The 57,671-nt window shown below is 56.7% G+C and carries 53 protein-coding genes (2 of these 53 running past the window's edge); 19 read left to right on the top strand and 34 right to left on the bottom strand.

Features of this window, described 5'->3' with window-relative positions; translation table 11 throughout:
* Window positions 1–396: the beginning of a hypothetical protein gene (locus VFA76_12885; protein ID HZR32735.1), read on the bottom strand. It extends 1,716 nt beyond the left edge of the window; 396 of the gene's 2,112 nt are visible here — the first part of the coding sequence; the start codon lies at window positions 394–396; its stop codon lies off the left edge, out of view.
* 341 nt (window positions 397–737) lie between these two features.
* On the opposite strand from VFA76_12885, the gene VFA76_12880 reads away from it, so the two are divergent.
* A complete protein-coding gene (locus tag VFA76_12880; GenBank protein HZR32734.1) occupies window positions 738–2,258 on the top strand; it encodes an OmpA family protein in 1,521 nt (506 codons plus the stop codon).
* A 67-nt stretch (window positions 2,259–2,325) separates the two neighbouring features.
* On the opposite strand, the gene VFA76_12875 is transcribed toward VFA76_12880, so the two are convergent.
* From VFA76_12875 to VFA76_12860, 4 genes are all read right to left on the bottom strand, one after another.
* Entirely contained in the window at window positions 2,326–2,772 is a 447-nt protein-coding gene (locus VFA76_12875; protein HZR32733.1) for a response regulator, read from the bottom strand.
* The gene (locus VFA76_12870; protein HZR32732.1) at window positions 2,769–3,242 is read right to left on the bottom strand and encodes a YtxH domain-containing protein; all 474 of its coding nucleotides are present in this window, start codon (window positions 3,240–3,242) and stop codon (window positions 2,769–2,771) included. The genes VFA76_12875 and VFA76_12870 overlap by 4 nt, the downstream gene beginning before the upstream one ends.
* 341 nt (window positions 3,243–3,583) lie before the next feature.
* Window positions 3,584–5,926 carry a hypothetical protein gene (locus VFA76_12865; GenBank protein ID HZR32731.1) on the bottom strand — a complete coding sequence of 781 codons (2,343 nt, stop codon included), beginning with the start codon at window positions 5,924–5,926 and terminating at the stop codon, window positions 3,584–3,586.
* A gap of 395 nt (window positions 5,927–6,321) precedes the next feature.
* Window positions 6,322–7,800, bottom strand: a complete 1,479-nt coding sequence (locus tag VFA76_12860) for an aminopeptidase P N-terminal domain-containing protein (GenBank protein HZR32730.1) — start codon at window positions 7,798–7,800, stop codon at window positions 6,322–6,324.
* Between the two features lie 137 nt (window positions 7,801–7,937).
* On the opposite strand from VFA76_12860, the gene VFA76_12855 reads away from it, so the two are divergent.
* Together VFA76_12855 and VFA76_12850 are read left to right on the top strand one after the other, a co-directional pair.
* Window positions 7,938–8,729, top strand: coding sequence for a PhzF family phenazine biosynthesis protein (locus tag VFA76_12855; GenBank protein HZR32729.1), 792 nt, complete (start codon window positions 7,938–7,940; stop codon window positions 8,727–8,729).
* Window positions 8,730–8,840: 111 nt separating this feature from the next.
* Window positions 8,841–9,143 carry an antibiotic biosynthesis monooxygenase gene (locus VFA76_12850; protein HZR32728.1) on the top strand — a complete coding sequence of 101 codons (303 nt, stop codon included), beginning with the start codon at window positions 8,841–8,843 and terminating at the stop codon, window positions 9,141–9,143.
* Between the two features lie 142 nt (window positions 9,144–9,285).
* On the opposite strand, the gene VFA76_12845 is transcribed toward VFA76_12850, so the two are convergent.
* From VFA76_12845 to VFA76_12825, 5 genes are all read right to left on the bottom strand, one after another.
* A complete protein-coding gene (locus VFA76_12845; protein ID HZR32727.1) occupies window positions 9,286–9,516 on the bottom strand; it encodes a hypothetical protein in 231 nt (76 codons plus the stop codon).
* A gap of 206 nt (window positions 9,517–9,722) precedes the next feature.
* Window positions 9,723–10,286 (bottom strand): HEAT repeat domain-containing protein, encoded by a 564-nt coding sequence (locus VFA76_12840; GenBank protein ID HZR32726.1) that lies wholly within the window; start codon window positions 10,284–10,286, stop codon window positions 9,723–9,725.
* On the bottom strand, window positions 10,283–13,288 hold the full coding sequence (locus VFA76_12835) for an RHS repeat-associated core domain-containing protein (GenBank protein ID HZR32725.1): 3,006 nt from the start codon (window positions 13,286–13,288) through the stop codon (window positions 10,283–10,285). The genes VFA76_12840 and VFA76_12835 overlap by 4 nt, the downstream gene beginning before the upstream one ends.
* Before the next feature lie 563 nt (window positions 13,289–13,851).
* Window positions 13,852–14,292 carry a type II toxin-antitoxin system antitoxin SocA domain-containing protein gene (locus VFA76_12830; protein HZR32724.1) on the bottom strand — a complete coding sequence of 147 codons (441 nt, stop codon included), beginning with the start codon at window positions 14,290–14,292 and terminating at the stop codon, window positions 13,852–13,854.
* A 64-nt stretch (window positions 14,293–14,356) separates the two neighbouring features.
* Window positions 14,357–15,349 carry an IS1 family transposase gene (locus tag VFA76_12825; GenBank protein ID HZR32723.1) on the bottom strand — a complete coding sequence of 331 codons (993 nt, stop codon included), beginning with the start codon at window positions 15,347–15,349 and terminating at the stop codon, window positions 14,357–14,359.
* A 111-nt stretch (window positions 15,350–15,460) separates the two neighbouring features.
* On the opposite strand from VFA76_12825, the gene VFA76_12820 reads away from it, so the two are divergent.
* Window positions 15,461–16,126, top strand: coding sequence for a hypothetical protein (locus VFA76_12820; protein ID HZR32722.1), 666 nt, complete (start codon window positions 15,461–15,463; stop codon window positions 16,124–16,126).
* Complete coding sequence (locus tag VFA76_12815) at window positions 16,074–17,219, top strand: XRE family transcriptional regulator (protein ID HZR32721.1); 1,146 nt, start codon at window positions 16,074–16,076, stop codon at window positions 17,217–17,219. Before VFA76_12820 ends, VFA76_12815 begins: the two co-directional genes overlap by 53 nt.
* Before the next feature lie 459 nt (window positions 17,220–17,678).
* Here VFA76_12815 and VFA76_12810 read toward each other — a convergent pair whose 3' ends face one another.
* From VFA76_12810 to VFA76_12800, 3 genes are all read right to left on the bottom strand, one after another.
* The gene (locus VFA76_12810; GenBank protein HZR32720.1) at window positions 17,679–19,280 is read right to left on the bottom strand and encodes a hypothetical protein; all 1,602 of its coding nucleotides are present in this window, start codon (window positions 19,278–19,280) and stop codon (window positions 17,679–17,681) included.
* A gap of 90 nt (window positions 19,281–19,370) precedes the next feature.
* Window positions 19,371–20,339: a hypothetical protein gene (locus VFA76_12805; GenBank protein ID HZR32719.1), complete on the bottom strand. Its 969-nt coding sequence runs from the start codon at window positions 20,337–20,339 to the stop codon at window positions 19,371–19,373.
* A gap of 94 nt (window positions 20,340–20,433) precedes the next feature.
* On the bottom strand, window positions 20,434–21,648 hold the full coding sequence (locus VFA76_12800) for a M48 family metallopeptidase (GenBank protein ID HZR32718.1): 1,215 nt from the start codon (window positions 21,646–21,648) through the stop codon (window positions 20,434–20,436).
* Between the two features lie 314 nt (window positions 21,649–21,962).
* On the opposite strand from VFA76_12800, the gene VFA76_12795 reads away from it, so the two are divergent.
* The 3 genes from VFA76_12795 to VFA76_12785 all read left to right on the top strand — a co-directional run bounded on the left by VFA76_12795 (window position 21,963) and on the right by VFA76_12785 (window position 25,347).
* Entirely contained in the window at window positions 21,963–22,304 is a 342-nt protein-coding gene (locus VFA76_12795) for a co-chaperone GroES (GenBank protein ID HZR32717.1), read from the top strand.
* A 94-nt stretch (window positions 22,305–22,398) separates the two neighbouring features.
* The gene (groL, locus tag VFA76_12790; GenBank protein ID HZR32716.1) at window positions 22,399–24,069 is read left to right on the top strand and encodes a chaperonin GroEL; all 1,671 of its coding nucleotides are present in this window, start codon (window positions 22,399–22,401) and stop codon (window positions 24,067–24,069) included.
* Window positions 24,070–24,738: 669 nt separating this feature from the next.
* Window positions 24,739–25,347, top strand: a complete 609-nt coding sequence (locus VFA76_12785; protein ID HZR32715.1) for a hypothetical protein — start codon at window positions 24,739–24,741, stop codon at window positions 25,345–25,347.
* 467 nt (window positions 25,348–25,814) lie between these two features.
* Here VFA76_12785 and VFA76_12780 read toward each other — a convergent pair whose 3' ends face one another.
* The 5 genes from VFA76_12780 to VFA76_12760 all read right to left on the bottom strand — a co-directional run bounded on the left by VFA76_12780 (window position 25,815) and on the right by VFA76_12760 (window position 29,819).
* Window positions 25,815–26,549, bottom strand: coding sequence for a dienelactone hydrolase family protein (locus VFA76_12780; GenBank protein ID HZR32714.1), 735 nt, complete (start codon window positions 26,547–26,549; stop codon window positions 25,815–25,817).
* A gap of 22 nt (window positions 26,550–26,571) precedes the next feature.
* Window positions 26,572–28,575 (bottom strand): VWA domain-containing protein, encoded by a 2,004-nt coding sequence (locus VFA76_12775; GenBank protein HZR32713.1) that lies wholly within the window; start codon window positions 28,573–28,575, stop codon window positions 26,572–26,574.
* Complete coding sequence (locus tag VFA76_12770) at window positions 28,550–28,855, bottom strand: hypothetical protein (GenBank protein HZR32712.1); 306 nt, start codon at window positions 28,853–28,855, stop codon at window positions 28,550–28,552. The genes VFA76_12775 and VFA76_12770 overlap by 26 nt, the downstream gene beginning before the upstream one ends.
* A gap of 267 nt (window positions 28,856–29,122) precedes the next feature.
* Complete coding sequence (locus VFA76_12765) at window positions 29,123–29,416, bottom strand: hypothetical protein (protein HZR32711.1); 294 nt, start codon at window positions 29,414–29,416, stop codon at window positions 29,123–29,125.
* Window positions 29,417–29,429: 13 nt separating this feature from the next.
* Window positions 29,430–29,819, bottom strand: a complete 390-nt coding sequence (locus VFA76_12760) for a hypothetical protein (GenBank protein ID HZR32710.1) — start codon at window positions 29,817–29,819, stop codon at window positions 29,430–29,432.
* A 59-nt stretch (window positions 29,820–29,878) separates the two neighbouring features.
* Here VFA76_12760 and VFA76_12755 point away from each other — a divergent pair, with 59 nt between their 5' ends.
* Window positions 29,879–30,229 (top strand): hydrogenase maturation nickel metallochaperone HypA, encoded by a 351-nt coding sequence (locus tag VFA76_12755; protein ID HZR32709.1) that lies wholly within the window; start codon window positions 29,879–29,881, stop codon window positions 30,227–30,229.
* A gap of 215 nt (window positions 30,230–30,444) precedes the next feature.
* Window positions 30,445–30,912 (top strand): hypothetical protein, encoded by a 468-nt coding sequence (locus VFA76_12750; protein HZR32708.1) that lies wholly within the window; start codon window positions 30,445–30,447, stop codon window positions 30,910–30,912.
* A gap of 78 nt (window positions 30,913–30,990) precedes the next feature.
* On the opposite strand, the gene VFA76_12745 is transcribed toward VFA76_12750, so the two are convergent.
* The 5 genes from VFA76_12745 to VFA76_12725 all read right to left on the bottom strand — a co-directional run bounded on the left by VFA76_12745 (window position 30,991) and on the right by VFA76_12725 (window position 37,256).
* Window positions 30,991–33,345 (bottom strand): transglycosylase SLT domain-containing protein, encoded by a 2,355-nt coding sequence (locus tag VFA76_12745; protein ID HZR32707.1) that lies wholly within the window; start codon window positions 33,343–33,345, stop codon window positions 30,991–30,993.
* A gap of 11 nt (window positions 33,346–33,356) precedes the next feature.
* Entirely contained in the window at window positions 33,357–34,508 is a 1,152-nt protein-coding gene (locus VFA76_12740; GenBank protein HZR32706.1) for a hypothetical protein, read from the bottom strand.
* A gap of 450 nt (window positions 34,509–34,958) precedes the next feature.
* Window positions 34,959–35,237, bottom strand: coding sequence for a hypothetical protein (locus tag VFA76_12735; GenBank protein ID HZR32705.1), 279 nt, complete (start codon window positions 35,235–35,237; stop codon window positions 34,959–34,961).
* Between the two features lie 21 nt (window positions 35,238–35,258).
* Window positions 35,259–35,888, bottom strand: a complete 630-nt coding sequence (locus tag VFA76_12730) for a hypothetical protein (protein ID HZR32704.1) — start codon at window positions 35,886–35,888, stop codon at window positions 35,259–35,261.
* A 111-nt stretch (window positions 35,889–35,999) separates the two neighbouring features.
* On the bottom strand, window positions 36,000–37,256 hold the full coding sequence (locus tag VFA76_12725) for an amidohydrolase family protein (GenBank protein HZR32703.1): 1,257 nt from the start codon (window positions 37,254–37,256) through the stop codon (window positions 36,000–36,002).
* Between the two features lie 302 nt (window positions 37,257–37,558).
* Between VFA76_12725 and VFA76_12720 the strand changes: the two genes are divergently transcribed.
* Both VFA76_12720 and VFA76_12715 read left to right on the top strand, forming a co-directional pair.
* Window positions 37,559–38,188 carry a sigma-70 family RNA polymerase sigma factor gene (locus VFA76_12720; protein ID HZR32702.1) on the top strand — a complete coding sequence of 210 codons (630 nt, stop codon included), beginning with the start codon at window positions 37,559–37,561 and terminating at the stop codon, window positions 38,186–38,188.
* Window positions 38,185–38,442 carry a zf-HC2 domain-containing protein gene (locus VFA76_12715; protein HZR32701.1) on the top strand — a complete coding sequence of 86 codons (258 nt, stop codon included), beginning with the start codon at window positions 38,185–38,187 and terminating at the stop codon, window positions 38,440–38,442. Before VFA76_12720 ends, VFA76_12715 begins: the two co-directional genes overlap by 4 nt.
* 36 nt (window positions 38,443–38,478) lie before the next feature.
* On the opposite strand, the gene VFA76_12710 is transcribed toward VFA76_12715, so the two are convergent.
* Entirely contained in the window at window positions 38,479–38,940 is a 462-nt protein-coding gene (locus VFA76_12710) for a hypothetical protein (protein HZR32700.1), read from the bottom strand.
* 289 nt (window positions 38,941–39,229) lie between these two features.
* Here VFA76_12710 and VFA76_12705 point away from each other — a divergent pair, with 289 nt between their 5' ends.
* Window positions 39,230–39,469, top strand: a complete 240-nt coding sequence (locus tag VFA76_12705; GenBank protein ID HZR32699.1) for a hypothetical protein — start codon at window positions 39,230–39,232, stop codon at window positions 39,467–39,469.
* A 342-nt stretch (window positions 39,470–39,811) separates the two neighbouring features.
* Window positions 39,812–41,638: a heavy metal translocating P-type ATPase gene (locus VFA76_12700; GenBank protein ID HZR32698.1), complete on the top strand. Its 1,827-nt coding sequence runs from the start codon at window positions 39,812–39,814 to the stop codon at window positions 41,636–41,638.
* A gap of 56 nt (window positions 41,639–41,694) precedes the next feature.
* On the opposite strand, the gene VFA76_12695 is transcribed toward VFA76_12700, so the two are convergent.
* The 4 genes from VFA76_12695 to VFA76_12680 all read right to left on the bottom strand — a co-directional run bounded on the left by VFA76_12695 (window position 41,695) and on the right by VFA76_12680 (window position 46,377).
* The gene (locus VFA76_12695) at window positions 41,695–42,639 is read right to left on the bottom strand and encodes a universal stress protein (GenBank protein ID HZR32697.1); all 945 of its coding nucleotides are present in this window, start codon (window positions 42,637–42,639) and stop codon (window positions 41,695–41,697) included.
* A 531-nt stretch (window positions 42,640–43,170) separates the two neighbouring features.
* Window positions 43,171–44,307, bottom strand: coding sequence for a M48 family metallopeptidase (locus tag VFA76_12690; protein HZR32696.1), 1,137 nt, complete (start codon window positions 44,305–44,307; stop codon window positions 43,171–43,173).
* Window positions 44,308–44,442: 135 nt separating this feature from the next.
* Entirely contained in the window at window positions 44,443–44,883 is a 441-nt protein-coding gene (locus VFA76_12685; protein HZR32695.1) for a hypothetical protein, read from the bottom strand.
* A 132-nt stretch (window positions 44,884–45,015) separates the two neighbouring features.
* Window positions 45,016–46,377: an inositol-3-phosphate synthase gene (locus VFA76_12680; GenBank protein ID HZR32694.1), complete on the bottom strand. Its 1,362-nt coding sequence runs from the start codon at window positions 46,375–46,377 to the stop codon at window positions 45,016–45,018.
* 217 nt (window positions 46,378–46,594) lie between these two features.
* Between VFA76_12680 and VFA76_12675 the strand changes: the two genes are divergently transcribed.
* Window positions 46,595–47,551 (top strand): EamA family transporter, encoded by a 957-nt coding sequence (locus tag VFA76_12675; GenBank protein ID HZR32693.1) that lies wholly within the window; start codon window positions 46,595–46,597, stop codon window positions 47,549–47,551.
* A 56-nt stretch (window positions 47,552–47,607) separates the two neighbouring features.
* On the top strand, window positions 47,608–48,603 hold the full coding sequence (locus tag VFA76_12670) for an aldo/keto reductase (GenBank protein HZR32692.1): 996 nt from the start codon (window positions 47,608–47,610) through the stop codon (window positions 48,601–48,603).
* 18 nt (window positions 48,604–48,621) lie between these two features.
* Here VFA76_12670 and VFA76_12665 read toward each other — a convergent pair whose 3' ends face one another.
* Both VFA76_12665 and VFA76_12660 read right to left on the bottom strand, forming a co-directional pair.
* Window positions 48,622–49,284: a DedA family protein gene (locus tag VFA76_12665; protein HZR32691.1), complete on the bottom strand. Its 663-nt coding sequence runs from the start codon at window positions 49,282–49,284 to the stop codon at window positions 48,622–48,624.
* Between the two features lie 119 nt (window positions 49,285–49,403).
* A complete protein-coding gene (locus VFA76_12660; GenBank protein HZR32690.1) occupies window positions 49,404–49,628 on the bottom strand; it encodes a hypothetical protein in 225 nt (74 codons plus the stop codon).
* Window positions 49,629–50,145: 517 nt separating this feature from the next.
* Between VFA76_12660 and VFA76_12655 the strand changes: the two genes are divergently transcribed.
* The 3 genes from VFA76_12655 to VFA76_12645 all read left to right on the top strand — a co-directional run bounded on the left by VFA76_12655 (window position 50,146) and on the right by VFA76_12645 (window position 53,850).
* Window positions 50,146–50,886, top strand: coding sequence for a chlorite dismutase family protein (locus VFA76_12655; GenBank protein HZR32689.1), 741 nt, complete (start codon window positions 50,146–50,148; stop codon window positions 50,884–50,886).
* On the top strand, window positions 50,886–51,755 hold the full coding sequence (nth, locus tag VFA76_12650; protein ID HZR32688.1) for an endonuclease III: 870 nt from the start codon (window positions 50,886–50,888) through the stop codon (window positions 51,753–51,755). The genes VFA76_12655 and nth overlap by 1 nt, the downstream gene beginning before the upstream one ends.
* 124 nt (window positions 51,756–51,879) lie before the next feature.
* Window positions 51,880–53,850 (top strand): S9 family peptidase, encoded by a 1,971-nt coding sequence (locus VFA76_12645; protein ID HZR32687.1) that lies wholly within the window; start codon window positions 51,880–51,882, stop codon window positions 53,848–53,850.
* Window positions 53,851–53,853: 3 nt separating this feature from the next.
* Here VFA76_12645 and VFA76_12640 read toward each other — a convergent pair whose 3' ends face one another.
* The 4 genes from VFA76_12640 to ccsA form a co-directional block, all read right to left on the bottom strand.
* Complete coding sequence (locus VFA76_12640; GenBank protein ID HZR32686.1) at window positions 53,854–54,624, bottom strand: uroporphyrinogen-III synthase; 771 nt, start codon at window positions 54,622–54,624, stop codon at window positions 53,854–53,856.
* Window positions 54,625–54,706: 82 nt separating this feature from the next.
* Window positions 54,707–55,642, bottom strand: a complete 936-nt coding sequence (hemC, locus tag VFA76_12635) for a hydroxymethylbilane synthase (GenBank protein HZR32685.1) — start codon at window positions 55,640–55,642, stop codon at window positions 54,707–54,709.
* Window positions 55,643–56,965 carry a glutamyl-tRNA reductase gene (gene hemA, locus VFA76_12630; protein ID HZR32684.1) on the bottom strand — a complete coding sequence of 441 codons (1,323 nt, stop codon included), beginning with the start codon at window positions 56,963–56,965 and terminating at the stop codon, window positions 55,643–55,645.
* On the bottom strand, window positions 56,962–57,671 hold the 3' portion of the coding sequence (gene ccsA / locus VFA76_12625; GenBank protein ID HZR32683.1) for a cytochrome c biogenesis protein CcsA. It continues 79 nt past the right edge of the window; the window shows 710 of its 789 coding nt (coding positions 80–789); its start codon lies off the right edge, out of view — the gene reads right to left on this strand; the stop codon is at window positions 56,962–56,964. Before ccsA ends, hemA begins: the two co-directional genes overlap by 4 nt.

Genomic DNA, 57,671 nt, shown 5'->3' with positions numbered 1-57,671 from the left:
TCCCTGGTCCGAGCTCACGCTGTTGCTGACGTTGGTCAGTCCTTGAAGGTCAGCAAAATACAGGCGGTTCTTGCTGTCAATCGCCAGCGCGGAATCCCCGCCGCCCACACACGTCACCGAAGGTTTTCCAAATGGCGAGGCATTGCCCGGGACCAGATGAAAGCTCATACCGTGATCAGTCGAGCGCCACACGAAGCTTGCCGTGGTAGAAAATCCGTAGGGCGCCGCTACATAGATCCGGTCCTGTCCGTCAATGGCAATGCTCGGTTCGCCGCTGACTCGTTGGTGATCCACAATGACCACCCGGCCGAACGCCGGAGTCCAGGCGTTGAGTTTCGGCGCCAATACCCAAGCTGTAAGCATGGCTAGCGTCAGCCCCATCGTTAACTTTCGCATCGTGTATCTCCTTTCGAATCGCACGGCATAGTGCAGCGACGTGTTGCTGCAGAATTTGGAAGGCACCTTTGTTGACAAGCACGCAGATGCATACCTTCTATCTCCACGTTGTCCGCAAGTAGCGGGAAAAATTGGGGTGGCTCAGGTGAAGCGATCCGGCAAACTAAAGGACTACCTATCCCCTGTACTACCTGTCCTTTTCATTTGCACCCGACTAGCACATCATGTTTGTGAGGTTTCCCTCTTCTGTACTCCCCCGGAACAGGAATGCCGTGAGAAAACATCTATTAGTCATCGCGATACTTTTTTGCGCTACAGCTGTTTGTTCCGCTGGGGAGAATGTGGCTGCCACCTCCGCAGCCCCGAAAGCGGTCTCGCGTGTCACCAAGGCTGTGCACTACCGCCAGCAGGGCGGCAGCGTGAAGGTCGCTTTCCATGGAACCGAATTGCTGTCACAGGCCTCCGGCGAAGCCGAGGTCAAAGGCAAGAAAACTCGCATTGAGATTGAAGCCAAACTCACTTCCCTGGAAGACGCCACCAAGTTCGGCCTTGAATATCTGACGTACGTATTATGGGCAGTTTCGCCGCAGGGGCGTCCAGTGAACCTGGGAGAAGTGATTCTCGATCACGGCAACGCCCACCTGAAGGCATTTACTGACATGCAGACCTTCGGCATGATCGTGACCGCCGAGCCCTATTTTGCCGTCTCGCAACCCGGCAACATGGTCGTTATGGAAAGCTCGGCTCCGGCTGGCATGGCTGCCGGCCAGGACATTGACGCCAACTACGAGCTCGTAGCCCGCGGCACTTACTCCTCCACCAACACTCGCATTGAAAACGCAATTTTCGGAATTGACAGCAGGACGCCACTGGCCCTCTTCGAAGCCCGCAACGCGCTGCGAATTGCTCACAACGCTTTGGCGGACAAGTATGCCGCCGCCATTATCGGCAAAGCTGACCAGCAACTGAAGCACGCCGAGGACACGTACCGTCAACATCAGAACCGCAGCGTTGTAGAAGCAGCAGCACGCGAAGCTGTGCAAACTGCCGAGGAAGCGCGCGTCATGGCGGTCAAGCAGAAGGCCGAAGAAGAAGCTCACGCCGAAGCTGCTGCTCGTGAAGCCAAAGCCCGCGCCGATGCCGCATCCGAAGCACGGCAGCGAGCCGAAGCCGATGCTGCTCGCGCTCAGGCGGAGGCCGCCAAGGCGGATGCCATACGCGCCAAACAGGAAGCGATGCAGGCCGCCCAGGAAGCAACCCGTCAGCGCCAGGCAGCCGAACAAGCCAAAGCCGAAGCGCTAGCTCAACAACAAGCCCTGGCCGTTGAGGCGGAAAAAGCCCGCCGTGCTGCGCAGGAGTCAGAACAACTTCGCCAGCAGGCAGAGAGAGACAAGCAGGAGCTGCGCGCCCGGCTGCTGCAGCAACTCAATAACATTCTCGCCACCCGCGACAGCGCGCGCGGCTTGATCGCCAACATGTCTGATGTGCTGTTCAGGAGCGGCAGCTTCGAACTTCTGCCCGGCGCCCGCGAGCGCCTGGCCAAGGTTTCCGGAATCGTGCTCGCCTATCCCAGCCTGCACCTGGAGGTCGAAGGCCATACCGATAGCATTGGCACCGACGCTTACAATCTGCAGCTTTCTGAGCGCCGTGCTGAAGCTGTACGCGATTACCTGGTTCAGCAGGGGATCTCAAACGACACCATCGTGGCCCGCGGTTTGGGAAAAAGCGCGCCGGTGGCAACCAACGACACTTCTGAAGGCCGGCAGCAAAATCGCCGAGTGGAACTGGTGCTCTCTGGCGAGGCCATCGGCAGCGGTGACAAAAATCAGTCTGCCTCTAGCTCCACTGACTCGCAGCAATAGCTGCATTTGAGGGTGCCCGCTCAGGCTCCGCTGGGGCGGGGATTTTTCTTTTCCACCAACCCAGATGCTAGCTCGCTCTTCGCCTGCGAACCGCTTCCCTGCTGGCGCGCACCGCGGGTCTCTTTCTTGGGGTCCGGAACAGGCGACGGATAGCCGCAAGCAAAGCCGTGGCCTTTTCCCCCTTCATGAATACGCCATCGGCCACGGAATGAATCCTGGCCGGCAGGTCAGCCGCATACCCTGAAAAAATGAGGATAGGAACGTCGGGTTGGGTCTTTTGTATTTGCGCGGCCACGGCATCGCCCTTCATGCCCGGCATGTCGTAGTCCACCAGCACCGCATCAACTGGATTCTTCTCAAGTGCCTTCAAGCCCTGCCGGCCGTTGACTGCCGTCAAGACTGAGAAGCCGGAGACTTCCAGAAACTCCCGCAGAAGTTCGAGCACCTCGGCGTGGTCGTCAATACACAACAGGAGCTTTTTGCGGCTGTTTCCTCTCACCCGGACGTCGCTCATCCTGCCCTTCGCCTCGACCACTCGGCCTTCGCCAACTCAAACACGGATGGCGGCAGCTCCTTATTCTCTAGTACCTGGTCCTCAGACTCATACGGCCGACCCTCAATGATTCTGGTCGCGAGCACCGGCCCAATACCCTTAATGGCCATGAGTTGCTCGCGGCTGCCGTGATTCAACAACGACAATGGACTGCCGTGCGCCTCCCACTCCTGGTTATCGTTATTCTCAGGTTGCTCGCCCCTTGGCGCTCTTCGGGAACTCTGCAATTCCGGCATGTCGCGGGAGGTGTTGCGCACTTCATTAAACGCCTCTTGGAAGCCGTCTTTCAATCGTTCCGCTTGCTCTCTCGCTCTGCGCTTCCACTCTTCAGCCTCGGACCGCAACCTCCGCCTCGTCTCATCGCCCTTTGCCGGTGCGATGGCCAGTCCCACCAGCCAGCCGATTGCCAATCCACCAACAAATGTTCTCATTAGCATCCCCCAAAAGTACTTCGAGTTCGGTTCGTGTGGTTTGTGTGCGCATCTGTTTCGGTGCGCATGCGCCTACAGAGGTTGGCTCTGCCGAACTTCGCACACACTTCAATGGTGAGTTGCCGACCAGAGCAGCAGCTCAAGGAGGTTGTCCTATATCCAGCCGGCGTGTCCCCGAAAATCACTCCATCAAACAGCCCAGCGGACAGGTTGGTGCCACAGAACAGCAAATAGAATTGCGAGCCAGTGAATTAAATACAAGTGTAAAACTATCCAACGCGGGTGCCCCAGGTCTCGCGTTTTTCGAGACCTGGGACTCCTCGTTACAGGGAAGTTCCTTTTCAGTAGACCGTAATACTCCCGGACACCAGCTTCCCGCTGTTGCTGTACCCATCGCTCAGCGTGATGCCAAACAATCCTGGCGCAGCCAGCGAGCTGTCAGCACCTACGATGGTGAACGCTACCGGCTTCCCGTTGTTGGTGCCGCTACCCGTGAGAGTCACGGTATGTGCAACGTCGTCGAACGTCGCGGCGGTGAACTGCGCGGCTTGGAAGTTAACGCTCGCGCCAGGATCGCTGAACGACGCGCTGTTCGACCCCTGACCGGAATCGTCATAGTTGAAGTCGAAATGGGCGTTGCCGCCGTTCTTGCCGTGTTCGTCGCCATCGCCGCCGGCTTCGTGACCGGTACCCGCACATTTGCCCTTGGTAGCAATGCCCGCGGCCGCCGCCTTTTGTCGCGTGAAGTACGTGACCGACGGGCCGGCATGATTGTCCGCATAGGCAATGTTCACACGGTGGCTCGGATCCATACCGATCTGGAAAAAGTCGGCCAGGCTGCGGTCGGAGCTGCCCAGCAGGCCTCCAGTCGAGATCTGACCCGTATGGTTGGAGTGGTCGGTGGCTTGGCTGAACGTGAATACCGGCGAGATAGCATGGCCATTCACGGTCTCCGCAACAAACACGTTCCAGTGAGTGCTGTCCGCTGGAACAGTATTCGAATTGCCTACTTGATCGGCGCCATACCACGCGATCGCCACGTGGCCATTAGCATCGGCCGCGATCCAGGGGAATACGTTCGACTTGCCGGCTTGCGGCGTGTTCTGCGTCACCTTAATTGCGGGAGACCAGCGCGTGCCGTGATTGGTCGAGAACGAGTAGTAGACGTCATTGTTGTCCGACCACGTCGCATACACGTACCCGAAGTTGTCCACCGCGAGCCCGGGGAATAAGTTCCCCAGACCGACTTTCGACGGACACGTCGAACCCGCGCCACAACTGAAAATCTTGTGGTCGGTGAAGGTCAGCGTGGGATTGCTGAGACTAACGCCCGTGGCCACGCCCACATACGCAGCATTCATGTAGGCGCTGCTGTTTTGTGCATTGTCCAGCGGATTATCAGGACCCACGAAGATTTGGTACAAGTTGCCGTGGCTTGAGCAGCTGCTACGATCCACTTTGATTTGCCCTGCGATGTTGCCGGTAGGAGGGCCGACACTCGGTTCGGTCGCAGCATCAACTACCGTTCCGAACCCGTCATTGTAGCTCTTGCCTCCATCACCCGAGCGTTGCACGAAGATTTGGGAGGTGGTCCCAAAATCGTGGTACTCCATGTATACGTGTGCGGGATCGTTGATGCCGTCCAGCCACATGCGATCGTCGAAGGGAACTCCGGCGGCGGCCACGTTCGGCGTACTGAAAGTATCCGCGCGATTGGTGGAGTCGCTGCCCGTAATTTGGGCAGCGCTAAGGCTGACCACGGCCAGATTCGGAACATTATGGTTCGACGGGTCGGGAGCGTTCACGGCCACATCGCCGTCGCCTCCTCCCGGCGCGAACCCGCTCGATTTGCAAAAGTCAGTTACGAACATGCCGCAGTCCGGCTGACCTTCGTATTTAAAGGGCAGCGTTCCGTCAGCGTTAGGTCCGCCATCCGCAGTTTGATACCAGCGCCACAAATCAAGTCCCCCTGGAACTCCGCGGATAGACTCGATGTAGATGTCGCCCTGGGAGTCAACCGTCATGCTGGGCTCGACCGCCTGGCCTGCGCCCGCCGGTAGACATAAGCTTTCATTGGGCGTGTAAGTTGCGGTTCCCGGACCCACGTACGCCGGCACCGCCTGGCCATTCGGGCAGTTGTGCTGACCGGTAGGATTGCTGGGCGGATTGGGTTTGGCTGGATTGATGCGGATGGGAAAGTTGGAAACTCCGGTTGAGGAACTAAAGCCCACAGTGTTCCGCAAGAAGTCGCCGTTGGCAGTAGATATCGTAAATACCGGGATGGCACCAGGGGCGGTGACTCCGCTGTCGCGTATGAGCAGAAGGGCCTGGCCTCCCGCGGCCTGGCAGTTCCCAGCTATTTGGGCGAACAGGGTGGTCCCGGTCAGGTCACGGGTATCGGCCAGACAGATTTGCCCCCTCGTTGCAGATGGAAAGTCGGTAGGCAGAGCGCCGCCATTGCTGGCAAAAACGAAGTTCGCGGTAATCGGCGAGCTAATGTCTGAGCCCGCGTTGGAAGTGGTGGACCAGGTTGCCGGAATACACTTTGGGTTCACCGCACAGCCGGCAGTATTCGCCGGTTGTGGTCCACTATTCAGTACGTCAACGCTGTTCTGAGCGGCAACAGGAGCCACGCTAAGCAGCAATACAGCTCCCCAAAACGACAACATCAGCAGCTTCTTCATCTTCTCTCCTCTCGGCCTCGCCTTCGAGACGAGCCGCAGCTAGTCGCAAATGGCACAAATGACGTCGAATAAGCCGTAAAGCAATTTCCTACGGGAAATGAAATAAGCCGACTTGGTGCGTTGTAGATAAAAGACGGCGCTGCTATGTAGCAGAACTGTTTTTGGTTCCGCTGAACTCGCATATTGGCAACGGGCAACAAAGATGCCAACCGGGGTACCCCGGTTGTACCCGGCGGAAGACTTTTTGACCGTTGGCAGATCCCCTGCAGTTCGTTGGGAAACCAGGCGGGTGCCCCAGGTCGCGCGTTTTTCGAGACCTGGGAGCCTTCAACAACAGGGCTGGATCTTCTCTTCTTGCTGAGAGATATGTTTGGAGACCATCTGGCACGCAGAATTTACGGTGCCGGAACGCCCGGTCGGTCGCGCATCAGCTTTTCGATCTCATTGATCTCGCGCGGGGCTGGGCTGATGCGTTCTATGCCGCTTTCTGTCACTGCGTACTCATCTTCGATACGGGCGAAGGTATTGTCGTACTTTGAAACCGCAGTTTTTACTTTTGCGACAAATGCCCGGTTCTTCGGCGTATGCGGTAGCGACTCCAATCGGGGCAAACTGATGTACACGCCCGGCTCAATGACAAAGACATCGCCGCTCGAGATGACCTCATGCCTCACGTCATGCACCGCCAGCCCGACTCCGTGACTAATGTCGTGGATCATCCAGAAATTCGCCTGTTGGCAGGATCTCGGCTCCTTTCTGCAATCCGTCGCTTGCCCCGGATCGTACCTGGCGTCGGCGCTCTCGATTAACCCAAGCGCCACCAGTCCACGGGCGCGAACTGCGAAAGCGGCATCTGTCAAAACCTTCCATGGCACACCTGGTTTTGCAACCTGCTCTGCTGCAGTCTGTGCATCACGTACCAGCTGATAAATCTGCCGCTGTGTCGGCGAGTAGGTTCCGCTCACCGGAATCGTTCGCGCCATGTCTGAGGCATAATGTTTGTACTCGGCGCCGCCATCAATCATGATGAGGTCGCCGGGCGCGATGTCCGCCGAATCCTTGCTGTAGTGGAGGATCATTCCGTTCGCGCCAGCGCCGACAATGGAAGCGAAACCTGGCCGCGCGGCGCCTAACCGTTTAAACGTGTATTCCCATAAGGCCGCTACCTCATATTCATGCTGTGGTATCGGTCCTCGCATCACCACACCGTATGCCTCCGAAGTAATCGCCGCCGCGCGGCGCAGCAACGCCATCTCCGCCGGGCTACGCTTCGCCCGAAGCTGCTCGACAATTTGCCGCCCGTCCTTGATCACTACCCGCCGGTGGCGTGCCACAAAATCACGCATGAAAACGCTGCCCCGCGTTAGGGTATCAATGCCCGCGTAATCAGCGTCCTCGAAATCGGGAACCACATAGAAAGAAATTTTGGAACTGCTTAATGACGTGAGGGTAGCTTCCAATTCGCTCAAGGGACGGACGGCCATGCCCAGCAAATGCTCCAGCACGGTAGGCTTCTGCAGCCCCCAACCATAGAAATCCTGCTCAATCCAACTGGGGGACGCGACAAACAGTGTGCTCGTCCCCTTTCCCTGCCGAACCACCATGACGAAAACGGCGTCTGGCTCCTCGAAATTCGTCAGGTAGTAAAACGAAGGGAGCTGGAAGAACCCACTGAAGTCGTTCACGGGCCGGCGGCCCCCGAATGCGACGACTACCCCATCACGAATGCGGGTTGCCAGCGCATCACGGCGCGCGGCGAACTCGCCCGATGTAATCTCCTCCCTGTCAGGAGAAGTCGCGGCTGCCGGAAAACACTGACCCTGTGCTGTCAATATCGCTAGCACTGCCCCGAGAATAGTCGTAATGCTTCGCATCCTTTGTTCTCCTTGGCCATCTAGATCATTGTTCGACCGCAATACTACAAGGAGTTCAAAACTTCAAGCTGCGCGTGCCCCCATGCTTTCGCGTTCTTTGTAAAAGGGTGCCCGCCGGCCTGTGATACTTGCTCACCATGTCAATTTCGTATTACCACATTGATTCCTTCGCGAGCGAACTGTTTGCAGGCAATCCCGCCGGTGTATGCTTCCTTCCCGCATTTCTCACGAACGACGTAATGCAGAAAATCGCTGCCGAGAACCGTCACAGCGAAACCGCTTTTGTGGTGGCCCGCGCTGATGGCGATTTCGACCTGCGTTGGTTCACACCGATCGTGGAAGATGACCTATGCGGCCATGCCACTCTGGCTTCTGCGTACGCACTTTCGTTGCGAGGACATGACTCCTGGCCGGTGCGCTTCCATACCGTCAGTGGCTTATTGACGGTGAATCGCGATCACGAACGCTTTGAAATGGATTTTCCCGCTCGGCCGGCAGCGCCCTGCGAAATCCCAAGCGGCCTTCTCTCCGCCCTGGGTCTGGAGAAGGCAGAGGTCATGCGCGAACCTCGCGACTTTCTTATTGTCACCAACCACGCCAGAGTAGTCGAAAACCTCAAGCCCGATATAGCTGCCCTGGCCAAAATCGAGATGGCTTTTGGCGGCGTAATTGTTACCGCTCCCGGCGAGGATAATTTCGATTACGTCTGCAGGTTTTTCGCTCCCCGCGAGGGGATTAACGAAGATCCCGCCACCGGATCGATCCAGTGCACCCTCGTCCCTTACTGGGCCGGACGCACGGGCAAGCAAACATTCCGCGTGCAGCAACTCAGTCCTCGTGGCGCTCGAATGTGGTGCACGCTAGCGGGCGACCGCGTAAAGATCGCCGGCGAAACCAAGCTTTATCTACAAGGCGCCATTAACATCTGACTTTGATCTTCCTTACTTGAACGGGGTACCCCAGGTCTCGCGCTTTTCGAGACTTGGGACCACGGTACCAAACACCTGGGGTACGCATCAGATTGAGAGGAGGAAAACACAATGGGAAAACTAGCCATCTGGGCGCAGCTTGAAGCCAAGCCGGGGAAAGAAAAAGAAGTAGAAGAATTTTTGAAATCCGCGCAGCCTCTGGCGCAGCGTGAGGCGGGCACGATTAGCTGGTACGCGATCAAGATGGGGCCCGGAAAATACGGTATCTTCGACACTTTTGCCGACGAAGCTGGCCGCAATGCTCACCTCAACGGAGAGATCGCAAAAGCTCTCTTCGCTAAGGCGAAAGATCTGTTTTCCAAACCTCCGGAGATTGCTAAGCCGGAAATTCTCGCTTCAAAATCCGCTCGGTAAAGAATCTATTTCGCTTTGGCCGGGCGGCCCACTCCTTCCCGCCGCGCGAGTACATCCCGAACGCTGACGGGTGCCCCATCCATTTCGCGTTCTTTGCGAAATGGGTGGGCCGACAGTGCAAGGTTGGGTTAACGAAGAGACTCTACTGCTTCGGAGGTTTCCTCAGCAGCGGGCCGTCGCCGTCCTTCTTATTGGCTTCGGAACCACGACGCCGTAACTGCGGCACGCCGCCTTCTTCCGGACGCCGCATGTTCTCCACCCGGTGCGGCGGGGACTGGTAAATGAGCCCGAGCAGTGGGCCTAAAGTAGCTTCCGCAATTATGCTTACGGCGAGGTGGGGCAGGACGCGGAGCGGCGGCTCACCCCCAGACATCAAGGCCGCGCCACACCCCGGCGCGGTCAGAGAACCAAGCCGGCAGCTAAAGAAAAAACTCTCAGGGACAGCCCGGAGAACCAGAAAGTACCCTGACGACCCTCACCCGCTCCGGGAGCGTTCGCCCTGGCCGTCCAGGAACGCGAACGGCAGGTACTCTGCTCGGCCACCGGAACAGGAAACCACTGCTTCCGAGGTTTGCCCGTTCACGACGCAGCCCCCTGCTTGGACCACCATTCCTTCCACGGCTTTGTAGCTCGATGACCGTCGGCTGACTTTTCACCGAACGACTGCCTCGTGATCTGTTCTAGAAGGCGCACCGCCTCGTCCGACACATATACGTCGTACTGTCGTGCGGGATCGGTTTCAACGGTCTGCATGCAAACGGCTTGATCGTCCAGCTTCTTGATGAGCATCGGGATGGCGTCGCGGGATTTCAGTTCCACAAACGCCTGCAATGCCGAGCAGCGAAGCCTAGCATTACCATGCTCTGCTATTTCAGCAAGAGCACGTTCGGACTCTTCGGTTTTGAACGCAGCCATGAGATTGATTGCACGTGTTCGCCGCACATGCGACTCCCCAGTCGACTGGGCGATACTCAAGAGCACGGGTACGGGATGATCGCTGATCTTCAGGATCAGATCACGAGTCTCAGAGCGGCTGGAACCAGAATCCAGTATCGATTCAACTTGAGATTGCACAGACGTCTGGCATACCCCAAGGTTGAGTGTGGAACCCAGCAAGCACAGGATCGCGATTCGATGATTCATTGAGAGCACACTTTCTTCCCTTTGTCATCTGTGGTGCACAGCGGTTTAACAATCTGCTCAACAGCTTGTACGTCCTGCTGGCTGGGCTGATTCGGGAGCTTACCGAGCGCCTTCTCGGCAGCTTCGGAGCTGCTTTCATCTTTGGGATTCACGCTGTCGATGAACTGATTGGGATTGCTCTCGGCGGCGTTCAGCACGTCAGCTGTGTGGCCGCCAAGCTCGTGAGCAAACACTGTTGCCGGGTCTTTCCCGATCTCAGCAGCCTGAGATTTGTCGATAGTGACTTGTATCGGGGGCGCTGTCGGCGAGTCCGGACTCTGAGCGACAAGCATCTTGTGTCCGTCTGCTTGTGCGACTCCGTAGGTAGTGGTTCCACCTTCAACTTTGGTTTGCCCCCCAAAGACCACTGTCCCAGGAGGCGCATTGGTTAGATCGGTGCGCCCAAGGTGTCCCGTTCCCACGGTTATTGTGAACTTGCTTGCGTCAGCTCGTTGGAGCATCGCCTTGCCAGCAGGAGTCGCGTACATTCGGGCAAGGTTGTTCACGATGTAGGCGCGGTCTTTCGCGCTGAGGTTCGCTGCCAAAACAACATCCATGCCATCGGGATCGACGTACTTTAGCGGATTGTTGAGCGTGTACGCATAACGATTCCAACTCTGCGGGTTAAGCATGTGAGCGCTCTTAGCCTTAGGGTCGGTCTGCATGAACCTGCCGAGGCTGCTGGCGTAGTAGCGGGCACCAAACATGTCCAGGCCGGATTCCGTGTCTCTCTCTTTACCGGTAAACTTGTACCGTTGTCCCGTGGCGCTAGTGATTACCCGCTCGCCGCCGAAGGGGTAGTAGTCGGATTCATCTTGAATGGTGCCCGTCCCGTTTGTAATCACGCTGGACGAGCCTAGGTGATCCGAAAAGTAGTAAGCAAGTCCGGTGTTACCTAAGCTGGCCAGCCTTCCGTTGAAAAACATGTACCAGTTAGCTGTATTGTTTGCCAGGTCAGTCTCCAGCGGCGCATTACCCTGGGGGTCATACCAGTACAGTTTGCCGGTGGCGCCATTGGTCTTTTTGACGCGTTCACCGTCGCCGTCATAAGTGTAGGTGTATCCGCCAGCGGTAAGCAGGCGGTTCTCGGCATCGTAAGTAAAAGCGTGCCCCCCACCATCATTGATCATGTTACCGGCCGCGTCGTATGTCGCCCCAACGATCTGGTTCTTGGCGCTGACCGCCACGTTCAGGGTTTCCGAAGTGCCCTTGGTGACATTCTTTTGGAGCAGGTTACCCCAGGCGTCATATACGTATGAATTACCCCAGAGCGGGCCCTGGCTGGAGGCAGAGGCCACACGATTCAGCTGATCAAATGTGAATGTTTGGGTGCGATTATTGTCCCGATTGTTCACAATTTGATAAACGTTGCCATTGTTCGCCGTCCCGAGATGAAAATCGTAGCTAAGACTGAAAACTGTCTGGCTGGGCGAGGCGCCGGAGAGAATCACCGGTTGCAGTCGCTTGTTGTAGCTGTTGGTTATGCTGAGGCCAGCAAAACCGCCACCACACCAACTCAAGCCGTTTGGACAGAAATCGTAGAGCGCGCTGGTGATCTGTCCGTCTGAAGAGTAGTGAGCTGAACTCACGTAATTATTGCTTCGATCCCTCAGGGACACCGGCCTGGCGGCGGCATTGTAGCCGTAGTACAGGAACTGCCCCGCATCAAAGCCGGCGAGGTTGTTAAGTGACCCGTCCTGATTGTATTGATAGGTAGCTGATCTCGTGAATCCGTTTACCGTGCGCTGTAGGGTTACCGCCCGCCCCATGGGATCGTAACTCCAGGAACTCGTGCCCGATCCATCACACATGACCGTGCGCAACCCGACCGGGTTTGTAGGCGTCAAGCCTGCGGTGCAACCGGCCGGCGAAATGCCGTCGTAGCCGTACTTCACAAGCGGAGTTGTGTCGGAATAGCTTTTCTGGGTGAGGCGGTGATCGGCGTCATAGCCATATGTCGCGGTCACTGTGGCTGAGCTGGTCTGGTTTGGTTTGGGGGCTACTTTGGTAAGGACATTTCCGTCGGCGTCGTAGGTGTACGTGGTCGTCCCTGATTCGGGGTTGGTGGCGCTGGTCAGGCGCGAGAGCGAGTCATAAGCAAAAGAGCGTGTGCGCCAGCTCGAAGAGGCTGCGTTGCCCTTTTGGGTGACACTGGTCAGGTTGTCTAGGGTGTCATACACGTAATCGGTTTCATTTACGAATGCGCCGCTAGAGTTCGGCTCCCAAGCTGTGATCAGGCGACCCAACGAGTCTGACACCGTTTGCCTCTTGTTCCCGACTTGGTCTGTGGCCGTCGCCACGTTTCCCGCATATACCGTAGAAATGTTATTCGCGGTATCTGAGCCATCCGTCGGCACTGCTCGAAAAAGACGGTCGAGAGCGTCGTAACGTGTTGTAGTGATGCCATATGTTGGATCGGTGATTCCGCAATAAGGGTTTGACACCGTAGTGAAGCGGTTGTGTGCGGCTGGATCGTAACCATACGTGTAGTCAACATTGACGGGGCCAGCACAGTCAGGATCTTGCAATTGGACCTGTTTCACACGCCCGAGGTCGTCTAATACTTTGGTATGCACTAGGTTGAGGCCTGAAGTGTTGTCGATCAAACTAGTCTGCGTGATACTCGCGGGGATGGCGTCGCCGTACGTGTCACTTATCTGCCCACCGTCCGGGTAATTAGCTGTCAGGCGCCGATTCATTAGGTCATAGGCAAATGTTGTGCCCGCCCGGCCAGCCTGGAGATCATTCTCGTTCTGATTGCTTGCTGGTAGCCCCGTGCAAGGATAGTAGCTGCGTTGTGTCCTGTGGCTGAGCGGGTCAGTGGTCAATGTTAAATACGCGCGAGTGTTGGCTGCTCCCACACAGGCGGCATTTGCCCATCGATCCGAGTAGCCAAACGTTGTCGTATGCTGTCCCGGATCCTTGGTTGACAAGAGATTGCCCAGATCATCATAGGTGTTCACCGTGTCCAGCCAAGTATTAGTCGTGCTAAGCCAACGGCTTGTTTTGGTCAGATTTCGGTAGTGTCCTAAATCTGCGTTGAAAGCAAATCTTATTGAGTTGGACAGGCACCGCGTCCAGACCCGTGGTGGGGATCATGCCAGACTAGTTGTAACACTCTTCCATCCCTAATTCCATAAAGGCGCAAGGTGTTTGTGATGCGCAGTGAGAAAAGCGAATCAAACTCGTCCAAATGTAATTCGGATAACCTTCGCCGTGCAGCCGCCGTAAACTCTGCTATTTCGATGGAATGATGATTTGTACCGCGCCTTCTGCCACCCGCTTGTTCCTTTAGCCTGGCCCACGTTAGCCCTTCGAACGATATCAGGTGGCTTAAAATATCCCGCCAGTCCGCTGGCCTAAGTTTCTGCCAGCCCCACTGTGCGTGCGGATTATCTAACCGATGAAAGTGCCATGCAATGGTTTCTCGATCAAGGCTTCCCGGATCACCACCAGTTCTGACCTGCCGAGGCGCTATTTCCTGAGCAGTTTTGGGTTGTCTGTGTTCTGGAGCAATCGCCATGGCTTAAAGATTGGCGTAGTAGTTCAGCATGGCTTCTTTGGGAATGATGTTGTGGCCGCGCTCGCCCGCTTGCAGGCCAACACGCGCATTCTTCCACGGCTCTTCGATGTGCGTTAAATTGCTAAGCCACTGAGGGTCTTTGGGGCCATAGAACTTAAGAACCCTTTCAATAACATCTCGCTGGTCTGGATTTAACCTTTCTGTCTCGCCATCAAAAAATCTGCGAGGCAGCCGATAACGGCCGCGATGCTTGTTATACAAAGAGCGCACGACTGGCCCATCTGACCAAGCTTCAATTTCCTCTGCAAACAAAGGCGCGTCCGTCCAGGCCAGCGACCAAGCCTGGGAGTAATACACGAGTTTTTGTAACTTCATTGCAGACGTTGGGCCTAAGCGAAGGAGGATATAGTCCGCAACGTCCACGGCTCGCGCGCGGAGTGACATGGTTTGCCTCGGTTGTTTTATTTTAGGGTCTTTTACCTAGTGGTTCAACTCAATTGTGAAACAGCTAATTATCAACGGGTTGCAGCAGTTCTTTGATTGTCCATACGTGGTCTGTCAATCCCGCTTCCATTGCAGGCGTGATCCGCAGGCTTTTGTGTATCCGGCAAAAATTGTAATACGCAAAGTGCAAAGCGCAAGCGGCTTTGTGATTGTCTAGCTTTTTGGAGAAGGCATTTGTCAGTCGAGTAAACCTGCGAATTGCCATTCGGATCGTGAGATTCTGGCGCTCGACAAAGCTGGTGCTTATGTGGCGTAGGTCAGGGCGACCATCCCGTATCTTGATTATCGTTTCTATCATCGGAGAGGGAGAGTAGCGGCCAGCCGCATCATGTTGTCCGTAATCGCCGTACAACTTTATCATCTGAGCGAAATCGGCCCGTCCAGCGAATACATCTTCAACTCCATTACGGTAGAACACAAAGCCGTCCGTCGTGATTTGGAAGCGATGCTCTTCCGCCATGCGATCCCGAAGATCAGTGAGGAATCTATAGGTCGTTTCACGGTCACGGCGTCCGACGGCATATGCAGGAATCAGCTTTGTTTCCGCATCCAGCGAGACGAATACCCAAGCGTCGCCAAATTCATCGGGGTCTTCGACTTTCACGTTTCGCTGTTTCTTCCCAATGAAGCTCCAGATTTCATCGGCCTGTACATGCTTGCACCGCAGATTCCGCATCCGCGTGTCCATGAGCGCTATGCAGCGCTCGCCAGCAAGGACCAGCAGTCGGGTGATCGTATCCCGGTGCAGCCCGGTAATGCGTTCGACTGCGCGGATGCTAGTTCCTTCGATCAAAAGTTGAATTGCCAGCAGAGCTTTTTCTTCAGGGAGAATCATGGGAGCAAACAGAGCGTGGTGCTCTTGCGTGAATGTTTTATGGCATTGTGAACAGCGGAAGCGCTGTAAACCATTGCGATGCTTACCGAAACGCTGGCACTCGATGTTGCACGTCTCGCAGTTCATGCGTACAATATACAGCAAGCGCTTGCTGAAAGTCAATCACGATTTCTCTTGATTTCAACAATAGTTAGGTCTATATACTTCCTATAAACCAACCTCATTTGAGGTAGCTTTTTAGGAAGTCAAACGATTCTAAGGAGGGTCCAAACTTTGGCCCTGGCAAATCCGAAAATCTACTGGGAGCCACACGACGTTCACAATCAGCTCGCGCATCTCGGCCTTGAGGAAGACTGGCTCTTAAACGCCGCGCGGGTCGGGCAGCTTCAGAGAGCTAACTGTACGCCGCATCACCCCCCGTCTTTCCCTGCACTTTCTGCGTGGGCGGAAACAATAAAGACGGCCAGAGACATCCTGGTTCCCGAGGGATGGCTCATTGATAACCCTCGTGGGCTTCCGATCGTCTACCACCACAATAGGAAGATCGCCATCACAGTCGCGACTGGCGATGATGCGACGGGAAACCGCGAGTTTGACCCGTGCACCAAATGCCCCAAAGGGCCGCAAATGAAGAGCAACATTTCCAATAACCAGCTTAAGCTGTTCCCGAATGAGGAACTGGCCATCGCTGCATACGAGCAGACAGCCAAAACGGGGATTGTTACTTGGCTGCTGTTAATTCATTCCGATGAAGTAAAGCGCGAACTCAGGTGTGAGTTGTCCCTTCCGATCGGCATGAACCAAGAGGGACGAGTTGATGGATGGGCCAAGCGGATCATCTTGGGATCAACGCCGTTCGATGCTGATACTTTGAAGGTTCCGAACGATGACATTCCGCAATCTCCAAACATCACTGTCAATGTCAAGCGACGCGCCTGAGGAGTTTAACCCTCGCCGCTTGACTTTGATTCGCGAGCGGAAAGGGTTATCCAAAAGCGAATTAGCGGAAGCAATTGACGTTGATCTCAGGACGATTGTGGCGTACGAATCAGGCGAGTTCTGTCCCTCGCCTGAAACACGCCGTCGTCTTGAAATGGTCTTGGGCTTCCCCGCGTCATTTTTTCAAGGTAGCGACCTGGAAAGGCCGCGTCCCGATGTAGCCAGTTTCCGTTCGTTGTCCAGACTGAAGCCGATGCGCCGGGATATGGCACTCGCTCAGGGCGCGATTGCCCTATATTTGAATGATTGGCTCGAATCTAAGTTTGAACTGCCCACGGCTGACTTGCCTGATCTGGGCCGTGAGAGATCGCCGGAAACGGCAGCAGCAGCCATTCGGCAAATCTGGGGGATCGGCGAAATGCCGATCCGCAACATTGTTCATCTCTTGGAGGCCCAGGGGATTCGCGTTTTCTCGCTTGCGATTGATACGCGTGAAGTCGATGCTTTTTCTATGTGGCGAGAGAATACTCCCTTTGTTTTCTTGAACAATAACAAATCGTCGGAGCGCAGCCGCTACGACGCAGCGCACGAGCTAGGCCATTTGCTTCTGCATCGACACAGCTCTCCCCAAGGCCGGGAGGCAGAGCGGGAAGCGGACATTTTCGCTGGTGCATTTCTCATGCCCAAGGCCAGCGTTATTGCCCGTTCACCCCGATTCGCCGTAATTGATGATCTGATTCGACTGAAGAGAATCTGGAATGTATCTGTCGCTGCGCTGAACTATCGATTACACGAAGTCGGCATGATGTCAGAGTGGCAATACCGGACCCTTAGCATTCAAATCGCGAAGCGTGGGTATAGGACATTTGAGCCTGATTCAGCTCCGCGTGAAACTTCACAGTTACTACCAACAATGCTCAGCGAACTTTATCGCGAGGGAATCACACGAGGTGCTCTAGCGCGTGCTCTTCATCTCCCGCCCTCAGAGTTAGAAGAGTATATGTTTGGTTTAACGATGACCAGCATCGAAGGGAAGGGACAGGACACATCGAATCGCGGCAAGCGTCCAAATTTGTCTCTGGTTAAAAAGTAAAGGGGAGTAAAAAAATGGAGGGCGTCTAGCAGGTGCTAGGGGCGGTCTTATAAACCGCAGATCGTGTCAGAGCGATTGGGGTCCGATTCCCCCGCCCTCCGTTCACTTTCTATTTTAACGCTAGTGTCAATTGGGCTTAGGCCGTCCGCCCTTTTTCTGCTTTCGCATCGATGCGATTTTCCGAAAGTACGCCGAACCACGCTTTGCAGTCTCACTTCCGCCCTTAGCGCCAAGGGACGCAGCCGGAGATAACTCCAAAAGGTGGTCCGCAAGATGAAGACATGCACTGAGCAGTTCGTAAGCTCGCTTGGACCGCTCTTCAGGAAGTTCCACCGTGCGAAGTATGTCGTGCGCTTCGCCTATCATGTCGCGGAGCGCTTTGAGATCGTTGTCTTTTCTTCCCATGAGCCAAAACGTAGCATCGCCGGAAGGCTGAATGCAAGCGCTTGCTGTTTGGCATCAACGCAGATTTAGGACACTACCCAGATTTCCGCGTCTGTTGTTAGTGTAGGAGTACTTGGTATAATCGTGATTTGGTGCGGGAGTGCCATCCGTTCGTGCCAGCAAAGAGCCGTCGTATGTGTACTGAGTGCTCGAAATGGGCGCTCCACCGCTACCGTTGTAGATCCACTTTTCTATCACCTGATCGGCCACATTGGCGGCACGATAGGGAGCGGGGTTAGAGCTGTCGAGGTGCAAATAATTGAGGACCGTTGACCGTTTAAGTGTCCCGTCATACCCATATTCGCGGCGTGCTTTCACATTCCGCCATGTTGTGCTTACGTTGTAGCTAGGATTAACCGGGCTGGTATAGACGACCATTGAATCCCAATCCGTCTGCACTGTGCGGCTTACACTTGACGGAGTTCCCGGATCTAACGTTGTGGTTTCAGAGGTCAGTAACGGTACCGTAAGCGCGTCGAGGAAGGTATAAGCCCTGTCCACAGTCTTCAGCAATGTCCCTCCGGTGGGCGAACCCCGGTAGCTCTTTTCCTGCCTACTGTAAGGAGACAGAGAATATGTCGTCACGACGGCATTTCCAGCAGGGTCTGTGACGGTAGAAGTAACGATATGCGGGAAGAAAGTCAGCGGGTTGGCTGTGCTAAAGGTATCGACGTAGAACCATGTCGAACTGGAACCGTTCACCGTCTCAGTGCGTGTGGCAACCCAAGGCCCACTCGGATCCAAAGCTCCGTTCCAAGTCCAGCTTATCTGCCCCCCTGTGGGTAACGTCACTGAACTGAGCTGGCCATACTTCGATGGCACGTACTGAAATGTGTAGTTAAGGCCATTGGGCAACGTAATTACGCGCGGGACGGTCCATGTAGCAGAATATTCTCTGCAACTAGTGTTATCGGGGGGTGCATATGGGCACAAATTAGTCAATACGGGAACCGTTGTGTATGTGGTCGCCATGCCTCTCAAAACCCCATTTGAATCTTTGTAGCTTCCGTCGAGTGCGTAAGTCCTTCCCGCCGTATCATTAATTACGGGTGGCGTTCCAGACAACGTAATTTGGTTGCCATTGGCGTCCCTCACGAGATTAAAACTCACGAACAAGCCGTCTTTTCGCAGGGCTCCAATCCTCACTCCATTTGATGGATTGTTCTGCATTACCCAACCAGAACCATCGTCAGCGTACAGAGTTGCGACAGCACCACAAAACTGGGTGGGAGTAGTGGTAGCTGGATCCGGAACAAAATGGTGAGCGGTGCCGTCTGGCTCGATAAGACGATAATTACCCCAAGCCAAAACGCTTGAGCCGCATGCGGAGGGGTTTACTGTCCTTCCACCTTGAAAGTTGTAAGCAAGCGGATTCACGACTGCGAGAATAAGGTGGTTATTCAGTACACCGCCGGCAAATGCAGGACAGTTTCCGGTGAACTTGTTGCATCGCATGTGCACCGTCCAGCCCTTGCTGTCATAGAACATTTTCATTCCGACCGGAAGGCCCCTTCCCTTAATCGTATACAGTGGTATTTCAAGGTGAAGGTTACCGTTTTGAACATTCACAATATCGAATGAAGAGCCACTAAATACCCCATCTAATGGAAATCCCATCTTAGCTTGTATCTTGAGCCATCGCCGTAGCGAGCAATGGAACGCAAAGGAAACAGATAACGGCAAGGAGTCGTTTGGTCCGCATGGTGATCACCTCAGTCCAAACACTGAATCCGTCAGGCCGACATTAAACGACACGGTGCTCAAAAGAATGTCTGCTTCCAGCGTCCCGTCGTCGTAGATCGTCTGATGAAAAGGAACTAACATGCCATTGATCGCTTGGTAATTCGCGAAATAAACCTGCATAATCGCTGTACTATCGGGATTGTCTTCAGCGTAGTTTGTATATTGAACTTCGTCGACTAACCCTGTTGTTTGGTCAACATAAAACAGAGTTTTCGTCATGTCGGCATATGCGGGAGCCTGGTTAGGATCAGTTGTGGGAACATAAGTGAGAGCTACCACATTAGTATTTTGATTGTTCGCTAGCGCGGTCCCTTGTGATTGCACGCCTACGTTGCTGTTTTGATATTGACTAAGAAGCGAGAGGATCGGAATGTGGTTGACGGTCTCACCGAAAGTGTTGTTCCAAAGCAAATTCAGCACGGTTCCATTTGGTTTTTGAATTTCTCCCACGCCTTGGTTGACGATCCGAATATGTAGCCCATCGGGCATTTGTACCTCAATCCGTGTCTCTTGTGTCCCTTTGGTCTTATACGTGACGGAGTAGCTCACTGCCGAGTCATTGGCATAGTCGGTGAGTGTGCCTGTGGCTAGCGAGTCTTGGTACATCTGCAGCGCCGCCGCGCCGCCCATCGCGTTGATCGCTGTCTGGGCAACTGTCATACCCTGAGAGTCTTTTGGAGGGAAATATTGCGCTTCGGCACGTGGCAAACCCGAGCACGCGATGAGATATGGCAGAACAAGAATTGTTAGTCGCGGCACAATGCCTCCGGTTAGACCACGTTCCAAGATCGGAGCAAAGCTAAGCGCAGGACTTGAGCCTGTCAACAGGAATCTTGGGCCTGTTCCAGATTCCGGAACCTGACTGCTTAAATCATTTTCTGGTTGGCAGCGCCATATAAAGTCAAAAATCGAGGAAGCAACCGCGCTGCTCATCGACGCCAAACAGGCGGCCACAATCAGGAACGGATTTCATTTATTGGCCGCGTAGTCCACCTGGCGGGGCTTGCAAAGGTGGAACGAAGAGACTCTACTGCTTCGGGGGTTTCCTCAGCACCGGGCCGCCGCCATCCTTCTTATTGGATTCGGGACCGCGACGCCGTAACTGCGGCACGCCGCCTTCTTCCGGACGCCGCATGTTCTCCAGCTTGGCCAGGCGCTCTTTCATTTCCTGAAACTCGCTGGTGTCCACCACGTATTGCCCGCGCGCCGGCAGCAGCGCTTCAATTTCCTTTTGCGCCCGCTTGATGCGGTCGTTGTTCATGGGATGGGTGCTGAACGCCTTGGCGATAAAACTGCGCTTCTCTTTTTCATGCGCGTCCAGCTTTTCGAAGAACTGCACAAACGATTGCGGATCGTATCCCGCGGCGTACTCGTACTCCAGGCCCAGCAGATCGGCCTCGCGCTCCGCGTCGCGATTGAATTTCAGGAACGACATCGGCACCGCCAGCCCAGCCACCTGCCGCACCGCGTAGCCAATTGGTCCGCCCACAAAAATCAACGGAATGGACGCCAGATTAAACAGCTGCGCCCGCGTCGCATTCTTGGTCGCGTGCCGCGCCGCCACGTGCGCGATCTCATGCGCCATCACGCCCGCCAACTCCGATTCCGTCTCTGCTGCCAGGATCAGACCGCTGTCTACATAAAAATATCCACCGGGGAGCGCGAAGGCGTTCACCTCATCGTCGTCAATCACCTTGATGGTGAACGGCACATGCGCGTCCGAGTTGCGCACAATGCTCTGCCCCACGCGATTCACATACTCGGTAATCACCGGATCGCTGATCAGCCGCGATTGGCCCTCCACTTCTTCCGCCAGCCGCCGCCCCAGCCCGCGCTCTTTTTCCAGCGAATATAAGTTCAGCCCATTGCCGATGCCGCGCTCGCCGATGCGCGTCACATCGTACTTCCCTGTTCGCGGCTGCACCGTGGGGGTCACCACTGCCGGCGTCGCTACCGCCGATTCCGCAGGTCCTCCACCCGACCCGGCATTCGCATCCGGAGCCATTTGCGCCCGCGCACGCCCGCCGAGAGCCGCACTCATGAGGAGCGCGAGCAGCCACACGCCGCCCCATCGCCGCGAACCGCGGCCCGCAAGCTTTATGCTGCTCAGAAGATTTCTCGGGAATACCGCCGGCGCACAACGGAAGGAAGAGGAGCGCATGACCTTACCACCCTGGGTTTCGACGGACTGCCGCCCGCCGTGCTCTTTTATTGCCAAAGAGCGTTCTTGGCACTTTACCACTCTGATTCCTGCTGTCTAGTGGAACTTCGCGCCTTTTCATTAGAAACAGGAACCCTGCTTGCCGTTGCCCGAACCAGCTACTTTGCTTATGCAAAACATTTCACTAAGTTACTACTTTGCAATAACTTCCAGCGCTCGTATGCTCGAGCTACTTGACAATTCACGGCATCGTTAGTAGGATTAGCACTCGACAGGAAAGAGTGCTAACAACCAGCAGCTCACATCGCTCGCGGGACCCCGATTAAGAGCACTCCCTGACAGAGTTTTCATCCTGGCAATCACACGTATCGCTCACATTGAAAGGAGTCAAACGCATGGCAACGAAGTTCACCCCGCTGCATGACCGCATCCTGGTACGTCGCGTCGAGGAAGCTGAGACCTCCCGTGGTGGCATCATCATTCCAGACACCGCAAAAGAGAAGAACCAAGAAGGTGAAGTGATCTCCGTCGGAACCGGACGGATCAACGACAAGGGCGACGTTCGTCCCCTGGCAGTAAAAGAGGGGGATCGCGTCCTGTTTGGCAAGTACGCCGGCAACGACATCAAGATTGAGGGCGACGATTTCGTCATCCTGCGTGAAGACGAAGTGCTCGGCGTTTTCTCCGGTGCTCGCAAGGGCGAGAAAGAGCACGCCGCGGCTGGCCGGGGACGCTAGTTCCCTGCTCGCTCATTATTAATGTTCATTATTTAAGCGATCCGAAATTCGCGGCCGCAAGGTCGCCACAGAAAAGAAATAGGAGACGAAAGACATGGCAAAGCAAATTATTCACGGCGAAGATTCTCGGCAAGGGATTCTTCGCGGCGTCAACCTGCTCGCCGATGCGGTGAAGGTTACGCTGGGCCCCAGAGGACGCAATGTGGTTATTGAAAAGAAGTTCGGCTCGCCGACCATCACCAAGGACGGCGTGACCGTAGCCAAGGAAATTGAACTGAAGGACCCGATTGAGAACATGGGCGCGCAGATGGTGCGTGAAGTCGCCAGCAAAACCTCAGACGTAGCCGGCGACGGCACCACTACCGCTACCGTTCTGGCTCAGGCCATCTTCCGCGAAGGCGTGAAGACGGTGGCAGCCGGCGCGAACCCGATGGCACTCAAGCGCGGCATTGATCGCGCTGTGCTCACGGTTTGCGGAACCGTAGATAAAGACGGCAACCGCACCAAGGGCGAACTCGACAAGTTCTCCAAGCCGGTCACCGGCGACATGATCGCCCAGGTCGGCACCATCTCCGCCAACAACGACGAGACCATCGGCCGCATCATCGCCGAGGCCATGAAGAAGGTTGGCAAGGATGGCGTCATCACCGTGGAAGAGTCCAAGACCATGGAAACCCAGCTGGACGTGGTTGAGGGCATGCAGTTCGACCGCGGCTATCTGTCACCCTACTTCGTCACCGACCCCGAGCGCATGGAAGCCGTGCTTGAGGATCCTTACATCCTCATCCACGAGAAGAAAATCTCCTCGATGAAGGACCTGCTCCCACTGCTCGAGAACATTGCCAAGTCCGGCAAGCCGCTGTTGATCATTGCTGAGGACGTTGAGGGCGAAGCCCTGGCGACCCTGGTGGTCAACAAGCTGCGCGGCACGCTGCAAGCCATTGCCGTGAAGGCGCCCGGCTTCGGCGATCGTCGCAAGGCCATGCTGCAGGACATCGCTACCCTTACCGGTGGCAAGGCAATCACCGAAGACCTGGGCATCAAGTTGGAGAACGTTCAAATCGCCGACCTGGGCCGCGCCAAGAAGGTCACGGTGGACAAGGACAACACCACCATCGTGGAAGGCCGTGGCAAGCACGCCGAGATCGAAGGCCGGGTGAAAGAGATCCGCGCCCAGGTCGAGAAGACCACCAGCGACTACGACCGCGAGAAGCTGCAGGAGCGGTTGGCGAAACTGGTTGGCGGCGTGGCGGTGATTAAAGTTGGCGCCGCGACCGAAACCGAAATGAAGGAAAAGAAAGCCCGCGTCGAGGACGCGATGCATGCTACTCGTGCAGCAGTCGAGGAAGGCATCGTCCCCGGCGGCGGCGTCGCACTCGCGCGTTGCGTGGATGCCCTGAACAAACTCAAGCTGGAAGGCGACGAGTCCACAGGCATCAACATCGTGAAGCGCGCACTGGAAGAGCCGTTGCGCCAGATTGCCGAGAACGCCGGTGAAGAAGGCGCTATCGTGATTGGCAAGGTTCGCGAGTCGAAAGATGCGAACTTTGGCTACAACGCTCAGACCGGTGAGTTCGAAGACCTGGTAAAGGCTGGCGTGCTCGACCCGACCAAGGTCGTGCGCACCGCCCTGCAGAACGCTGGGTCAATTGCCTCGCTGATGCTGACCACCGAAGCCCTGGTAGCGGAGATTCCGGAAAAGAAGGAAGCTCCTATGGGCGGCGGCGGCCACGGACATGGCGGCGGCATGGGCGACATGTATTAAGACTAGCTGTCCAGGCCTACGAGCCTGGAACAAATCCAAGCCCCGCCGAAAGGCGGGGCTTTTTTTGATTGGGAGAGAACGTGCGGCGAGCTCTTGGCCGCGAAGTCACAACGCAAAGCGCGTAACTGATCGCATAACCTCTCGGTATCTCAAGGAACCAACCGGGGTACGAGGACCCTTAATCCGGGCGCGGGCGCAGTCGGTGCCTTAGGGGCGCTCGCAGCTCCGCAGATCCAGTACCAGGCTGACTGGAGCAATTGCATGAAGCAATTAGTACCATAAAATTTCTGCGGGAGGTTAGCTCTGGGCGCGCCACGACATCCTAAGGGGATTGGTCTTGATCCCTACGAAGATCCAGATAAGCTACCTACCTATCGGCACTTTGTCATGATCGTTCTGGGCTGCACTTTCTTTCTCTTCGGCGTTATGGTGCTTGTTGGGGAGCTGCAGACCCGAGCGCAAGAGTTAGATCAGTTTGGGTCTGCAGACTCGCATTTTCTCGGCTTTGCTGCGGCATTATTTTTCGTGATTTTTGGGATGTTCGTGGCTCATACTGGCATCGTCTACTATTGGCGGCGGGGGTGGCATTCTTCGAAGGGCAAGAAGCGTTCTTCGCGATGAAAACTCCCTTTCTGTGCCGATGTTCTTGGCTCCTTCGAGGCGGACAAAATGATTATTCCTGTTCCGGCTTGTCGCCGCGTAATGCAGCATGAAGGGCAGCACTACGGATCAGCGATCAACTTTGCTCTCTTGCTGTTCCACCTCGCGATTGCAGCGGGAGTTGTGGGAGTTTGTGCGTTAAAGTTGTCCGCGCTTTTTTATCAATTCGGGGTGGGCAGGTCAATGTGGTTGGGAGAATTTCAATCGAAGTACATATGGATTTTCCAGCTCGTCCTGGGCTTGGCATTCGGGTGGGGAAGCAGCCGTCTATACCACCACTCGGTAGCAAACTGGGTTTGGGTCCTTCCCGCCATCTATCTCGGCTTGAGGATCTTTTTCTGGCACGATCCTGCTTCAAGTGTCTTAAGCCCCCATCGGTTCAGTTCTGTATTCGATCACTTCTTTGGAAGCGGCTGTTCATTTTCGTCCTCGATTGAGGAATTACGATATCGCGGTGGTCCCGTCTGCATGGATCAGTTACTTGTAACGGGACCATTTTATGGGGCCTTGGCTTATGCTCTCGGAACTGTGGCGGAAAGGAAGGGCCTTATCCACTTGATCCGACATCGCATCGACGGTCTTGGGACGTCATTGCATGAGGATGACTCATTATCTTGAAGAGACCAGGCTCTGTTTCCCTAACCTTGAGAGAAACCAACTCCAGGGACTCTGGCCAAGGCTCAGCCAATTTCCAGAAGGTCCAAGCTGTTTCAGGACCTTTCACGCGCCGGCTCCCAGCAGGCAGTTCGGGCTGTCCGCATGCATATGTCGCTTGCTCAGAACAAAGAAATGCGATGTAGGGTAGGTGGAGTTAGAGGTGTTCCAATCGTTAATCCTTGGTTTCGTCGAGGATGCTCTGATCCTCAATGGAGCAATCGAGTTCGTGGGGGAAACCCAATCTGGTGGGCATTCGGTTCTGTTTGAGCCGCGATCGTTGAATCTGTGACAAGAGAGTAACTCGGTATGAGCATCCCTGTTCCAGTAAAGCCCTACTGCAATCCCACACTGAAGCGCGGTTCGGAATGGCGAAAGTGAGATCTTCATTCCACTCTGCCTTTCACAATGCAAGCTGACTCTTCTACCAGCTACTTGCTATAGGACTGATAGTAGGGTTCTCCTTGAAGCTCGTACTTGCTGAGAAAATCCCAGGCTGCTCTGTTCACTTCTCCGGAATGGATGTAGTAATTGTGCCCTTCCCCCGGCATTTCCTTGAGCTGTACTGGAAAGCCATTTTTTGTCAATGCGTTAGCCGTTGCGCGGACATCGGCAAGAGAGAAATACTCATCGCGAGTTCCGATCCAAATCGCGATTGGAATCTTACGCCTCGCGCCTCGGATCAGACGATCATCATTTCCCAGCAACTCGCCTGCGTGTATCGCTGCTGCCGCGAAATATTCCGACTCGGCCAATGACAAATAGAGGGCGTAAACTGCACCGGCTGAGTGGCCGAAAAGGTACACTCTCTGCGGGCGCACCTGGCACTTTGTTTTCACAGCCTCTACGATCTCGTGCACAAATTCAGGGCTGTCATTCTGGGGATTCCACTCCCTAGAGTGCGCAGAATCTGGCGCTGCCAGAATGATTCCCTTCTTCGAAGCCAATTCTTGCCATGCATTGATAAGTGACATCCCGTTCCGGCCCGCACCGTGAAACAACACGAGCAAAGGTGCGCGGTCAGTAACAGAATCCGGAACGAATAAGTAATATTTACGATGCTGTTTATTAAAGGTAAGTGCTTCCCCTTGGAGCTGGCCCTTCGCAGCGACAAGCATGTTGACGTAGCAAATTAGAAACAACGGCAGCAGAAAGAGGCGGGGCATAGCCAGTTGCATTGATGTTACGTTATGGCGATTCCGTGGTTTGTGGCTCGTGCGGAGAATCAATGATCCTGAAAGAAGTCTTGGCGGTCGCCGCACCGCCGTGCAGTTGTTTTATCCTAAGCTCAGCGACAAAATAGCCAGTCTTAAGCCCAGCGGGATTGAGTTTATACAAAATTGGTAAACCTAATCCCGAAGTATCGTGTCTTCTCTCAACGAGTGGAACAGGTATCGGACCGAAGATCGTACGGTCAGACCCGTCCTTTACCAGCAGATCCGCATGAAAAGTAGACTTATCGCGGCTACTTGTGACACGAGCAAAGAGAATTATCGTGTCCTTGGCTGCAAATTCGTGTACCGATTGGGGAACCACTCGGTCGCCAGCTACGATCAATGGATCGGCAACATCTGGAGGGGTATGTTGCTGGGATGGCAATAAATGGTCTGAAAGTACCAAAGAGCTTGTCCTAATAGACTTGCGCTCTTGCTTGCGGACGGAGAATTGGAAAAACGCGCTGCCTGGCTGTCCAGTAGCGGACAGCGATGCAACCTTCGCCCTATAGTTGCCTGGTGCAAGATCGACCACAACATTATATTGGCATGTAACGAAAGGGGAGACCCCGCCGAGGTTCACGGCGACGATTCCGCAATGTCGTCTATCATTGAACGACGCGACCGTAGCACCGGAATTCGACCAGATACGACCGGCAATAGTCAGCTCGTGCACCGTGCTGGAGTTGACAGATTCCAGCGACCATCTAAAGTCAAGGTTTAGAACGATTCGCTGCTGGTCACGGTCTGAAATTGGAAAGAATAAAAGTCGAGGGATTGTCTGGATATCGTTGAGAGGTCTATCTGCAACCAGCACTGAGTTCAGGCCGGATAGGTCAGTTTGCAACCGCACGGGTGCAAAATAGCCAATCCTTGCTCGGGTTTGTATTCCGTGACGGCTCACATTGATTCTGATGGAGTGGAATCGACCATCGGCAGGGAGGTCATGGATGTAGTACCCGAGCACATAAGTCGATCTTAAATCAGTCTCCACTCTGTCAAAAATCGCGCTGCTATCATTGCTTCCGTCGTACTTGCCTCCTGTAGCCCGTGCTACGGACATTAGCTGCTGCTGTTGCAAAGTGTACGACCAAACCTCGGCTGTGACCTGATTTAAAACTTCAGGCCCAGGGTGAGAACTAAATCCAGGCGAGATGTTCACGTCCTCCGAGTCCTTACTCGCGTCCCCGTATGGGATAACGGTGGTTACACCACGCACGTCGGTGGGGTAAACGGAAGCTCCAACGTCCAAAGCCTTCGGGACAAAAACCGATGCGGGCGAAGTCCACATGATTGGATTATTCGGCACGAAAAAATCGGTGAACACAACCAGTGCTTTGCGTCCCCCAAACTTCCTCATATCCTCAAGCAGCTTCATCGCGGCGGGTAAGAAGGATGCCGTCTCATATCCTGAGATCGCAGGCCTAAGGGCATACTCCGTAAATTCTCTAAGTTGTTGAGGATCGTCCGTGAATGGCAGAACCGCCCCCGAGGCGTCGGCAACCGCAACAAAGGTTGTGGACAACCGAGCTGTGCGCCGTGCGTATTTGCTTACGGCGTTGATAGCCGCAATACGAGACGTAAACCCCATGCCGGGTATTGCGATCAGCACATAAAGGATGGAATCCCGCTGTTGTTCGGCAACAGGCAATTTCAAGTCGGAGGTAGTCGAGAAATTATCAGGGAATTTCCTTTCAACTAGAGGCGGCTCAAATACGCTAATGGGTTGCGATCTGTCTTGGTCTGTAATCGAAACCTCGTTCGGTTGAATATCCGAAACGACCCTTCCATGCTTGTCAATGAAGATTGCATTCAACTGAACAAGATTTGTTTGAGCTTGCAATGATTGATTAACGTTCTGGAGCGCAGCCGAAACAGATGCGCTCCAGAAGATAATTGTCCCAGCCAGAACAGCCCCCTTTATCCGGGCGCGAAAATATTTCGACACGTCCCTAAGGTTCTCTTCGCAGGTAGACATCCCATGCCCAGCGGCCGCTCTGGTTCCCTTTGGTATCCCAAACTCGACTTCGGAGGTAAAACGCATTGTTGTATTCGTCTAGGCGGAGCTTGACTTTGTACTGCAAATCAATTCGCGCAATGCCGATCTCGGGAAGGGTGTGTAGCTCGTCGGACTGAGATATTCCGTCCTGGTTTTTATCTATCCAGAGGAGCAGTTTGGAATAGATTGCGTCATGAGCGTCAATTAGCCCGTCTCCATTGCCTCCATTCTCCGGCCTATCATAAACCGCCAAGGCCACAATGCCAGCACTTCCACGTCACCGGACTGCGCTGCGGCTCGCCCGCCATGCGCGGCAGAATCTGCGTCGGTTAGAGGCGGGGGTTGGCGGGCTTCCCACCCATGAATGAGATCTTCCGAAGATCACACACCGCTCGCGTAACCGGAATCCAGCCCCGCAGGGGCGGAACAGCCTTTAGCCCAGCGCGTCAGCGCTGGGTAGGCGCACCAAACAAACCGAGCCCCGGAGGGGCGACACAAACTGAAGCGGCAAACCAATCGCAAGGTCCTAGCGCGAGGCCTTCTGGGGCGTCCCCACAAATCCTTTGGCGCGCACCAGGCGCAGGTCGTTGCGGAGGTTTTCAACGCGGCGCGCGGTCTCCTCCCCATATTTGCCGGGCTCGACGGCGAAATGGCTGGCGTTCGGAAACTCTTTCTTAGCTAGGAGCAGATGCTGGCGCAAGTTGCGGGCGTGGTCGGCATGGATCGGAATTTGAATTTGGAAGAGCACGAAAACCCCGGCGTCTTCGGGAATGCGCTCGATTTCGGTGGCGATGAAGGGACGTAACTCACTCAGTGACATTCTGTAGCCTGGGCTATCTGCCGAAGCGGCTAATGATGATGCCGATGATCACGCCGCCGAGAGCGCCGAAGCCGATAATCGGGCCATAGGCTTTGGTGATGATGGCGTCAGGAAGGCTGAGCAGCAGGCCGATGACCAGGCCGACCAGCCATCCCGGCCAGGGAAGCGCGACCGCGCCGACAACGAATCCGATGGCAAAGCGGTTGATGAACGCGCCCAGAATGGCTGCGGTCTTGTCGGGAAAACTCATAGGCAGCATGATGCCGACATCCACCGCGCCAAAGGCCAGACCGCAGATCACGCCCAGCAAGATTCGCGACATGGTGCGGCAGAGTACCACGACTTCCCGGGCGGCGGAAGCAGTTGCCTGATGATTCGCCTGCGAGCAGCTGATTTGAATCATTCGGGCGGAGCAGTGTATTCTCCCGCTTCGCGGGAATACGGGGCCAAAGGGGCAATTTCATGGACGAGCGCGAGCTTGCCAATCACGTGCTGGAGCTGGTGGACCAGGCGGCGTACCGCCAGTCGGTGGGCAAGGTACTGGGTGTGCATCTGGCCATTGGTGGGCGGCGGGTTATTGATCTTGAGCGGCTGAGCAGCGTGTTCGATACTGTTGCCCGCGGCACCGTGGCTGAGGGCGCTGCGCTGAACGTAAAAATATTGCCGGTGCGGCACCACTGCCGCAACTGCGGCGCTGATTTTGAAGGCACAGCCAGCGATCTTCCCTGCCCTGAGTGCGGACATCCGGTTACAGAGCCCATAGGCGGAGAGGAAATCCGCGTCTTAGAAATTCAAGTGGACGATGCAGCCTAGTCGAGCTACCCCGAACAGGATCCCGAAAAGTCGGGCCTGATTCCTCTTCTCTAACGCTGGCGTTCGGCTCCGCTCGGCAGCTCTGGCCGAAACTGCTGCTGCCCTGAAAAGCCCGCCTGTAGCACATTTCCAGAGTTACACCTGTTTTGAGGCACATCCCCGCCCGGTGTAACGCATCCTAAAAATTAATGAAAGACCCACAGGAGACTTTAACCATGGCGGTAAAAAAAATTCTGGCCTTAGTTCTCACATTATGCATGGCGCTGGTTGCCCTACCAGCTTTCGCCGGCGATCGCCCGCTTGATCCCAAGCGGGATTTGAGCGGCATCAGCCCTAAACGCCACCGCTATATTTTCACGGTGCTCGGTGGGGCGGCTCTGGGAGCGGGAGTGGGCGCTCTGCTCGGCAGCGGCAACGACCTGACAAAAGGCGCGTTACTCGGCGGCGGGGCATTTTCATCCCTGTACCTGAGCTCCCATCGCAGGGCCGGCGAACCGAATCGCGACTGGGCGTACGTCCTGTCGCACACGGCGCTGGGCACGGGCATCGGCTGGACGCTCTGCGGCTGCGACGATGGGGCAGTGGCAGGCGCGCTGATCGGCGGTGGCGGCACCGTGGCGTGGAAGGCGATGAATCCGGATCGCACCACCTCGCGCGCCAGCAACACTTCGACCCAGCCCTAGCCGAACTTGGAAGGCGACATGGTTCACCACAAAGGACACCAAGCCAGAGATGGCGGTGATCTTTTGTGGTGAACGTGTCTAAGGCGTGTCGTAAAGCTTGCGGTAAACCGTTGCATTGCGCATGATGGCCTGCACGTATTCACGAGTTTCCGTGAACGGGATGGATTCCACGAACTCGGGGACATCCTGAAAATTGCCATTCGTAGTCCAGTCTTTAACGCGGTCCTGGCCGGCGTTGTAGGCGGCGAGCGCGTACTCCACGCTACCGAACTGATCAATAAGTTGGCGGAAGTAACGCGTGCCGAGCTGCATGTTGACGTTCGGGACCACCAGCAGACTGTTGGAGAAATGGCGAACATGCAGCTGGCGCGCCATGGCGCGGCCGGTTACAGGGAGCAATTGCATCAGTCCGAGAGCGTTGGCGCTGGAGATGGCGCCGGGATTGAATGCGGATTCCTGGCGGATGAGAGCGGCAACCAGAAAGGGATCCAAGCGATTGCGCGCGCTCTGCTTCTTGAGCTCAGTCCAATAAGGACGGGGGAAAAGCGCCGTCCAATAGGCGCGAGGTAGCGCAGCGGTATCCACCGCGAAGTATTCTGGAACTACCCGTTTTACCGCTTCGATCGCCCGGTCGTAGTGCTTATCGTCCTGATAAAGCTCGACGGTTTTAATCGTCCACCAGCCAGCAACTTTTCCTGACGGCGCCGCTGCCTGCAGCTCGCGGACGGCGAAGCTGGTGAGCGCGCCATTTTGCAGCAGCAGGGCTTTCTGTACCCGCAAGTCGTCATCGGGCAGGTCGTCAGGGTCAGGCGTGGAAGGCAGGTTCGCAGCGGGAATTTTCTCCAGCAGCGGGTCGCTTTGCGGAGTGGTAGAAGCGGTGTTGCCCGCGGCCTCCGTGGGCGGATCAGCGACAGCACCTCCGCCGGCGCTACCATGATTGGCGACACTGGCCACAAGCGCGGCATTAGCGGGAATTTGCTTCAAACGCTGGCGCGCAAGGTCGGCGTAATAGTAATTGCTGAAGCGGTCGGTAATTTTCTGATAGTAGGCGCCGGCCTTGGTGAAGTCCTGGTCCTGTTCTCCGATGCGGGCACGCCAGTAGAGAGCGGCGGGCACTTGCGGCGAGCCGGGATACTTGGCGATCTGATCTTCCATTTCCTTCCGGGCTTCGTCTTTGCGGTTCTGTCGCATGCTCAGCCACGCAACTTTCCAATGCGCGTAGGCGGCGCGATTCCCTTCCGGGAAGCGCTGTTCAAGCTCGCGAAAGAGATCAATCGCCGGATCATATTCCCGCTTCAGCAAACGCATGTTCGCCGCGATCAATAAAGATTTTTCGAACCAGGGACTGGTGGAAGCGGTCTGGCGAAGATTGGTGACCAGCTTCAGGGCCGCATCCTCATCTTCGGCAGTGCGAGCAATTTCCACCAATTGATACAGCCGTTGCGCCTCGGGGTCGCCGGTAACGCCAGAGATGGAGTCCAGCAAGTCCTTTGCGTCCTTGTCACGACCGCTGCGATGAAGCGCGCTGGCCAAGGACAACTGAACGCTGGCGCGATCGGCTTCGGCGGCGTGGGACACTAGATCGCGGTATTCCTGGATTGCGTCAGCATAGCGGCGGCCTTGCAAAAGCAGATCGGCACGCAGCTTGCGCTCAGTGAAAGTGGGTTGCGGAACAAAAACTACGGGAAGCTTTTTCAATTCGTTGCTGGCAGCATCCGCTTCCTCAGCCAGCGGCATGGAAAAATATAAGCGATGGAAAGTTTCCGCAGCTTTAGAAGTGTCTCCGGCGGCGGCATACGCGCGACCCAAGGCCAATTCGACATCCGGCAGGGGAGGCTGGCGATGCGCTTCCAATAACGAAATCGCCCGCTGCGCCTGCCCGCCTGCAACCAGCGCCGCAGCATAGACGACGTAGGCATCACGCGCAAAGAGTGAGTCGGGGTGGTCCTGCTCGAAATTCTTCAAGGTGGCAATCACGCCAGCGCTGTCGCCGGTCCCACCGTAAGCCATCGCCAAAAAATAGGAAGTGTAATCGCTGAGGTCCCCAGCCCGGAAGCTGGCGCGCTTCAGGGGAGGAATCGCCTTGGCGTAATCGTGATCGAGGATGTGAGCGTATCCCACAACCAGCCAGGCCAGGGTACCGGCATCATCTTGTACGTGCTGGCGGGCATAAGTTTGCACACCTGCGTAGGCGGCAGGACTGCGATTCTCAAGTAGCTGGCGCGCCATGGGCTTTAGCTGAGTGGAGGCCACGAAAGCGCGCGCCATGCGGCGCACTCGCGCCGATACTTTGCGCTTGCGGTGGGCAGTTTTCTTTTTGTGATGCGAACGGCTTTGTTTTTGGCGCTGCGCGCGGGAGGACTGCGCATATAAAGGTACGCAGTTACCCAGCAGAGACACAATCAGCACGAAAAATAAAACGGAGGAGTTCACGTGTGGTTATTTTACTGCGAGTAGTTCGCGCCTAATAGTGACTTATCGTTTTCCGCCAGGATGCGAACAATTTCATGGTCAAAGTATTTGGCTTCAGCGGCGGCAGTTTTGCCATATCGTTTATCGTAGGTAGCACGGCTCTTATCAATGTCTTCCTTGAGGCGGCTATAAAGGTCCTTCTTTTTGCGGCCTTCGGCGACCTTGTCCTTGTTGTAAAGCTTTATCTCGTCCACTAAGAGCTTGGCAAAACGCTTGGCTTTCTTGTGGACCTCTTCATCGCTCATCCCGCCGTCAGCCGCGCCGGGAGCTTCGCTGGGCGGAGCTTGGACTGGACTGGTTGTGGCACCGGCAGCCGCGGCCATGGCCTTTGGCGGCTCAGGTTCGGGAGCAACGACGGGGACAGGGGCGGGAGGCGCAACCACCGCTGGCGTCGCCTGCAGCACCGCGACCGGCTCCGTTTTGGGCGAAACCGGGGCTTGCTCCACCACGCCTTCCTGCGCTGGAGCGGTGCCTGTAGAGCTGCGGCGCAAGGTAACGACTTCCAGCCAGAGTCCGGCGGAGAGCACCAACATCTCCACCGCAGCAGCATCCAGCTTGCCGCCTTTCGGGCCGGCATCGGCATAGAGCAAACCGGCTACTTTCTCTTTGAGCACTAGCGGCAGCATCAGAGCCTGGTCCTGCTCGGGAGCGCCTACGGCATCAAGGAAATGCTTATCCATGCCGGCGCTCGGTCCGCTCTGGACTTTCTTTTCCTGGAGCGCCTTGGCTGCGAAGGAACTGTTCATCCCCAATGCGAAATTCTTGACTGCGTCCGGATTGGAGAAGCCGCGTCCCTGCCATCCCACAGCTGCCCCCGAACGCACCACGAAGAGGGCGGTGCGGCTGCAAAAGCCACTGACCCCGTCGAGCAGTGCCGCGAGAATCTCTTTTTGTGCGGTCGCCTGATGGATGGAGGAGATGGCCTTCAATAGCTGTGGCGGGGTGCTTCCCTGACCCGCGGATGATGCCGGCTGCCCAGTCTCTTGATTCTTACCCACGGCAGGCTGAAGTTCCTGGACCACGCGCCGCACCAGCTCTTCGCGGAGGGTGGGAATGTGGCTCTCCAGGACCTGAGAGACCATCTTTTCAACGAGTTGGTGGATCCAGTCTTTAACTGCAGCCATGGGTTCGTAAACGCTTTAGGGACATCAATTTCCGCCGGATATCTATGTGTCTTATCGCACTTTTCGGCAGGGAGGCAAGTTACCTCGGGTTACCGCCGATCAGGTAGAGGTTACGAAGGGAGGATTGATCGGCTGGGGGGAGATGAGGCAGTTCCCTCCCCATTTCGCAGGAGCGAAATGGAGGGGACCCGAAGCATTGAAAATATTGACGTTGTCTGGATTCGGTCCGTACTCAATTAAGTCAGCCATTGAGATCGAGCATTCGACGTCCATCTACTCCGGGATTCTGAGATTGTCGGACCTGAGAGCGGAGGCACCGAACTCAAACTACCCATTATTCATCGTTGCGTCCGAGGATAGGAGAAAGAGACATTTTTGCGACTGAAAGCACTCACGTAAACGGTCGGCTGACCACGTTGGCGAGTAGGTCGCCATAACGTTGAGAAGAGCTCAGTTAGGTCGAATTCGTCCCATCAGACTAATACCGGACGCATCGGGGATCCCGAAATTTGCCAGCGAATCGTTGCGATTTCCAGGCCCCCAGATCTCAACGCTACGAGCCAGCGCTGGGGCCTGAAGGGGAATCCTCTTCCAACCCTCCGGTTTCTGGACATAAATCAACTCTGTACCATTAGGTTCTGGCAGTAGCGCACGATTCACCACTGGCGCGCTCACAACGACAATCTCAAGGCTCTTCTTGCCTTTGCCGACGCGGTAAAGGTTGGTCACGCGGTAGTCCCCTGGGAGTCCCTATGAACGCAAGACCGATAATACATGGAGCACAACTATTTCGGCATCGAACTCCTTCGATTCGGACGCAATCACTTCGGGCGGCCGCGTCGCACTCGTACCTGGACCCACAGGAATAGCCAATGCGACAGTAAGCTCTTGGTTCTTTGCCAGGTAGTTGAAGATCGGAGCTGGTAGCACCACTGCTAGTAGGCAGAGGATGACGACTGGGACCAGCACTGTTGACGGTCGGCGGATCACTGCCACCAACATCGCGGAAGCACCTGCGGCGACCCAGCATAAGGCCATCTGAAGCTCGTAATCCAGCGACAGGAAGCCCCACTGCCAGCGGCCGGTAAACTGCATCGCAAGCACCCTCTCCGACAAGTACCAGTAGACACACCCAGTAGCAGCCCCCGTTACAGCCACTATGAAAACATTGTGTTGGCGGGAGTCCTTGCGATTCGGATAGGCCATGGCGATGATGCCAACAATACCCGCGAATGGAACACTAAGTTTGATCGGCAGCGCGGTCGCGGTATATATGTGGCCGCCGGCCAACAGCCCGGCTCCATACCCGATGCCGAGGGTGATGCAGCTCAGTACAAACGTGGTTACGGCTGCGAACACGAATCGCAAGTGTCGATTCATACACCTCCCGCCGGGATCCGGCACCATTATGCACCTTGAGAGGATTATTCGTTCGACCCCGGCGCTTACGCTTCAGGTTTTAATTCGTTGGTGTGGCTGTCACCGCGAGCGCTATCGCTTGATTATCTTTCCGTTTTTCATCACGAAGTTCACTTTTCGGAGAATCTCGATATTGTCCAAAGGATTGCCGGGCACGGCGATGATATCTGCCGCCTGGCCGAGGACAATGGCGCCGCGCGTTTTTTGAATGCCGAGGAGTTCGGCGCAGTTGGTGGTCATGGCCTTCAAAATGTCGGCGTTGGTAATACCGGCGGCGTGCCAGACTTTGAAGTAATCGAAGACCATGTCCGCGCGGCTTTTACCTGGGAGATCGGTGACCGTGTCTGAGCCGAAAGCGAGCTTGGTACCCATGCGATAGGCGCGCCCCAGACGATCAATAATTTTCTGGCTCAGGATTTTGGGATCCTCGGGACCGACGCTACCCAGCGCAACCAGGTGCTCGTAGGGAAAATCGGTGCCCACCAGTACCGTGCCTTTCTGCTTCATGAGCTGCAGCAAATCATCGCTCAGATCGAAGCCGTGCTCGATGGAATCGGCCCCACCCAGCACCACGTTGCGCGCTGCCTCGCCACCATAGACGTGCACGGCAACTTTGAGCCCCGCGTGGTGGGCCTCGTCGGTTGCCGCCTGAATTTCTTCCACACGGTAGTGATAAGGGCTGTTGTCAGCGACCAGCTTGATTGCGGTCGCTCCGTAGAAGATGTTTTGCCGAACCGCCTTACGCACCTCATCGGGTGTGTCGGCGTCGAGATATTCGAAGCCCCAGAAGCGCCCCTGGTCGGGAGCGATGTCATGGAACTGTCCGCCATACGGGCCGATGATCTTGCCCACGCTAATGATGGTGGGGCCGTCGAACCAGCCTTTTTCAATCGCCTGGCGCACGGCGGTATCGGCATAGTTTGCAGAGTTGCCTACATCGCGGAGAGCGGTAAAGCCTGCCTCCAGCAAGATACGGCTGTTGTGCAGCCCGCGTGCGGCGCGCAAAGCCGGACTCTCTTTTACGTAATAGGACTCCCAAAGCGACTCGCCCGGAGGGTTGGGCGGAAGGGCCATGGTGATGTGAGTGTGGGCGTCCATCAACCCGGGCAAGACCCAGGCATTGGGTAGGTTGATCACCTCGGTGCCGGCGGGTACTGAGGCGCTGGATCCAACCGCAGTGATTTTGCCGGCTTGAATCAGGATGGTCTGATTGGTGGAGATTTTTCCGGTTGCGGGGTCAACCAGATTTCCGGCACGAATAGCAATGTTCTGGGCAAAGCAACTCCCCAATAGCATGAATGCCGACAGCCAAAGCTTCAGCAGGCGCATGGCGCTATCTCCGTGATTCGAATTGCACAGCTTAAACTTGGGGACTGGGGAATGTACCACAGCCCACCGAAAATGAAAGATGTGTGCTCGATATTCGCTATTTGTTCGTCCCGTCAGAGAGAACGATTTCTATACACAATTTGAATAAAAACAGAGAGTTGGGAGTTATAACCATTGACTACTGTAAACGTCCAAAAGAATAGAGGGAATGCGTGTCTCCAATTCAGCAGGACACTAAGGAAACGGGTAAAATGAATCCGCAGATTTCAGGCCCGGACGCAAGCACAGAAATTGAATCCACCATGGGAACCCTTCCATCCAAAGTGAGTGAACCAGTAAGCGAAGAGATGCAGCTGGTTCGGGCCGCCAAGAAGGGCGATGTAGGCGCCTTCGAGGACCTGGTTCGGCGTTACGACCGTAACGTCTTTCGGATTGCGCAGCACATTACGCAAAACCGTGAAGACGCTGAAGACGTAGTGCAGGACGCGTTCCTCAAGGCCTACAGCAATCTTCCCCAGTTCCAGGAGCAGAGCAAGTTCTACACCTGGCTGGTGCGCATCGCGGTGAACGAGGCGCTGATGAAGTTGCGGCGCCGGCGGCCCGAGCGAATGGTTTCGCTCGACGAAGAAGTGAAGACGGAAGAAGACTCCATGCCCCGCGAGGTGGCGGACTGGAGCCCGAATCCCGAGCAGCTTTACAGCCAGTCAGAACTGGGCGACATTTTGCGGAAGACCATACAGGGGTTGCCCGCAGGGTTTCGTACCGTGTTCGTGCTGCGTGACGTAGAAGGACTTTCAACGGAAGAAACCGCGGAGGCTCTTGACTTGAGCATTCCTGCCGTAAAATCACGTTTGCTGCGGGCCCGCCTTCAGTTGCGCGAGCGACTGAACCGGTACTTCAGAAAACGCCAAGGCGGAGATGGGAACCAGTGACCTGCTCTGAGTTTTTGAAGGAGCTTACAGATTACCTGGACGACGCTCTCGACGAGCGAATGCGAGCAGATTTGGAAGATCATCTTGCCTGGTGCCACAACTGCTACGTCGTCTGCGATACCACCAAGAAGACCATTGAGATCTACCGCGATCAGCAACTCTACGAACTCCCCGAAGATTTAAGAGGGCGGCTGCGCTCTGCCATCATGCAAAAATGCGCGGAGAAAAAGAAGGCTGGGCAGCACGACGCTTGATCCCTCAGCGGCTCAAGCCGCTCTCTTTCAAAAGGCCTAACGTTTGCTCTCCTTCGAGTGACGCTCGATCAGGCGCTTGGTCAAGATAACCAGGCCGAAGATTTGCGTCCATTCTGAAACGATGTTGCCCACCACCTGCCCCCATTTGGATTCCGAATTCATCATGGCGTAAGCGACCGCCCAGCCGATTCCCGTCAGCAGCAGGAAAATGGTGAGGGAGTGATCACGAATTAATTCCCATACCGGGCTGAGGAGCCGTCCGCCAGGAGGGCGCCGGCTCTCAGCCGATCCGACCTCGTACATACATGTGGTCGCGAGAACCATGACCACCACACCAGCCCAATCGGCAATGGCATTGCCGAAAAAAGATCCGAGGTGGGTGCTCTGGTCGGAGAGACTGTAAAGCACGATCCAAGATATGAGAATCAGGACAGAGGCGATGCCGAGCGAGTGCCGGTGAATGAAGTCTCTTTTGCGGTGAGGGTTAGTGTTTGCCATTCTCGGGTAACCTTTTAGCTCCAAGTTCCAGTTTTGAAGCACCTGATTGGCGATAATACCTTGACTGCCAAGAAGTTAGGTAGAGGAACGTGGTCAGCGGCGAGCCCACTTTCAACATACATTTATATGATGCGAAGTGATTAGAAACCTTTTTGACGGGCGCGGAATCTAAGTAGCTGGATTGAGAGTAGCTGAATTAACTGCATGTGACCCAGCACACAGACTGGGAACAGCAGGTTGGCGTGGAATGCGGGCTGAGCATTGAGTGTTTGTCTTCCGGGGGTGGTAAATGTTGTCCGCACTTTGGGATGTGTTCTTCGGCTGCCATCACAATAACTACAGTTTTCCTATGAGCAGTAAATCGGTGAAGCAGCGCTCTGCCGCGGCCACAGAGACGGGGACGTATGTGGTGTGTCTGGATTGTGGCCAGGAATTCGCCTATGACTGGCGGCAGATGAAAGTGGTGTCGCGGATTCAGCCAGCCCCCGCAGCTGTGCCCAAAGCGGCGCATTCGTTTGCGGTGAAGTAAACCGGCCTTACGCGTCTGCCTGTCACACCCTGCCCGCCACAATGCAAGAGTTTAGGGAGCCGGCCACTATTCTCCCGATCTGCATTGTTGCTGTCTTACGCGAACCCTGCCAGAGCTGATAATTCCGTAGCGCTCCCCTGTGCCTTCCAATTGGCCAACAAAATCAAATGAGACTACCCTGAAAGAGATCACCGACTGCGGTGATAAGGGTCACGTCTACACCTGGTTTTCGCCCTCAATATGTAATCAGGAGATCGGTTTCTGAGTACGACTTCAGCCTCCGAGCTGGCACGTAGTCCGGGGCCTTCGCCTGGGAAGGGGCCGGAGCGCTCCTGGTCGCAGTTGGGTGAGACTTACATAGCTCTTCTGGCCGTAACCAGCATTTTGACCTACCTGGTCCTCCGTTACTTTGCCGGCGTCCACAGAGATTTCTTTCTCATTCCCCTGTACGTAACCCTCATAGCGGGAGGGGTGCCACTGTTGATAGGTTTGGGCCGAAAACTTGCGGTTGGCGATTTCGGCTCTGACTTGCTGGCTGGCATCTCCATCCTGGCCTCGGTAGCAATGGGACAGCATCTGGTGGGCTCGATCATCGTGTTGATGCTCTCGGGTGGAACCGCCCTGGAACAATATGCTTCTCGTCGCGCCTCATCCGTCCTTCATGCTCTGGCTCAACGCATGCCCCAGATTGCGCACCGCCAGCGCGGCTCCGCAATCGCAGATGTTTCTCTGGAGCAGATAGCGATCGGCGACACACTGGTCGTCTTTCCGCATGAGATCTGCCCGGTTGATGGGGTTGTCACAGCTGGCGATGGCGCGATGGATGAGTCATATCTGACAGGTGAGCCCTACGTGATCTCGAAGACCCTCGGCTCCAAAGTACTCTCCGGTGCAATTAACGGCGATAGCGGGCTCACCATCAGAGCTGAGAAGCTTCCAGTTGATTCGCGATACGCCAGCATTATGCGTGTCATGCAGGAAACCGAGCAGAAGCGGCCACGCTTGCGGCGCATGGCCGATCGCCTGGGGGCCTGGTACACACCCCTCGCGCTCGGGATCGCGGCGCTTGCGTGGTCTTACAGCGGCGACCCACTCAGGTTTCTGGCCGTGGTGGTCATCGCTACGCCTTGCCCGTTGCTGCTGGCTATTCCTGTCTCCATCATCGGCGCTATTTCGCTGGCTGCGCAGCGCGGCATCATCATCAAGAACCCCGCGGTGCTGGAGCAGATCTCCCGGTGCCGTACTGTGATCTTCGATAAGACTGGAACGCTTACCTATGGAAAGCCGACTCTCGATAACATCATTCCCGCGTCAGGTTTCAACAGCCAGGAAGTGCTTCGTCTGGCAGCGAGTCTGGAGCGCTATTCCAAGCACCCCTTGGCGGAAGCGGTATTACGAGCTGCGCGCCGCGCCCATATAGTTTCCGATCCTGTAACCCAGGTATCAGAGAAGCCGGGTCAGGGACTTGAAGGCCTGGTGGGTGGTCGGTCGGTGCGCATCACGGGGCGCAATAAAGTAATAGACAAGGAACTTGCGTTGCCGCCGGTAGTGAGCGGATTGGAGTGTCTGGTTTTCATCGAGGGCGCGTATGCCGGCGCGCTACGCTTTCATGATGTGCCGCGAGGCGAAAGCAAGCCGTTCCTCCGCCATCTGAAACCTCGGCACAATGTCGAGAAACTAATGCTGATCTCGGGCGACCGCGAATCTGAAGTCCGTTACTTTGCTGCGCAAGTTGGGATCGAGGAAGTGCACGCCGGGCAAACTCCCGAGCAAAAAGTGCAGCGGGTTGAGCAGGAGGTTAAGAGCGCACCCACATTGTTCGTCGGCGATGGAATTAACGACGCACCAGCCCTCATGGCGGCCACCGTCGGGGTGGCCTTTGGGGTGAATAGCGACATAACTGCCGAAGCCGCCGACGCCGTAGTTCTTACCACGTCACTCGGTAAAGTAGATGAACTGTTCCATATTGGCGCGCGACTGCGGAAGATTGCGCTGCAGAGCGCAATTGGAGGCATGTTTGCCAGCGCGGTTGGGATGGCGGCGGCGGCCTTGGGTTATTTACCACCGCTTGAGGGAGCCATCGCCCAGGAGATTATTGATTTCGCAGCCGTGTTGAACGCCGTGCGCATGGCACTGCCAGTGAGGACCTTGACTGATTTTGGCAAGTAGCACCAGACGCAAAGGAAACCGGCGGCCGAAGCCGCCGGTTTTATTGTTGCTCGGATTCAACCACGAACCGTCAGCACCGGGCAGGCGGCGTGCGCAATCACTCGGTGCGCCGTTGCCCAGGGAAGATGGATGGCGGCACCCATGTGGCCGTCCGCAGGCCGCGCGCCGAGCACGATCAGATCCGCACTTCTTTCAGAGGCGGTCTGCAGGATGCAATCGGCAGGTGAGCCATACTTGACGACCGGTTCGGGTGAGCACCACAGATCAGCATCATCGGGCACGAGTTCACTCAACCGGCTCAACGTCCAATCCACTGGCCCTGGTGTTCCGTAATCCTCGTGCTTCTCTATGACGTGCAACAGCGTGAGGTGGCTTTGAAATTCTTGTGCCAGGGACACGGCGAAAGCCGCCGCAGCCGGCGTTTTTGATCGGAAGTCGGTGGCGTAGAGAATTTCACCGATTTCAACGTAAATTGGCGCAACGTTAAGGCTTTCGCCTCCCAGCATTGGCAAGCGGGCTTTCCCGGAAACGTTCGGCCCGACGGTCAGCACGGGGCACGGCGCCTGGCGAAATATCTCTTCGGCCACAGAGCCGACCAGCAACTTGCCTACCCCGGTGCGACCGTGGGTGCCGATGATCAGAAGATCAATATTTTCCTTGAGAATGATCTCCGAAACTGCCTGCCATACGCTCCCAGTGCGGATGTGACTATGGTTGGGAATATGCCCCAGGCGAATTGCCATGCGCCTGAGTTCCCCTTGCGCTTCCTGGCGTACGGCCTCATAGGTCGGTGTAGCGGCAATTGGCGCCATCATTCTGGGCGCCAGTGGGTAAACCATTTCCGGTATGACATGGAGCGCATGCAGCGTGCTGCCGTAATGACGGCAAATCGCCATGGCATAGGGGAGAGCTTGGCGGGAGGCTTCGGAAAAATCAGTGGCAAATAACACGTTCTTCACAGAAATCTTGGTACTGGTCCTCGTCGCTTCGAGAGTTGGCACAGGACACCTCCTAGAGTGAAATTTCACGGCCAATCAAAAATGGCGTAGTGAGCGCGATTACAATTGCGTGTCCAATTTCATACCCGGCCAGATGCTGCGGCTGTGGGCCGCGTCACCTTGCAGTGTGATATTGCGCACAAGCCGTTACAGATTCCCCTTGAACAACGCTGTGCTGCCGGCTGCTGGAGATCGTGGCTGCGGCGGCGGCCACTTTGGGCGAGGAGTGCTGGCCAGACTTTCACCGGCCATCATTCGAAGAAAAGCTGCTGAGTGAGGAGACCAGAAACAATCTGGATGCAATCAAGGATGCACTCCAAGAACGCAAACGTCTCATGCGTTCAGCCCGCTGCCGCCGAATTGCTTTTTGCCGAGCATAATTCAGCTGGAAAAGGAAAAGGGAGGCGGAAAAGCTGAGTAGCGGCGATAGGAAGACATGCGACTGAAGAAATCTAGACCGCAATGCGTTAAAGCAGCGGGCGCCAGCCGCCCGGTTTTATGAGCAATCGTTGGTTAAGTTAATCATTGGTTTGGTTAATCGTCGGTACGCCGCTTAAGGGTGGGACGATCGTCGCCCTTGCCATCTTTTCCGTCTTTGTCTTTATTCTTGGCGGCGGTGCGGCGGAGGCTGGGACGATTATCGTTTTCGGTATCAAGACCCTTGCGGCGGTTTTCGAGCGCAGCCAGTCGCGCCTTGACCTCGTCGAACTCTGAAGTGCTCACCACATACTGATTGCGAGCGGGAAGAATTCGCGCGATCTCTTCCTGGCTCTTGCCAATGCGGTCGGGCGTCTGGGGATGGGAAGCGAAAGTCTTGTCCCAGAATCCCGGCTTCTTCTTTTCTTTTGCTTTGAGCTTTTCGAAAAAGCTGATGAAGGCTTGGGGATCGTATCCGGTCTTGTACATGTACTGCACGCCGAGATAATCGGCTTCAGCTTCCTGGCTGCGCTGGAAGGTGAGGAACGTCATTGGGAGACCGATGCCGGCGGCCGAGCGCACCGCGTATCCGATGCCGCCGCCCACGAAGATGAGCGGGATGGAGGCGATGTTCAACAGCTGGCCCTTGGTCATGGCGTGGGCCCAGTGACGCGCGGCGACGTGCGCGATCTCATGCGACATTACGCCGGCAAGTTCTGCTTCTTCGTCGGCCGCGAGGATGAGACCTGAATTCACGTAAAAGAATCCGCCGGGCAGCGCCATGGCGTTGACCACGTCGGTGTCAATGACCTTAATGGTGAACGGGACCTTGGCGTCGGAGTTGCGCACCAGGTTCTGGCCGATGCGGTTCACATACTCGTTAATGACGGGATCCTGAACTAACTTGACGCTGGCTTCGACTTCCTGGGCGTACTGCTTACCAATGCGGATTTCTTTCTCGATGGAGTAGAAGCTGAGGCCGTTACCGACACTGCGGTTGCCGATGGCGTCCACATTGTTTTTTCCTGCATGCTTGGGCTTGCCTTTGTCGGCGGAGTCATCGGCTGAAGTTGCCGGCGGTGTTGAATCCGGGGGCGGCTGAGTCTGGTCCACCTGCACCGGAGTTGGGCCTTGCGCCTGCACCCCCTGGTCGCTGGAAGTTTGATTTGGCTGCTTCTGATCGGACTGCCCGATCATCCACTGGCTGGTGAGAAGCAAAAAGAACAGCGCCACTGCCGCCCGGCGGTACTTCATAAGGGTCTCCTGTGAGCTTCCCTGCAGGGGATTATACCCGGGGGGAGTTCCGCACCTACTCACAAACTTCTAACCAGTTGGACGCGGGATAAGGGCCTAAAGATACCAAGTTGTGGAGCGAGAACTGCCGAAAAACTAGGTTTTAGTGGGCCAAGGCTTGGGGTGGATCGGATCAAATTCGGGGTCTTCACTTTCCTCGGCAGGTGGCGGCTGGCGACGGTGGACCATCTTGCCGGGTTTCTTGAGGATCTCCACGCTCTCAGCGCGCCACTCGCCATTTCCGTCTTGCTGTGCCGTGACCCGGACCTCAGTTCCCCGCTTCAGACCGTGCCGCGGCTGCTTCTGGCGGGACCTCAGAGGAACGTCGGTGCTGTAGAAAACACGGGCATTGGTGATCTCGGCGCGGCGGAGATTGCCGTTCTGTCCCTGAACGTAGATCCAGCCGGGTTTCTTGTCGCCTTCGGGCGGAGAAACGATGGTGCCGCGAAAAGTACCCGAGGTACCGGCCAAAAGAGCGCTGCCGCTGAACAGGAGGAATGAAATCAGGCCCAGTGATCGTGTGCGCAGCAACCACATGCGCAACTAAGATGCTCGAAGTGTGCGCAAAGCGGCCTTATTTTTCCGGTTTTGGAGGGCGGATTCACGGGCACGTCCTCTGGAACTCGGCCTGGAGGGCCGGTTTCAGTGGGCCTGTTTCTCCCGGCGAACTCAATCGTAGTATTCGAGGCCGAGGTGGGTAATGAGTTCCTCGCCTTTCAAGTGGCGCAAGGTGTTCTTGAGCTTCATGAGCTGGATGAAGAGGTCGTGCTCGGGATAGAGGCCGGGAGCGGTCATCGGCGACTTGAAATAAAAGCTGAGCCATTCCTGTATGCCGCGGCCACGCAGTTCTGGAGTGCGCTGCGCCAGGTCGAGAAAGAGCACGAGATCGAGTACGAGCGGGGCTGCGAGGATGGAGTCGCGACAGAGAAAATTCACCTTGATCTGCATGGGGTAGCCCAACCAGCCGAAGATATCAATGTTGTCCCAACCCTCTTTGTTGTCACCGCGCGGAGGGTAATAGTTGATGCTTACCTTGTGATAGAGATCGCCGTACAAATGAGGGTAAAGCTTGGGCTGGAGAATCTGGTCGAGGACGCCGAGCTTGGATTCCTCCTTGGTCTTGAAGGAATCCGGATCTTCGAGCACCTCGCCGTCGCGGTTACCCAGAATGTTGGTGGAGTACCAGCCGCTGAGGCCCAACACGCGGGCCTTGAATCCCGGGGCGAGAATGGTCTTGAGTAAAGTCTGGCCGGTTTTGAAGTCCTTGCCGCAGATGGGTGCCTGGTTGCGGCGCGAGAGCTCCTGCATGGCGGGAAGGTCGGTGGTGAGATTGGGCGCGCCATTGGCAAAGGGCACACCTTCAGAGAGCGCCGCGTAAGCATAAATCATGGAGGGCGCGATGCTCTCGTCGTTTTTGGCGAGCGCCTTCTCGAATGCCGCCACGCTGGCGTGCGCCGGGCCGGGGGTCAGGAAAATTTCGGTGGAACCGCACCAGATCACGATCAGGCGATCGGCGCCGGAGCGCTTGCGGAAGTCGCGAATGTCGTCACGGACCTGCTCGGCGAGGTCCATTTTGTTCTTGCCTTTCTTGACGTTGGGGCCGTCGAGCTTGCGTACGTAGTTGCGGTCGAAGACAGCTTTGCGGGGCTTGATGGACTGCAGAAAAGGCTTGATCTGGTCGAGCAGGCTGGTTTCGAGCACGCCGGCGTTGACGGCCGAGGCGTACATGTCATCTTCAAACAGGTCCCAACCAGTGAATACCAGATCGTTCAACCCGGCGAGCGGAACGAAATCGTGGATCTTGGGCGAGCGGGCCTCAGTGCGCTTGCCGAGACGGATGGTACCGCCCTGAGTCAGCGAACCGATAGGCTCGGCAATCTTGCGACGGACGGCTTCTACGCCGGCGACGAAAGTGGTCGCCACCGCGCCCATGCCGGGAATCATGACTCCGAGTTTGCCTTTGGCGGGCGCTATCTTGACCGAATCTGGGTTGCGGGACTGCGAGGATGCACTCTTCTGCCGTGTGGCCATGAGTTCGAGACTTCCTTATGAGAATTTTGTTAGGAAAGCAAACCAGCTATGTTCTCGAATTGAGGGAGGAATTGCAAATGTGGACAGAAGAGCTCACCACAAAGGACACGAAGTACACGAAGGAGAATCAGATTCCGTAATCACAGGGCGGGAAACTATCCCCGCAAAATAGAGAAGCTGCCGCGGTGCTCAAGGCATCTTGTGATAGGAATCGTTTATGGAAGCTCCATCGCATCGCCCCACTTGGAAGACCCTGCTGGCTTTCTCAGTCATCTATTTTGTGTGGGGATCGTCATTTCTTGCGATCAGGGTGGGCGTACTCGAAGTTCCGCCGTTGATTCTGGCCGCGATACGCTTCCTGATTGCGGGAGTGTTTCTTTACGGGTGGATGATCGCGCACGGCGAGCGATCGCCGACCCGGCGTCAATGGATTTCCGCGTCTCTTCTCGCCGCACTGATCTTTGTGTTCGATTACGGGCTGTTGTTCTGGGCGGAGCGGCGGGTGCCTTCCGGCGTGGCTGCGGTGATGATGGCCACGATTCCGGTGTTCATGGCGCTCGCGGAAATTATTTTTCTGGGCACGCAGAAGCTCACGCTGCGTTTGGGAGTCGCGCTCTTGATCGGGATCGCCGGCGTGGCGGTGCTGATGAGCCGTTCATTGCACCTGAGCGGCGCGCCCATTGACCCGCGGAGTGCGGCAGCGCTGCTGGTTGCAGCCATCAGCTGGTCCGTTGCCTCGATTCTGCCGCGCAAGCTACAGCTACCGGCTTCCAAAGTGATGAGCTCAGGAGCGCAGATGCTTCTTGGCGGCGTGTTTCTGACGGTGGCGGCGGGCGCGCTAGGCGAATTCCGTGATTTTCACCCGGCGACGGTCTCACGTGGCGCCTGGTTTGCGCTGCTCTACTTGATTGTGGCAGCGTCCATCGTCGGATTTACGGCCTACGTGTGGCTGATTCACCATGAGTCGCCGACCAAAGTCGGGACTTATGCGTATGTGAATCCGGTGGTGGCGGTGCTGGTGGGATATTTCGTGGGCGGCGAGGCGCTTGGCCTGCGAACCATTCTGGGGGCGGGCTTTGTGCTGATCGGCGTGGTGTTGATCACTACGACGCCAAAGGTGAAGACGGCTGCCACACTCGAGGTGGAGAATGAGCCGGAGGTGGTGGGATCGTAATGGCGTTTCCTAGCTTTTCGGCGAAAGCAGAGGGAATTCGGAGTCCAGGAGAAACAATGGAAAAGCGCAAACTTGGAAAAAGCAACTTGGAAGTTTCCGCCATGGGGCTGGGCTGCATGGGAATGAGCTATGGCTTGGGCCCGCCTGCGGACAAGAAGGAGATGATCTCGCTCATTCGGACCGCCGTGGAACTCGGCGTGACGTTCTTCGATACCGCCGAAGTATATGGCCCGTTCACAAACGAGGAGCTCGTGGGCGAAGCGCTTGCTCCTTATCGCCGCCAGGTAGTGATTGCGACCAAGTTCGGCTTTGCGCCTAATCCCAACGACGGCGGTAAGTGGACCGCTCTAGACAGCCGGCCAGAGCACATCAAAGCGGTAGCCGAGGGCTCGCTCAAGCGACTGAAGACGGATGTCATTGACTTGTTCTATCAGCACCGGGTTGACCCTGACGTGCCGATCGAAGATGTCGCGGGCGCGGTGAAGGAGTTGATCCGCCAGGGCAAAGTCAAGCACTTTGGACTTTCTGAGCCCGGCGTTCAGACCATCCGCCGCGCACACCGAGTTCAGCCAGTGACGGCGATCCAGAGCGAATATTCGCTGTGGTTCAGGCGCCCTGAACAGGAGGTATTGCCGGCACTGGAGGAACTTGGGATCGGATTTGTTCCCTTCAGCCCTCTGGGTAAGGGCTTTCTCACCGGCAAGATCCACGAAAACACTAAGTTCGATAACAGCGACTTCCGCAACATCCTGCCTCGCTTTACACCAGAGGCTCGAAAAACCAACCAGGCCATGGTTGATTTGCTCAGGAAGATCGGAGAACGAAAGAAGGCGACTCCTGCTCAGATCGCGCTTGCCTGGCTGCTCGCTCAAAAGCCATGGATCGTTCCCATCCCCGGCACCACCAGGCTGGAGCGTCTGAAAGAAAACATCGGAGCAGTTGAAGTGAAGCTTACGCCTGACGATCTACGTGAGATCGACAGCGCTTCGTATGAGATCAGGGTGGAAGGGGCTCGATATCCGGATAAATTTGAGCAAATGACGGGTCGTTGAGCGAGGCGCGGGCGCACGCTAGGCTACCGGCGTTTGCTGTGACTTTTCTTCTCCGGCACGAATTCTTCCCCGCCAACGCGACCAGACGAAGAGGATTATTCCAACCACAATCACCGCGAGGATGATGGCATCGAAGCGATGGAACCAGGTTTTGAGTCGGGGATCGGTGTCCCAACGCTCGCCTAGTTTCATCCCGACAAACGCCAGGCCGAGGCACCAGGGAAAAGATCCCACAAAAGTGTAGAGGTGGAAGCGGCCCTGCGGCATGCGGGCGACACCCGCGGGCAGGGCGATGAATGTGCGCACCACCGGCAAGAGACGGCTGATGAAGACGGTGATGCTGCCGTAGCGGGCGAAGAAGCGGTCGGCCCAATCGAGTTCGTGGCGGCTGAGCAGGAGATAGGAGCCGTACTTTTCGACCAGTGGGCGGCCGCCGTAGTACCCGACCGCGTAAGCGATGGCGGAACCGAGATTGCAGCCCAGCGCCCCCGCGACGGCGACCCAGAGCAACTTGAAGCGGCCGGCGTAAACCAGGTACCCGGAGAACGGCATGATGATCTCCGAGGGCAATGGAATGCAGGCCGACTCGATGGCCATGAGGGCGACGATGCCCAGGTATCCGCCGGCGGAGATCACGGAGATGATGAAGCCGCTAAGCGCGGTGATGATTTTGGAGACCATGGAGGTTGGATTATACGGGTTCCCTCAGCGGCTAAAGCCGCGCGGGCTTGGGAGCGATGTTGCGCAGCGCTGGAGCGCAGCTCCACTCGAGAAGCTGGTTGTTTTCAGCTGGATTGAGGTTAGAACTGGCCGTCCTGGGTGAAGGTGTATCCCGGGAGGCTGGCGCCCTCGCCGTTCTTCTGGACCTTGACCCGGATGCTGTCGTTGGTGGTGGCGCTACCGTCGGCATGGCGCAGAATGGCGTATTGGGCGAGCACCTCGTTGTAGAGCTTGGTGACCAGGAAGTTCTTTCCATTCCTATCGTTACGCCAAACTTGTCCCAACTGGATGGACTTCACCGACATGGAGTGACTCCTCAATTCAGATTAGCCGCAGGTCAAGCGGGGGTCAATTGGCGGAGGAGTTACGAAGGTGCAGTTCCGGTAACGCTTGGGGCGGTGAAGTGGTTACCTCAGCGGCTAAAGCCGTGGTGTGGGGTAAGGTTTCGCAGCGAGCGGCGCGGCTGGAAGGCGCGCCCTTTCAAAGACAAATTGCGGTCGTTAGGTGTCGCCCCGCCGGGGCTCTGGTATTTTTTATGACGCGTTCCCAGCGCTGAGGGCTGGGCTAAATTCTGTGCCGCCCTGCCGGGCTGGTGTGGAGTGCTGCGCGACATCCATTCCTAATTATCATCTGGCACGTGCCTCGTCGGCTAAAAGCGGGCGCCCTTTCAAGGACAATCGAGTGCAGCGGAAGGAGAGCTGGAAGCCGCGCCCTTTTAAAACCGCCCAAGAGCGCAGGGCAGCTGAGTTTGGTCGCGGTCCGCGGGGCATCTAACCCGGAGAGTAGTTTCTGCTAACATTTATCGTTCTTCTGGGGGCATTAATGGCGCAGGCTATCAAGTCGGAGCCGCAAAGCAGCATGCCGGGTGGCCAGGAGTCGCGCCGCCAATTGGTAAGTTTTTCATTTTATAAAGTGATGCCCGAGTGGCGCCGGCTGGCGCATGCGGAACGAGATGAGCATCGTCGGGAAGCGGCCGAGGTGCTGCGACGCTGGTCAAGTTTCGGCGAACTGCGGTTGCTTACCTACTCGACGGTGGGTATGCGCGCGGACTGCGACATGGTGCTGTGGCGCATCTGCTACTCGCTCGAATGCCTGCAGAGCATGTCGCGGGAGTTGCTGGCGACACGGCTGGGAGGATACCTCGAGACCAAGTATTCCTACCTGGCGATGACCAAGCGCATGCAGTACGCCATCAAGTCCAGCCGCGAGCACGACGACGAGCGCGGATTCGTGAAAGCCGGAAAGGCGAAGTACCTATTTGTGTATCCGCTCCGGAAGACGCGCGATTGGTACCAGCTGGTGTGGGAGGAGCGGCAGCGCATCATTAATGAGTACATTCAGGTGATCGACGAATTTCCACGGGTGCGCTTCCACATCGCCTACTCTTTTGGAATTGACGATCCGGAGTATGTGCTGGCGTATGAGAGCGACTACCCGGAAGATTTCCTGGATATGGTGCAGCAGTTGCGCGATACGGAAAACAGCGCATACACAGCAGTGGACACCCCGCGAGTGACCTGCGTGCAGACGTCGGTAGAGGAAATGCTGGAGCGGTTGGGCTGATGGCGCGTGGCATTGTTCCCCGTCAACCGACCAAAAGCGGACGGCAGGCGGGAGTGAAGCGGGCCACACCGCGAGGCACGCCGCCTCAAGCACGAAGTTTTAAGTCTGGAAACAACCCAGTGCAGTTCAAATCGGCTGCCGGTCAAGCGGCAGCGGCAAAATACCAAAAACCATCAGGGCAGAAAAAGTTTGGCTACGATCCGGTTGCGCCAGAGCGCCTGCAGGAGATTCTTAAACGCCTGGACCAGACCTATCCCGGGGTGACTTGTGCACTGAATCACAAGAGCGCCTGGGAGCTGCTGGTAGCAACGATTCTTTCGGCGCAGTGCACCGATGTGCGGGTGAACATGGTGACCCCCGAGATCTTTCGCAAATATCCCACGCCGCAGGCTTTTGCCCAGCTCAAGCCGGAGCAGCTCGAACCCGATATTCGCTCAACTGGTTTTTTCCGTAACAAGAGCAAATCGGTGGTGGGCGCGGCTAAGAAACTGATTGCAGACTTCGGCGGCCAGGTGCCAGACGAGATGGACAAGCTGCTCACCATTCCGGGGGTGGCCCGCAAGACCGCGAACGTGGTTTTGGGGACGTGGTTCGACAAAGCTGAAGGCGTGGTGGTTGACACGCACGTTCACCGGATCGCGCGACGCCTGGAGCTGACCAGGAACGATGACCCGCAAAAGATCGAACAGGACCTGATGAAGGTGATCCCGCGCGAGAAGTGGATCCAGTTTGCTCATCAGCTCATCTGGCACGGCCGCAAGCTGTGCCTGGCGCGCCAGCCCAAGTGTGCCGATTGTCCGCTGGAAAATATCTGCCACGCTGCCGACAAGACCTGGTCAACAGTCGAGATCCATAAGGCGGCAAGGTAAGCTGCGGGTCGAATAGGGAAACCAGGGACCTCGATAGCAGCATGAGCGTACGGGAGTCTTAGGGATTCCTCGCTGCGCTCGGAATGACAATCTTACAAGTCGTAGTTCACTGGAAGAATCAAACATGCGAATCAAGTGTAGCTTTGTTATGGTCATATTCATGAGCACGCTTACCCTCGCCCAGCAACTCGCCACCCCGGCGGCTATCGCCCACCCGCTACAGATCACCAGCAAATCCAAAGCCGACGTGCAGAGACTCTCGGTGGAGAAGCTGTTCATGACCCGCAGCCTGGTAGGTACGGCTTGGTCGCCGGATGGTAAAACTATCGCTTTCGTGACCAACATCAGCGGGCGAAGCAATATCTGGACGGTGCCGGCGGAAGGCGGTTGGCCGGTGCAGCTCACTGTAAGCAATCAGCGGCAGTTTTCGCCGGCGTGGTCGCCTACAGGAAAATGGATCGCCTACATGTCCGATTACGACGGCGACGAGCAGTGGGACATTTTTGTGGTATCGCCGCTGAACGGCGATGTGATCAACCTGACCAAGACGCCGGATATTGCTGAAGAGTCCCCGACGTGGTCGCCGGACGGGCAGCAGCTGGCATACATAGTGAAGCCGAAGACTTCCTCGAGTTATGAGATTGAGGTGATGGACGTGGTCACGCGGCAGGTGCGGCACTTAACCACGAACACGCCTAAAGACCGCGGCAATGTCAGCCCGGTGTGGTCGCGCGATGGGAAGTGGATCGCGTACACCCAGGTGCACGCCAAACCGACGGATTCGGACATCTTCGTGGTCGAGGTGGCGACCGGAAAAAGCACCAAGGGCACGCCGCATACGGGGGAGCATCTTTACTCCGCGAGCGATTGGTCGGCGGATGGCAAGAAGTTGCTGATCACCTCTGATGCCGGAAACGGGTATCTGAACGTGGGGCTGCTCGATATCGTTTCGAAAAAAATTGACTGGTTGACGCAGGACAAGTGGGAACTGGAGGGCGGAACCTTTTCGCCGGACGGAAAGACCGTCACGTGGACTGCGAATGTGGATGGCAACACCGATATTTATTTTCACGATCTCGCCACCGGACGCACAGAAGCCCTGCCACTGCCGAAGGGAGTCAATTCGCTGGGCGGAGCAGAGTCGGCGTTCACGCGCGACGGATCGCGTCTTCTATATAGCCATAACGGGCCGGATGCGCCGGGAGACGCCTGGGTGTACGACGTGGCTTCGCGGCAATCCCACCAGGTGACGCACTCGCTGGTGGCGGGGGTGCGCAGCGAAGACATGGTTGCACCATTTCTGGTGCACTACCCAAGCCGCGACGGTAAGTGGCAAATCTCGGCTTTGGTTTATGTCCCCTACAATGCGCAGCGCAATAAGCAGAATGCGGCGGTGGTGTACGTGCATGGCGGCCCGGCGTCGCAAACCATGAACGGCTTTAACCGCGGGGTGCAGTACCTGGTGAACCAGGGGTATCTGGTGATCGCGCCGAATTATCGCGGGTCAACCGGCTTCGGCAAGGAATTTCAGCAGGCCAATTTCTTCGACATGGGAGGCGGCGATCTGCAGGACGTGCTGGCGGCCGCCGACTTTATTTTGAAGACCGGATTTCCCGATCCCAAGAAACTGATTGTGATGGGCGGCAGCTACGGCGGGTACATGAGCATGATGGCGGTGACCAAGGCGCCCGAGGTGTGGGCGGCGGGCGTGCCTATTGTTCCTTTCGTGAATTATTTTACGGAAGTGGAGAACGAAGACCCGGTGCTGCGTGAATACGATCTGGCGACGATGGGTGATCCGGTGAAGAACAAGACATTGTGGCAAGACCGCTCGCCGATTTATTTTGTGGACCGCATCAAAGCGCCGCTGTTGATTCTGGCCGGGGGCCACGATCCCCGCTGTCCGAAATCGGAATCGCAGCAGGTGGCGGATGCCATCAAGAAACGCGGCGGCGTGGTGGAGTTGAAGATCTACGAAGACGAGGGGCACGGATTTTCGCGGGTAGAAAATCAGATTGATTCGTGGAAGCGCATTGGGGATTTTGTGAAGGCGCATGTTCCACCGGCAGATTGCGGGTGCACACTGAAGGAGTAGCCACTAGGATGCGGCTATCGCCTTGACCAGTCCTTGCATCGTGAACTCGCGGGCCTCGATGTCTACACGCAGGCCGAGATCGCGCAGAGTAGCGGAGGTGACGGGACCGATGGAGGCGAGCTTTATTCCATCCAAGACGGACCGGTTCGCTCGGGCGCCGAGCAGGGCCAGAAAATTCCTGGCAGTGGAGGAACTGGTGAAGGTGATCACGTGCGGGGCGTGGGCGGGATCTGCCAGGACTCTTTTGAGTTCAGCGGCAGATTTCTTGGGGGCGATGGTTTCGTAGGCCTCGACGACGTCAACTTTTGCACCGGCCTCGCGTAGCCGCCGGGGGATCACATCGCGAGCAACTTTGGCCCGCACCAGCAGGGCTCGTTTGCCGCGAACTTTTGCGCGCAGGCTGCGCACCACGGATTCAGCGACATATTCTTGCGGCACAACTGTCACTTTCAGCCCCTGCTGCTCGATCGCGGCCCTGGTCGCCGGGCCGATGGCGGCAATCTGCAACTCTCGTATCTGCTGCGGCGCAATGGCAAGCTGTTCCAGCCTTGTAAATAGAGCCTTCACACCGTTGACGCTGGTGAGGATGAGCCAGTCGTATTGTTGGATTCGGCGCAGAGCGTTGTCGAGTTTTTGAAAGGAACGCGGCGGCCGAATTTCGATGAATGGAATTTCCAGGACTTCCGCGCCTAAAGCCCGCAGTTTGGATGAGAGCTCACTGGCCTGCTCGCGAGCCCGGCTGACAAGAATTCGGCGGCCGTGCAGATGGTTCATTTTAAGACCTACGTCTCTCGCTACGCTCGGGATGACACTCACAAGCAGGTCCTTCGCTGGCGCTCCAGAAGACAAAGTTGGGTCACGGTTGTTGCGGGGTCGCGGCGGCCAAGCCGTAAATTTCCTGCAGGATGGCGTCGGCCCCTGCGCGCAAAAGCGCCTGCGCGACGGCGTCGCCCAGTTTCTCGGCGTCACTTCCGGTCTGCGCCTCGCGAAGAATGCGGGAGCCATCCGGCCGCGCGACCACGGCACGGAGGAGCAATTGCTTACCGCGCATCTCCGCCAGGGCCCCAATGGGAACCTGGCATCCGCCGCCGAGTCGTCGCAGCAGCGCCCGTTCACAAGAGGTTGTGGCGCGGGCAGCGGGGTCATCCAGGAAGACGAGATGTTCGCGCACGGCAGCGTCTCCGGCGCGGACCTCGATGGCCAGCGCGCCCTGCCCGGCCGCCGGACACATCACCTCGGCGGAGAATATTTCGCGCAACATCCCGGTGTGGGCCAGCCGCCGCAAGCCTGCGGCGGCAAGAATAATGGCGTCGTATTCGCTGAATTGCAGCTTGCGCAAGCGAGTGTCAACGTTGCCGCGCAGAGGACGAACCTCGAGATCGCGGCGCAAAGCCCTGACTTGCGCCTCACGACGCAGGCTGCTGGTGCCCACGCGAGCATTTTTGGGCAAGTCCGCGAAGCGGTTGAACTTCTGGGAGACGAACGCGTCGTGGGGGTCCTCGCGAGGAGTGATTGCCGCCAGCTCAAATCCTGGCAGCAAATCTGTGGGCAGGTCTTTCAGGCTGTGCACCGCCAGGTCCACTCGGCCTTCCACCAACGCTTGTTCGATCTCCTTGGTGAACATGCCCTTGGTGCCCACTTTCACCAGGGGAATCTCGATGACTTTGTCGCCGGTAGTATGGATGACCTCGATCTCAACCTGATGCCCGCGCTGGCGCAGCTGGTCGGCGACATGGTTGGCCTGCCAGAGCGCGAGCTGCGAGCCGCGCGACCCGATGCGCAGCGTCGCCATTCAGGAATCCGTCCCTGATCGTTTGCTGGTTTCCGACCTGCTCGCCGCGGTGGCGCGGGCCTGACTCTCTTCCTGCAGATTAAACAGCTTTCGTACCAACTCGATGAGGGTGGTCGCCTGCGGGTCGCGGGCGGCGGTTTTCAGAGCGCTGATGGGAGTGTGCAGGACTTTGTTGACGATGCCGCGAGTGAGGGTCTCGATGGCCATCTCCTGTTCCGGGCTGAGCGGGCCGAGCCGTCCGCGGACGCGGTCAATCTCTGCCTGCCGGATGGTCTCGAGATGATCATGCAAAGAAACGATGGTGGGAACCACATCAACGGTCTTCAGGCGCGCCTGGAAACGCTCGACTTCGGCATCGACGATGGCTTCGGCGCGCTCGGCCTCTTTGCGCCGGTCGGCGACATGCGAGGCTACGGCCGACTGCAGATCGTCAATGTCATAAACGAAGATGCCGTCGAGTTTGTTGATTTCGGGGTCCACGTCCCGAGGCACGGCGATATCAATAAAGAACATCGGCCGGTTGCGGCGGCGCATGAGGAAGAGCTCGCCATGCTCGCGGCGGAAGATGGCGTGGGGCGCGCCGGTAGAGGTGATGACGATGTCAGCGCGATCCGCGGTCTCATAGAGTTGCTCAAAAAGCATCACCTGCCCGCCGAACTTGGCTGCCAGCTCCTGGGCGTGCTGGTAGGTGCGGTTGGCGACGAAGATGCTGGCAGCGCCGTGCGCCACCAGGTGTCGCGCCGCCAGTTCGCTCATCTTGCCGGCGCCCACCAGATAAACTGCGCGCCCGTGCAGCGAGCCGAAGATTTTTTTTGCCAGCTCCACGGCGACCGAGGCCACTGAAACCGCCGACGAGCCCACGGCAGTTTCGCTGCGCACGCGCTTGGCAACCGCAAAGGAGCGCGTCAGCAGCGCATCCAGATGCGAGTGAATGGCGCCCACCGCCCGGGCCATGGCATAGGCTTCCTTCACTTGGCCGAGGATCTGCGGCTCGCCCACCACCATGGAATCCAGACTGGAAGCTACGCGGAAGAGATGGCGAATGGCCTCACCTTCGCGGAGTTCGTAAAGGTGGCTGGCATAAACCGCAGGATCAAGCTCAAAGAATTCGCGCAGGAAGGCACGCAAGTCGGTGCTGCCGTTTTTGGCGCTGACCAGCAGCTCGACACGATTGCAGGTGGAAAGGACCAGGCCCTCTTCGACGCCGGGAGAGTGGGCGAGCCGCCGCATGGCCTCCGGCAGTCGTGATTCGGGAACAGCCAGCCGCTCCCGTACCTCCACCGGTGCGGTGTTGTGGTTGACGCCGAGCAGAAGGAAGCTCATGGCGAGACGAACCCATGCACCGCGCTGAAGTAATTTGCTGCCCAGGCAATCACGGCGGCGGCAAAGGCGCAGGTGGCGAGATAGGCGGCGCGGCGGCCGCGCCATCCGGAACTCCAGCGGGTATAGAGCAGGACCACGTACACCGCCCACATCAGAAGGGACAGAACAATTTTGGGATCGTGGAAATACATGGCGCCATATTTCGATTGGGCGACCACGGAGCCCGCCATCAGGCCCAAGGTCATAAACGGGAATCCCAGAAGCAGCGAGCGATAGCCGATCTCGTCGATGGTCTGCAGGGCCGGCAGACGCCCCAGGATGCCGCTGGGCTGCTTGGCCTTGAGGGTGCGCTCCTGAATCAGATAGAGCAGGCTGGCGGCAAAACTGAGGAAGAGCGCGGCGTAGCCAATAAAGATAAGTGCGATGTGGAGGAAGATCCAGCCGCTGCGCACGAACGGGGTGGAGAGCAGGATCTCCTGCTGGCTCATGGCCGCGGCAAAGGTGAGGAGGAACACCAGGGGAAAGACCACAATTCCGGGTGTGCTGGTGCGGTAGCGGGCGTAGACGATCATGAAGAACAGAATGATGACAAAGGCCAACAGCGACTCGGAATTGTGCAGCGATGCCAAGGTGAGCTGGCGCTCGAGGAGGGCGGTCTCGGTGAGGGAGACGAAGTGGAAGACCATGCCGAGCGCCACGGCGGGCA

The organism is Terriglobales bacterium, from assembly GCA_035651655.1.
In the GTDB taxonomy this organism is placed as follows: domain Bacteria; phylum Acidobacteriota; class Terriglobia; order Terriglobales; family Acidobacteriaceae; genus DASRFG01.
This window is presented reverse-complemented; position numbering and strand designations above follow the sequence as displayed.

Excerpts from the sequence above, each read along its gene's own strand:
- VFA76_12875 (HZR32733.1), bottom strand. The coding sequence starts at position 2,772 with ATGAGCGACGTCCGGGTGAGAGGAAACAGCCGCAAAAAGCTCCTGTTG.
- VFA76_12710 (HZR32700.1), bottom strand. The coding sequence starts at position 38,940 with ATGGCAAACACTAACCCTCACCGCAAAAGAGACTTCATTCACCGGCAC.
- VFA76_12690 (HZR32696.1), bottom strand. The coding sequence starts at position 44,307 with ATGAAGTACCGCCGGGCGGCAGTGGCGCTGTTCTTTTTGCTTCTCACC.
- VFA76_12660 (HZR32690.1), bottom strand. The coding sequence starts at position 49,628 with ATGTCGGTGAAGTCCATCCAGTTGGGACAAGTTTGGCGTAACGATAGG.
- VFA76_12720 (HZR32702.1), top strand. The coding sequence starts at position 37,559 with ATGGGAACCCTTCCATCCAAAGTGAGTGAACCAGTAAGCGAAGAGATG.
- VFA76_12795 (HZR32717.1), top strand. The coding sequence starts at position 21,963 with ATGGCAACGAAGTTCACCCCGCTGCATGACCGCATCCTGGTACGTCGC.
- VFA76_12725 (HZR32703.1), bottom strand. The coding sequence starts at position 37,256 with ATGCGCCTGCTGAAGCTTTGGCTGTCGGCATTCATGCTATTGGGGAGT.
- VFA76_12780 (HZR32714.1), bottom strand. The coding sequence starts at position 26,549 with ATGCCCCGCCTCTTTCTGCTGCCGTTGTTTCTAATTTGCTACGTCAAC.
- VFA76_12705 (HZR32699.1), top strand. The coding sequence starts at position 39,230 with ATGTTGTCCGCACTTTGGGATGTGTTCTTCGGCTGCCATCACAATAAC.
- groL (HZR32716.1), top strand. The coding sequence starts at position 22,399 with ATGGCAAAGCAAATTATTCACGGCGAAGATTCTCGGCAAGGGATTCTT.
- VFA76_12815 (HZR32721.1), top strand. The coding sequence starts at position 16,074 with ATGACATTCCGCAATCTCCAAACATCACTGTCAATGTCAAGCGACGCG.
- VFA76_12765 (HZR32711.1), bottom strand. The coding sequence starts at position 29,416 with ATGTCACTGAGTGAGTTACGTCCCTTCATCGCCACCGAAATCGAGCGC.
- VFA76_12640 (HZR32686.1), bottom strand. The coding sequence starts at position 54,624 with ATGAACCATCTGCACGGCCGCCGAATTCTTGTCAGCCGGGCTCGCGAG.
- VFA76_12755 (HZR32709.1), top strand. The coding sequence starts at position 29,879 with ATGGACGAGCGCGAGCTTGCCAATCACGTGCTGGAGCTGGTGGACCAG.
- VFA76_12840 (HZR32726.1), bottom strand. The coding sequence starts at position 10,286 with ATGAATCATCGAATCGCGATCCTGTGCTTGCTGGGTTCCACACTCAAC.
- VFA76_12860 (HZR32730.1), bottom strand. The coding sequence starts at position 7,800 with ATGCGAAGCATTACGACTATTCTCGGGGCAGTGCTAGCGATATTGACA.
- VFA76_12655 (HZR32689.1), top strand. The coding sequence starts at position 50,146 with ATGGCGCAGGCTATCAAGTCGGAGCCGCAAAGCAGCATGCCGGGTGGC.
- VFA76_12670 (HZR32692.1), top strand. The coding sequence starts at position 47,608 with ATGGAAAAGCGCAAACTTGGAAAAAGCAACTTGGAAGTTTCCGCCATG.
- VFA76_12675 (HZR32693.1), top strand. The coding sequence starts at position 46,595 with ATGGAAGCTCCATCGCATCGCCCCACTTGGAAGACCCTGCTGGCTTTC.
- VFA76_12870 (HZR32732.1), bottom strand. The coding sequence starts at position 3,242 with ATGAGAACATTTGTTGGTGGATTGGCAATCGGCTGGCTGGTGGGACTG.
- VFA76_12865 (HZR32731.1), bottom strand. The coding sequence starts at position 5,926 with ATGAAGAAGCTGCTGATGTTGTCGTTTTGGGGAGCTGTATTGCTGCTT.
- nth (HZR32688.1), top strand. The coding sequence starts at position 50,886 with ATGGCGCGTGGCATTGTTCCCCGTCAACCGACCAAAAGCGGACGGCAG.
- VFA76_12845 (HZR32727.1), bottom strand. The coding sequence starts at position 9,516 with ATGTCTGGGGGTGAGCCGCCGCTCCGCGTCCTGCCCCACCTCGCCGTA.
- VFA76_12830 (HZR32724.1), bottom strand. The coding sequence starts at position 14,292 with ATGTCACTCCGCGCGCGAGCCGTGGACGTTGCGGACTATATCCTCCTT.
- VFA76_12740 (HZR32706.1), bottom strand. The coding sequence starts at position 34,508 with ATGGCTGCAGTTAAAGACTGGATCCACCAACTCGTTGAAAAGATGGTC.
- VFA76_12775 (HZR32713.1), bottom strand. The coding sequence starts at position 28,575 with ATGTCTACCTGCGAAGAGAACCTTAGGGACGTGTCGAAATATTTTCGC.
- VFA76_12805 (HZR32719.1), bottom strand. The coding sequence starts at position 20,339 with ATGAGCAGCGCGGTTGCTTCCTCGATTTTTGACTTTATATGGCGCTGC.
- VFA76_12645 (HZR32687.1), top strand. The coding sequence starts at position 51,880 with ATGCGAATCAAGTGTAGCTTTGTTATGGTCATATTCATGAGCACGCTT.
- hemC (HZR32685.1), bottom strand. The coding sequence starts at position 55,642 with ATGGCGACGCTGCGCATCGGGTCGCGCGGCTCGCAGCTCGCGCTCTGG.
- VFA76_12855 (HZR32729.1), top strand. The coding sequence starts at position 7,938 with ATGTCAATTTCGTATTACCACATTGATTCCTTCGCGAGCGAACTGTTT.
- VFA76_12760 (HZR32710.1), bottom strand. The coding sequence starts at position 29,819 with ATGATTCAAATCAGCTGCTCGCAGGCGAATCATCAGGCAACTGCTTCC.
- VFA76_12665 (HZR32691.1), bottom strand. The coding sequence starts at position 49,284 with ATGGTCTCCAAAATCATCACCGCGCTTAGCGGCTTCATCATCTCCGTG.
- VFA76_12680 (HZR32694.1), bottom strand. The coding sequence starts at position 46,377 with ATGGCCACACGGCAGAAGAGTGCATCCTCGCAGTCCCGCAACCCAGAT.
- VFA76_12730 (HZR32704.1), bottom strand. The coding sequence starts at position 35,888 with ATGAATCGACACTTGCGATTCGTGTTCGCAGCCGTAACCACGTTTGTA.
- VFA76_12750 (HZR32708.1), top strand. The coding sequence starts at position 30,445 with ATGGCGGTAAAAAAAATTCTGGCCTTAGTTCTCACATTATGCATGGCG.
- VFA76_12785 (HZR32715.1), top strand. The coding sequence starts at position 24,739 with ATGATTATTCCTGTTCCGGCTTGTCGCCGCGTAATGCAGCATGAAGGG.
- VFA76_12810 (HZR32720.1), bottom strand. The coding sequence starts at position 19,280 with ATGGGATTTCCATTAGATGGGGTATTTAGTGGCTCTTCATTCGATATT.
- hemA (HZR32684.1), bottom strand. The coding sequence starts at position 56,965 with ATGAGCTTCCTTCTGCTCGGCGTCAACCACAACACCGCACCGGTGGAG.
- VFA76_12850 (HZR32728.1), top strand. The coding sequence starts at position 8,841 with ATGGGAAAACTAGCCATCTGGGCGCAGCTTGAAGCCAAGCCGGGGAAA.
- VFA76_12685 (HZR32695.1), bottom strand. The coding sequence starts at position 44,883 with ATGTGGTTGCTGCGCACACGATCACTGGGCCTGATTTCATTCCTCCTG.